This is a genomic window from Pseudomonas sp. GZD-222, assembly GCF_049310525.1.
Lineage (GTDB): Bacteria > Pseudomonadota > Gammaproteobacteria > Pseudomonadales > Pseudomonadaceae > Aquipseudomonas.
In genome coordinates this window covers 1-57,671 of the sequence record NZ_JBMOWO010000053.1, presented here as the reverse complement: position 1 = coordinate 57,671, position 57,671 = coordinate 1, and the positions used below count along the sequence as shown (strand labels likewise).

Below are 57,671 nucleotides of genomic sequence, written 5' to 3'. Positions count from 1 at the left end.
GGCTGGTGAGCAGCTTCCACTGTGCATCCAGGTCGTACGAGGCACTGGCCAGCACGGTCTGCGGCACTTGCATATCAAGCTTCAGGTCATCGACGTTCAAGCGGTTCAACGCCAGGTTGAGCAACGGGTTACTGACATCATCGACATGCGGGCGATCCTTGAAGTGCAGGTCGATCTTGCTGGTGTAGGCCAGGCCCAGCATGATCTGCGGGCTGAGCCGGTAGAGCAGGCCGACGTTGACCCCGGTACCGACATCGGTGTCCTTGTACTCCAGCTGGCCGTCAGGCCGGTCGGCCAGGCCGAGCAGGTTGTTGTTGATTGCCGCTTCGGTGCGGTAATAGGCGTACATCAAGCGCGGGCCGATACCCACCGACAGCTCATCGGTGAGCTTGTAGGCGTAGGTCGGCTGCAGGGAAACGCCGATGATCGCTGCCTCCTGGGTGAAGTAGCGCCCAGCCCAGTCATCGTCATAGTCCAGGGCCAGACCGAAGTTGCCGTAGGTGGCAAAGCCTATGCTCGATCGTTCATCCAGTTGGTGGCTGATGAAAAAGCTGGTGCCGGGCAGGTACTCCAGGGCATTGCCGCCTTCGTTGCCGTCGAACTGGTTGCCGCTGTCGCGAGAAAAGCGGATATGACCGAGCATCAACAGACCGTTGGCATTGATCTGGGTACCCGCAAGCTGGGTCAGGCCCGCCGGGTTGTTCATCATCACGCTGGGGTCGGTGGCCAGTACGGCTGCACCGGCGTTGGCCAGGCCAGAGCCTTCCTGGCCGGCTTCATACATGATGACGCCGCCGGCCCAGCTCGTGCCGTGCACAAACCATAGCGCATAACACAGGGTGGAAATCGTCAGTGCGCGCAGGCGCGGGGTTGCGGTAGTCGTCATGGCAGGCCCTGTGAGAGGCAGTGCGCCCCGAAAGAGACTTAATCCAGCCTAGTCGCTCTGACTGTGTGTGCAATGAGCCCTCTGTCGGCATTTTCCAGACATTTCTCCGACGCAGCTGCAAATCGTTCACTAGACTTTCCCAGCATTCGCTATGCCTCTACCGAAACGCAGCACCGCAGGCGCACAGGGACCCTGCAGTATCCGGAACCTTTCGTGCACGTAGTCGTGGCCAACGCCAGTAACGTGAAACGGAGAACAGGCCAGATGAAGCTCAGTAGACGCTGGATAACGACACTAACCCTTGCTACCAGCATGGCGGCGGCGATGAGTAGCACGCATGCCGCGGACAAACCCAATATCCTGGTGATTTTCGGCGATGACATTGGCCAGACCAATATCAGCGCCTATGGCGAGGGTGTGGTGGGCTACGAAACGCCCAACATCGACCGGATTGCCAAAGAAGGCATGCGCTTCACCGATTATTACGCCGAGAACAGTTGCACGGCGGGTCGCTCAAGCTTTATCACCGGGCAGTCGCCGCTGCGCACTGGCCTGTCCAAAGTCGGCATGCCCGGTGTGCCGGTCGGCCTGCAGGCGCGCGATGTCACCATCGCCCAGGCGCTCAAAGCTCATGGCTATGCCACTGGCCAGTTCGGTAAGAACCACCTTGGCGACCGCGATGAATACCTGCCGACCAACCACGGTTTTGACGAGTTCTTCGGCAACCTCTATCACCTCAACGCCGAAGAAGAACCGGAGCGCCCGTACTGGCCCAAGGATGATGCGGAGTTTGTCAAAGCCGCCTCACCCCGTGGCGTGATCAAGTCCAGTGCCGACGGCAAGATCGAAGACACCGGTGCGCTGACCAAAAAACGCATGGAAACCATCGACGACGAGACCACCCAGGCCGCGATCAATTTCATCGACAAACAGGCCAAGGCCGACAAGCCGTTCTTTGTCTGGATGAACACTACACGCATGCATGCGTTCACCCATATCCGCGAGTCGATGCAGGGGCAAAGCGGCATGGTCGGCAATGACTATGCCGACGGTATGCTCGAGCATGATGGCGATGTCGGCAAATTGCTCAAGACCCTCGACGACCTGAAGATCGCCGACAACACCATCGTCATTTACACCACCGACAACGGCCCGAACCAGTGGTCCTGGCCGGATGCTGCCACCACACCGTTTCGCAACGAGAAAAACTCCAACTGGGAAGGGGCTTTCCGCGTGCCGGCGATGATCCGCTGGCCAGGCAAGGTCAAGCCTGATTCGATTTCGCGCCAGATGTTTTCCGGGCTGGACTGGTTCCCGACCTTGCTCGCCGCAGCAGGCGACGTGGACATCAAGGACCGTTTGCTCAAAGGTACCGATGTCGGCGGCAGCAACTTCAAGGTGCACCTGGACGGTTTCAACCAGCTCGATTACCTCACCGGCAAAACCGATAAGGGCGCGCGCAGCGAGTTCTACTACTTCAACGACGACGGCGAACTGGTGTCCATGCGCTTTGGTGACTGGAAGCTGGTGTTCTGCGAGCAGCGCGCACCCGGCGGCCTGCAGGTGTGGAGTGAGCCGTTCACCTGCCTGCGGGTACCGAAAATGTTCAACCTGCGCATGGACCCTTACGAGCGGGCAGACGTTGTCTCGGACCAGTACTACGACTGGCTGACCAAGAACGACTACCTGATCTTCCAGGGCACGCGCAAAGCCGCGGCGTTCCTGCAGACCTTTGTTGAATACCCGCCGAGCCAGCGTCCGGCGAGCTTCAGCATCGACCAGATCCGCGAGGAAGTGGACAAGCAGATTGACGCGAAGATGAAAAAATAGCCCAGTACCAGCGCCCGTCAGTGACGGGCGCTGGCTTTTTCTTGATCTCAGACAGAGGCAAACAAAGTAGGCAGACTAGACTTCCCGGGCAAGGTTGATCTATCAGCCGTCAGTTACTTACGTGTGTGAGGTTTTGGCATGGCTAAAGACAAAAAAGGTTCCTCCAAGCGTGACCCTGTAACGCCTGGGAAGCTGAAGAACAAAGACTACCTCGAACAACTGCGCCAACTGCATGTCGAGCTGGTCAAGATGCAGGAGTGGGTTAAAGAGAAAGGCATCAAGGTCTGCATCATTTTCGAAGGCCGCGACGGCGCCGGTAAAGGCGGCACCATCAAGGCGCTGACCGAGCGGGTGAGCCCACGGGTGTTCCGCGTGGTGGCGTTGCCGGCGCCGACCGACCGGGAAAAGAGTCAGATGTACCTGCAGCGCTACCTGCCGCATCTGCCGGCGGCCGGGGAAGTGGTGATCTTTGACCGCAGCTGGTACAACCGCGCCGGCGTCGAACGGGTCATGGGCTTTTGCACCCAGGAACAGGTTGACGGTTTCCTCGATGCGGTGCCTGCCGTGGAGCGGGCCATCATCGATTCTGGCGTTATCCTGCTCAAATACTGGCTGGAAGTCAGCGAGGAGGAACAGACCCGCCGTCTTGAGGCGCGTATCGAGGACGGACGCAAGATCTGGAAACTGTCGCCGATGGACCTCAAGTCCTACAGCCGCTGGTACGACTACTCGCGGGCACGTGACGATATGTTCAAGGCTACCGACACCGGTCATGCACCCTGGTTTGTCGCCGACTCGAACGACAAGCGCCGCGCCCGCCTGAATATCATTTCTGATGTGCTCAGCCGTATCCCTTACAAGGAAGTACCCCGTGAGAAGGTGAAACTGCCCAAGCGGCAGAAGCCCGGTAACTATCGGGAGCCGAACTATCAGTTCAAGCGCGTTACCGAGAAGTTTTAACGCGCACCGGTTGCACCGGACTGTTTGCTTACCCTGGCCCAGGCACTCGCCTGGGCTTTTGTTTTGTCCTTCGCCAAAACGACCACACCCCACCCCTTAGGGGAGGTGCCTGCTCAGATTATTTGATGCATAAGCTGCCAGTGCTGAAGATCATGAATAACCAAGGAGAATAATAATGACAGGTTCATCACGATTGGCGCTGGCCGCAGGAGCGATAGCAGTGTCCTGCCTGGCGTCTGCACTGCATGCAGCACAGGTGCATGCCGCCGCTGCTCCGGCAGTCGCGGTAACCCAGGCTATCTCGGACCAGGAGGTCAGTGACGCCTACACCTATTTGCTCGGCCGTTTGTTGGTCATGCGCCAACAGCAACTGGACTTTCAGGAAGGCCTGCAGTGGAACCAGCTGGTGCACCGCAAACCGGGGGCTGTGGACTGGCCCAACCCCAACCTCGATGTGGCCTACTCGGAAGCCTGGATTGCCGTGGATGAGGGCAGTTGCACCCAGATCAGCGTGCCGAAGATCGTCGATCGCTACTACACGGTGCAGTTCCTCAATGGCTGGGGCGAGACCCTGGCCAACATCAATGAACGCAGTCAGCCCGAGCATCCCTATGGCGACTTTGCCGTGTGCCTGAAGGGCGCAGCGGTGACACTGCCCGCCGGGGTCAAACGCATCGACTTGCCGGTGCATACGGCTCGGGTGCTGTCGCGGGTGGAGCTGGGTGCTGACGCCAAGCAGGCCGAACAGTTGCAACGGCAGTTCAGCATGCGCACTACGGGTACACCAACGCTCCCGGCAGTGCCCAAGGCGCTGATGTTCGAGCTGAGCAAGCTGCCGGGGGTCGAGGCGTTCGATCTGGCCGAGCTTGCCCTGCAGGAACCTGACCTGAACCCTGGCATGCAAACAGTTCAGGCCAACGTTCGAGCCATTGCTGCGCAGGTCGCCGACCCGGCAGCGCGGGCGCGTATCGATCAGCAGATCAAGACCCGCGCCTATCCCGCTCTGGGCAAGGCCGCGGCCACCCTCGGGCCAGGCACCGTGCGTAATGGCTGGGTACGCCCGGCAGTCTCCGGTGCCTATGGCAGCGACTACCTGACCCGCACCTTGGTCGACTATGGCGGCATCTGGGCCAACACCCAGCAGGAAGTTCATTACTACCGTGCGGCCGTGCAGGACACCGGCGAGGTGCTCGACGGTGGCCAAAGCTATTCGCTGACGATACCCGCTGAGCAGTTGCCGCAGCGTTTCGCCCGGTATTTCTGGTCGATCACCGCCACCGATGCGAAGAACTTCCGCGTGTTGCCCAACGCGCAGGAACGCTACCTGCTCAACAACCAATCCGACCTCAAGTACAACGCCGATGGTTCGCTGACCCTGTATTTCGCGCCACAGCAACCGGCGGGCGCCAACCAGGGCAACTGGTTGCCGACTGCCGCAGGGCAGCCGTTCAGGCTGATTTTGCGCTATTACGGCGCCAAGGGCGTGGTAGCCAACGGCGACTATTTCCCTCCGGCGCTGGTCAGGATTTGAGGCTCTCCAGGGCCGTGGCTCGCGCGCCACGGCCTTTTCAATCATAAGGACAACAACAATGAATGATTTGAAAGCATTGGTGGCGGCAATCGCCTTGTACAGCGCCTACCTGCCGGTTGCGCACAGTGAGGCGTTGCAGACTGAAGTGGTACCCGTCACCGTTGACAATTTCAGCCGTGCCGAAACTGATCGTTACTTCGACCTGACCGTCAAGCGTGGTGGCTTTGCAGCCTTCTCGCACTGGCGCAACCTGATTCCGGTGGATCGTCCGACCGTGATCCGGCCGAACCGCGACACCCTGTACTCGACCGCAGTGTTTGACATGAATGCCGGCCCCGTCACCGTGACCCTGCCTGATGCCGGTGGGCGCTTCATGTCGCTGGTGATGATTGACGAGGACCACCATGTCGTCGGCGTGCATTACGGGGCAGGGGAGTACCGGTTGAGCAAGGCAGACGTCTCCACGCGCTATGTGCTGTTCGGTGTGCGCACCCTGATCAATCCTGCCGACCCGCAAGACCTGACGAAGATCGCTGCTTTGCAGGACGCCATCGTCGCCAGACAGGACGGCGGTCCGGGGCAGTTCCAGGTACCGAACTGGGATGAAGCCAGTCGGGCCAACATCAGGAAGTCGCTGCTTGCCCTGGGGGCGACCCTTGCCGATTCGCGGGGGATGTTTGGCAAACGTGAAGAGGTCGACCCGGTACGTCATTTGATCGGCAGCGCCATGGCATGGGGGGGCAATCCAGAGAAGGATGCCTACTACCAGGTGGTCACGCCGCAGCACAACGATGGCAAAACCCCGTACCGCCTGGATGTCTCCAATGTGCCTGCCGGGGCGTTCTGGTCCATTAGCGTCTATAACGCCCAGGGCCAGTTCCAGAAGAATGCCCAGGAGGCATACGCATTGAGTAACCTCACGGCGCGTAAAGGTGAGGACGGTAAGGTGTCGGTTCAATTTGGTGACTGCTCGGCGGCAGTGGTCAATTGCCTGCCGATCATGCCGGGCTGGAACTACATGGTGCGTTTCTACCAGCCGGCCAAGGCGGTGCTGGACGGGACCTGGAAGCTGCCTGAGGCTCAGCCTGCTTCCTGAATCAACACAAACCTGTAGGAAGCAAAAACGGCGGCCCATTGGCCGCCGTTTTTTGTTGCCGCTTCGTCGCTGTCAGCGAACACCTGCGTTGCGCAGTGCCGCCGGGGTGAAGTCGTTCATGCGGGTCGGCTTGCCGTAGTAGGTTGCATGTTTGGCCTCGTTGATCATCGCCAGGACATTGTAGCGCCCGGCAATCAGGTCATAGATGCCCAGCATGGCGTAGGCCGGAGCGCTACGCTCGTAGTCGGTGACCGCATACCCTTCTGCAACACGCCAGAGCTGGCCGCGACCGTCATAGTGGTCGACTTCGGCGAGCTGCCAGGTGTCTTCGTCAAAGTACATGTCACGCTTGGCATAGATGTGCCGCTGACCCGCCTTGAGCGTGGCCTGCACATGCCAGACACGGTGCAGTTCGTAACGGGCCAGGTCCTGGTTGATGTGGCCGGGCGTGATGATGTCGGCGTACTTCACGCTCGGCGACCAGAGTTTGTAGTTGTTGTAGGGGATGTAGATCTCCTTTTTACCCACCAGCTTCCAGTCGTAGCGGTCCGGAGCGCCGTTCATCATGTCGGTGTTGTCGGCGGTACGCAGGCCGTCGGCGCCCGAGCCCGGGCCGTCATAAGCAATCTGCGGTGCACGGCGGACGCGGCGCTGGCCGGCGTTGTAGACCCAGGCCAGGCGCGGCTCTTTGACCTGATCGATGGTTTCGTGGATGAGCACTACGCTACCGGCCAGGCGCGACGGTGCAGTGATGCTCTGTTTGTAGAAGTAAAAGATGTTCTCGGCCTGTTTGGCATCGATGCCTTCCATGTATTGCGGGTAACTCAGCTCGTCGTCGTATTCGACGATGGAGTAGGACCCGTTGGTCTGCGGCGCCGCCTGGGCCGCCTGGCGCAGCATATTGCCGCCGCGGTAACGGTTGTTGTGGTTCCAGTACACCTCGACGCCGTTTTTCGGGATCGGGAAGGGGTAGTAACGGGTATCGGCAAAGTTGCGCAAGCCGTTGCCGTCGTCGGTCAGTTCGGTCTGCAGCGCGCTCTTCTTGGCGATAGCGCTGATGGCGTCGGGGACCGCGGCCGTGCGCTGGGTTTTGTACACCGGGATCTTGTAGCTATCGGGATAGCGTTTGAACAAGGCCATCTGGCCAGGGGTCAGCTTGTCCTGGTACTGCGCGGCGTTGGCTGCGGTGATGACGAACTGCGGCTTCTCGTCGGCAAACGGATTGCCCAGAAAGCCTTTGCCATCCACCGCGGCGGCACCCGGCTTGAGGCCGCCGGTCCAGGCCGGAATACTGCCATCGGCGTTGCCGTCCTTCTGTGCGCCCAGCGGGGTGAGGGTGGTGCCCAGTTGTTGCGCTTCCTGCGGCGAGACGGCGGCGATCACGCTGGTGGCCAGCAGCGACAGGGCCAGTGCGCCAGTACGCATCATGGTAAGGGTAGTCATGCTTGTATTCCTCCGGTCTTGCGTCAGAAGTTCAGGCCAAAGCTGAGCGCCACATAGTCGCGGTCGACGTTGGTGTTGAAGTCGCCACCGAAGTAATCGGTGTAACTGAGGCTGGTGGTGTAGGTGTTCAGGTAGTCGGCATCCAGGCCGATGCTGATGGCCTTGTTGCCTTCCTCGAAGTTCGGCCCGTAGCCGTCGACGTCGTGGGACCAGGCCAGGCTGGGCGACAGGTTGATCCCGGCGATCACGTTGGGGTAGTCGAGCTTGGCGCGCAGGCGGTAACCCCAGGAGTTGCTGGTGTAGAAGCCCTTGTCGTTGCATTGCTGGGCCGGGTTGCTGGCCGTAGGCGTGCCTGCGCCAGTGCCGGTGCAGGTGGCAAGGCCGGTTGCGCCCGGGAGGATGCCGGAGCCGTAGGCGGGGCTGCGGCCAAAGCGCAGGTCGCCGCCGTCGCCGTCACCCAGGCCATTGATGCGGTTGTAGCCGACTTCGCCGACCAGGGTCAGACGGCTGGCACCCATGACCTGTTCGATGAACTGGGTGGCGGTCAGTTGTGCCTGCACAACCGGCATGCGTTTGTAGCCGTTGATATCGGTGCCGGCAGTGGCTGCTGAAGGCTGGCCAATGAAGCCGGTGGTGATCAGCGGGGAGGAGGGGCTGTTGAGCGTGCCGGTGAGCAAGTCGGCGGTGTTCAGTTGCAAGGGCATGTTCGGCCGGTAGCTGACTTCGCCGCCCAGCGAGATGCCACTCAAGGTGGTCTGGAAGCTAAGGCGGTAAAGGCGGATATCCTCGGGATAATCGATGAAGTAGCGCGCATTGCGTGGCACATTCAGCGCGCTGGGCGGCGTGCCGGCGCCAGTGGTGCGCACGGTGCTCAGGTAGGGGTTACGGCTGTGGTAGTTCATGGCATAGGCGCCGAACTCGGTATCGTGCAGTTCGGGTACGTACCAGCGCAAAGCGACGCCGAACTGGCCGCTGTCACCCGGTTCGTTGTCTTGCAGGCGCGGAATGTAGACGTTGGTGTCGGCATTCGGGGCGCCGATGTTATCCGAGACCCCGGGCGGCAGGTCGAGACCGGCCACCACCAGGCGATCATTGCAGCCTTTGGGCACGCCATCGTTGCCGAAGAAGGTGCCGCAGTTGTCCACCACCGAGTTGCTCCACTCCAGCTGATAAAACGCTTCGGCGGTCAGGTTTTCGGACAGGCCCTGGGACACATAGAGCATGTTCACCGGCACCAGGCCTTCCTTGATCTCGGCCCCTGGGCGGCGCAATGCGGCGACGTCGATGGGGTTGATGCTGTTGATCGAGTTGCCGATGAAGGTGCTCTCGCCCCAACTCACCACCTGCTTGCCCAGGCGTACGTTGCCGGCCAGGTCGCCAAGGCTGTAGTTGTGGTAGACAAAGGCGTCGAGAAACTCGGCGCCCGAGGCCTTGGCCAGGTCGTCGCGGCCGCTGTCGTCGATGTCGTAGAACAGCCGGTGCTCGTCCTTGAGCTCGAAGTCGTACCAGTACTTGCCGCGCACGAACACGCCGCTGTCACCGTATTTCAGCTCCAGGTCATGCACGCCTTTGAAAATCTTCGAAAAGGTTTCGCCTTTCTTGAAGTTCAGGCGGTTGTCGTCGACGGTGCGTGACGACGAGGTGCCGCGTTTGCCCATTGAGTTGAAGTTGGAAATCAGCGACGGATCGGCGCCGCGCACCGACCAACTGGCGCCGATCGACAGTGACGAATCGAACTGGCCTTCGATTTCCCCGAGAGTGAAGTCAACAGCACTCGCCGGGTGGCTTGCGCCGATGGCGACGGCAGCAGCCAGCAGACTTGGCTGAAACACTCCGCGCTTTTTTGTTGTTGTCATGCGGTTCCCCAGATTCGGATGATGTGGCGATGCCATCCTAGGGGGGCAAATCCGGGTGATGTATTGCCTGATCGGATAGTTCTGCGTATTACCCGAAAGCATTAGATGCCGATGTCTGCTGAAAATACCTCGATTGACGGATGGGGCATTTGCACCTCGCGCGCGAATATGACGCCTACCTTCATCGATTTCAGGAGGCGCCGTGTCTCAGCTTCTTTGCGCAATGGACCTGCCCAGGCCACCGTCGGCACACCTGCTGCGCGAACAGCTGGAAGACCGGCTGCTCGCGGGCGCCCAGCGCCTGCGTCTGCTCTGTGCGCCCGCAGGCTATGGCAAGACGGTATTGCTCAACGATTGCATGCGCCGCCGGCCAGCCGAGGTGCGCTGCCTGTGGCTGGACCTTGGCGGGCAAGCGCTGACGCTGGCGCACTTCTGCCGACGCCTGGCCGACAGCCTTGGGCTCGACGCGCAATCCCCCAGTGATGGCGACACCTTGCTGGCGCTGCTCGAAGGCAGCCAGGAGCGCTGGTGGTTTGCGTTCGATGACTTTCCTGCTGATGCCTGCGCTGAACTCAACGCCTGGATCGACCGGCTGTTGCGTTCGCAGGCACCTGTGCATCTGTGGGTCAGCTGTCGGCAGCGGCCAAGCTGGAAGCTGGCGCGACTGCTGCTGGAAGGGCAACTGATCGAGCTGGGCGCCGGACACCTGGCGTTTTCCCGCGAGGAGCTGGAATCGCTGGTCGAACGCCTGGACCCTTTGGCCACCCCATCCACCATCGAGCACTTGTGGCAGCAGACCCAAGGCTGGGGCGCTGGCGTGCGCTTGCTGCTCAACGCCCCGGATCGCCATGAGCGGGTGGGCAGTACCTGGATGCGCGAGTACCTCGGCGGCGAGTTGTTGGCGCCGTTGTCTGCGCAGCAACGCTGGCTGTTGCTGAGCATTGCTTACCTGCCACGGGTGTCGATCGAGTTTTGCACGCGATTGTGGCCGGAGCGGGACGCGGGCCCTCTGCTGCGTGGGCTGTTGCAGTGCGAGTCGTTTTTCCTGCCGGTGGGTACGGACGGACACTGGCATCGTTTGCTGCCAGCCGTGGCAATGGCGTTGCAAGGTGAACTCGCCGCAGTCGAGCTCAATCGATTGCGCCTGGACGCCTGCCGCCTGTTGTGCGAAGACGGCTTCATCGACGAAGCCATTGAGCTGGCGTTATGCACCCATCAACCCGAGATGGCGGCCAGCTTGATGGAGCGCCTGACCCTGGACTGGATGTTCAGCGAGCGGCATTTGCATACCTGGCTCGACTGGCTGGCGCGGTTGCCGTTACGCCCAGTGGAAAGCTCGCCGAACCTGATTTACCTGAACGCCAGGGCATTGCTGAGCAGCTGGCGGCTGGACGATGCCCAGGCGCACATTGCCCGCTTGGCCTGGGTAACGCCACAGCCCAAGGCGCGCAACAACAGTCGCCTGCTGGCCAACTGGCAGGCGCTGCAGGGCACGCTTTACGGCCATAGCGGCGATGCAGTGCGCGCACGCGAGCATTGTGAGGCGGCTTTGCAGCACCTGGAGCTGCGCGACTGGCCCTCATCGTTTCTGTGTTACTCGACGCTGGCGCGTGTTTCGATGGCCGCCGGTGAGCCTGAACAGGCGCGCGAACTACTGGATTCGTCGCTGCAACTGGCGCGGCGCCATGGCTGTCTGGCCAGCGAGGTGCTGATCAATGCCGACCGCATCCGCCAGTTGATTCTCAGTGGTGAGATGGAGCTGGCCGAGTCGGTGCTGCAGGAATGTTTCGCGTTGGTCGCTGCCGACGGTGGCAACCACGATCTGTTGCTTTGCCGCCTGCTGTTGCTGCGTGGCGAGCTGTACTTGCTGCGCGGCGATCTGGAGGAGGGCGAAAGCGCCTTGCACGCAGGCCTGGAGCGGGGCATTGGCAGTAGCGACCCCTATGTGCTGCATGCCTTTATCGGCTTGTCGGAGGTGGCGGCCTGCAACGGCAAGATGGAGCTGGCACACCTTCACCTGCGCAATGCAGAACGGCACATGCAGCGCTGCCGCGTCAGCGAGGCCTGCTACAAGGACCTCATCGACTATCAACACATGCGCCTGCTGGCCCGCCAGGAACAGTGGGCGGCCATCCTGCCTCTGGCGCGCAAAGCGATCACCGTCGATGTAGCGCGGCTGCCGCCCCTGCATGCGCCGTCCTTGCCGCAACGCCTGCAGTTGATGCTCGCCCTGGCTGAACTGGGCAACGGCAAGCTCGATCATGCGGCCAAGCGTCTACGGGCCTTGCTGGCCACTTGTGAGCGCTTGCGCTTCGGTGGCTTGATGGCCGAAGCCCAGGTCGCGCTTGCCCGTGTCGACAGGGAAGGTGGCAGCAGCGGCGAGCAGGCCTGTCCCGCGCTGGCACGTTCGAGCCTGCTGGCCAGTTGGTCCAGTAGCGCCAGCGTGCCGACGCCGCTGCACACCGGCGCGCGCAGCGGGCTGACCTCCCGCGAGTTTTCGGTGCTGCAGTTGGTGGCCCATGGGCTTTCCAACCAGGAAATCAGTGAGCAGCTGTTTATCTCCCTGAACACCGTCAAGGCTCACACCGTGAAAATCAACCACAAACTTGGGGTCAAGCGCCGTACCCAGGCGGTGATGCGCGCCAAGTCTTTAGGCATGCTCGCCTGATCAGTCCAACAGGCCGCGGGCGCGGGCGATGGCAATGGCTTCGGTGCGGCCCTGGGCGCCGAGCTTGGCGCTGATGTTGCGCAGGTGCGTCTTGACCGTGTGTTCGGACAAATGCATCTGCTCGGCGATGGCGCGGTTACGGTTACCGGCGGCGAGCAAACGTATCACCTGCAACTCGCGGATGGTCAGTTGCAGCTCGGTTTCCTGTGGTTCACTGCCTTCATTCGGCTCTTTCTGGGCGCCGCTGCGTTGCAGCAAGTCGACGAGAAACTCCGGGGCAATACCCAGACTGCTGCACGACGCCTGGTAGGTCACTGCCCAGCGCTCCAGGAGCCGGACCAGGGCCGGGCCTTCTTCGAGAAAGGTACGCAGGAAACCTTCCTGGCTGGCGATGCGCAAGGCGGGTGTGAGGGCATCCAGCGCGAGTTTTTGCCGGCCTTTTCCGGCCAGGGCCATGGCCAGCAACAGGCGCAGCTTGAGCGCCCGGCGTTGCTGCTGGCGACCCTCGGCGAGTTCGATGCGCGTGCGCAGCTCGCCGGCGGCCAAGGCATAGTCGCCACGGGCGATGTACAGGCGCTGGCGGGCGATGAACGGCGTGTCGGTGTCACAGGCGAAGGTCAGCACCTCAGGGCGATCCCACTCACCGGCGAGTTCCGCAGATGCCAGTGCCTGGGCGGCGATGTCCAGGCGGCCTTCCACCGTGGCCACGCGTGCCCGTTCAAGCCAGGCCGCGCAGAGAATCCGCAGCGAGCCGCTGCGTCGCCCCAGTTGCTCAAGGTCGGCCAGATGACGTAGCCAGGCTTCACGGTTGCCGTTTTGCAGCGCAATACGTGCCAGCACCACCCGATGTGCGATCAAAGCGTCGGGGCCGCCGAGATCGAGGGCGTGCTGCGGGATCTGGTTGAGCATCGTCCAGGCCTGGGTCAGCACATCGCCTTCGTAGAGCACCAGGGCGTGAAGAATGTCCAGGGTCACCTTGGCACCTACCCAGCGTCCGTCCAGCACGGCGGCCTGTACGCTGCTGGCCGCTTCAAGCCGGGCGAGGGCGGCGCGGCGATGGCCCAGTGTCAGTTCCAGCGCGCTTTCTATATAGACCGCGATGCCGTCCACCAGCGCCGAGCGCTCTTCGGGTGCCTGCCGGGCCATGTCGATCAGCAAGGCGCGGGCATCGTCATAGCGGCCCGTAGAAATCAGGCAGAACGCCAAGGGCGTGGCGACCATGCCGTATTGCAGCCCGTCACTGGGCGTCAGGCGGGCGATCTGCGCTTGCGCCACGCTTATCGCCGCCTCTGTCTGGTCGGTAAAGGCCAGCAGCAGGCAGCGAATGGTGTCGGTTTCCAGGTTGGCGGGGTTGCGCTCGACGACCTGCATGGCATCCCGGTAGCGGCGGTCGAGCACCAACAACCAGGCATGGGTCAGCGCCAGCCGTGGCCGGGCTTCCAGGACCTGACTGGGCATTTGCTCCAGCCAGCGCAACATCAGGCGCAGACGGCCGGCATCGACCAGCTCGTCGAGGTGGCGCTCCAGGTAGTCGGCCGCTTGCTCGATGTCGTTGGCGCTCATCAGGTGGCCGATAGCCGCCGCGGGATGTTTGTGTGCCAGGTACCAGCGCGCCGCTGCTCGATTCAGCCCTTCGACCTGTCCGGGCAACTGGCGAGCCAGGGCGCTGCGCAGGAACCCGCTGAACAGGCGGTGGTAGCGGAACCACTGGTGCTGAGCGTCGGTGGGTTGAATGAACAGGTTACTGCGCAGCAACTGCTCGATCAGTTCGGCGCTGTCCTGGCGCTGGGTGAGGGCGTCGCACAAGGGCGCACAGAAGCGCTCGAGAATGCTGGTCTGCAGCAGGAACAGGCGCACCTCATGGCTCTGCCGGGCGAGAATGTCTTCGGTGAGGTATTCGGCCAGCTCCTGATTGTTGCCGGAGAACGAACCAACCACATCGGCCAGGGCCGTGCGCCCCTTCAACGACAGGGTGGCGAGGAACAAACCGGTGATCCAGCCTTCGCTAATCGCCTGCAGCCGAGCGCAGTCTTCGTCAGTGATCGGCAACGGGCAGCGGCCGCGCAGGTACGCCTGGGTTTGCGCCGGGCTCAGGCGCAGTGCATCGGTGTCGATATCCAGCACCTGGCCCTGCATGCGCAAACGCCCAAGGCCCAGTTCAGGGTTGATGCGCGAGGCGATGGCCAGGCGTGCGCCAGGGGCCAGGGCTGCCAGCAGTTGCTGGATGAAGGCGAGCGCCTGCGGCGTATCGAGCACTTCGAAATCGTCCAATACCACGGTGAAACCCGGCGCCAGGCTACCCAGTTGTTGCAGTAACGCCTGGGGGCTGGCGAGCGCGTCGCTGCTGGGAGCACCGTCGAGCGCCTGTAACCCTGCATACAGATGAGCGGCCAGGCGCCTGGGGTCGTTATCCGCGCGGTCGAGCGTGAGCCAGAGCACGGGCTGGCGATTGTCCAGGCAACGCTCGCGCAACTGGCGCAACAGGGTGGTCTTGCCGAAGCCAGCGGCGGCGCGGATCAGGATCAGGCGGATGTTGCCGGGTGGATCGATGCCTTGCAGCAGGTTGTCTCGGGGCAGCAGGCCGACCGAGGTACCCAGCGCAACGAATTTCTCTGCGCGAATAGGGTGAGTGGCTGGCGCTGGCAGTTCGTCCGAGGGCGGGATGTCGCTCGGTACAAGGCTCAGGCGGGCGATAAGGTCCTGGCGTTTGGGCATGTGTCTCTCTGGCCATGCGGGCCGCCTGGTCAGCGGCCTCTGATTATTCTGTCAGCAGATAATGCCACGGCTACCGGCGCTGCGGAAAAATCGCAGGATGAACTTCACTCTTTTGAGCGATAGGTATGCCCGACCTGTCTGGCTAGCCTGTTGCCGGTCGCACGCCTTCGTGGCGCGTTGACGTCAATGCCACTAACAATCAGAGAGAAGAACATGGCAGGAGCACTGACTGGGGTACGAATAATCGAAATGAATGCGATCGGGCCGGCGCCCTTTGCCACCATGTTACTCGCCGACATGGGCGCAGAGGTGATCCGCATTGACCGCCAGCAGTCAGGGTTCCTCAATGGCGATGCCAGCGTCATTGGCCGTGGTCGCCGCAGTCTGGCGATTGACCCGCGCAAACCGGGGGCAACCGAGGTGCTGTTGCAGCTGATCGACAGCGCCGACATTCTGGTGGAAGGCTTTCGGCCGGGCGTCATGGAGCGCCTGGGGCTTGGCCCTGATGTGTGCCTGGCACGTAACCCGAAGCTGGTCTACGGGCGCATGACCGGGTGGGGCCAGAGCGGCCCGCTGGCGCAGAGTGCCGGTCACGACCTCAATTACCTGGCCATTACCGGTGCGCTGCATGCCATGGGCCACGCCGACCATGCGCCGACGCCGCCGTTGCACCTGGTGGGGGACATGGGCGGCGGCGCGATGTTTCTGGCTTTCGGTGTGGTGGCGGCGTTGTTCGAAGCGCAGCGCTCCGGCAAGGGCCAGGTGGTCGATGCCGCTATCAGCGATGGTGTGGCCCTGCTCAGCACCATGTACTACGAGTTCCAGCAGAACGGCCAATGGGGTGAGCGCGGGCAGAACCTGTTCGATGGCGGGGCGCCGTTCTATGGCTGTTACACCTGCGCCGATGGCCGCTTCATTTCCATCGGCGCCATCGAACCGCAGTTCTACCAGCGCTTGCTGGAACTCTGCGAGATCGATGACCCGCTGTTCAAGGCACAGTGGGACCGCAGCCTGTGGCCAGCGCAGCGAGCAAAGCTGGAAACGCTGTTTCGCAGCCGCAGCCGCGACCAGTGGTGCCAGTTGCTGGAAGGTAGCGAAGCCTGCTTTGCCCCGGTGCTCGACTTCAGCGAGGCGCCGGCCTACGCCCACAACCAGGCGCGCGGCACCTTCATGCACAGTGCCGGCGTCACCCACCCGGCACCGGCACCGCGCTTGAGCCGCACCCCGACGCAGGCCGGTGAGAAAGTGCGCAATGGCCAGCACAGTGTGCAAATCCTCTGTGAGCTGGGGCTGGACGAGGCACAGATTGCCGCGTTGCGCGAGGCCGGCGCTATCGCCTGAGCAAGAGGAGTGGGGTGACCCCACTCCAACCCCACCCCTTTCTACTCCCTGGGGGCGGGGTACAGCTCAAAAGCGTTGCGCAACCATGACGACAAGGCCCCGGAGCGACCGGTGCGCCAAACCAGTCAACTGATCGCGGAGAAACAGATGTCCCAGAAAACCTACGTAGCCGGCGTCGGCATGATCCAGTTCGCCAAGCCCGGTGCCAGTGGTAGTTACATCGAGATGGGGGCCCAGGCCGTGCGTCAGGCGCTGGAGGATGCCGGTATCGGCTATGAGCTGGTGCAACAGGCCTATGCCGGTTACGTGTATGGCGACTCCACCTGCGGCCAGTCGGCGCTGTACGAAGTCGGCATGACTGGCATTCCGGTGATCAACGTCAACAACAACTGCGCCAGTGGCTCGACCGCGTTGTTCATGGCCCGCCAGGCGGTGGAGAGCGGCGCGGTCGATTGTGCGCTGGCCTTCGGCTTCGAGCAGATGCAGCCCGGTGCCCTGAAAAACTTCTGGACCGATCGTCCGTTGACCATGGGCAAGGGTTTTGACAGTGCCGCCACGGTGTTCCCGGAAGGCATTGGCATGCCGGGGGCATTGATGTTCTTCGGCGGCGCCGGCCGCGAGCACATGGAAAAATACGGCACCAGGATGGAAACCTTCGCGGCGATCCGCGCCAAGGCCAGCCGTCATGCCGCCAACAACCCGCTGGCAGTGTTCAAGAAAGTGGTCAGCACCGAAGAAGTGATGGCCGACCAGGTGGTCTGGGAAGGCGTGATGACCCGCCTGATGGCCTGTCCGCCGACCTGCGGTGGCGCTGCGGCAATCATCGTTTCCGAACGTTTCGCCAAGCGCCACGGCCTGCGCACTGATGTGTCGATCCTGGCCCAGGCAATGACCACCGATACCCCGGATGCCTTCGAACCGGCGTCGATGATCGAAATCGTCGGCTCTGGCATGACCCGCTCGGCGGCCCGCCAGGTGTATGAAAAGGCTGGCGTCGGCCCTGAAGACATCCGCGTCTGCGAGCTGCACGACTGCTTCGCCCACAACGAGCTGCTGACCTATGAAGGCCTGGGGTTCTGCCCGGTGGGCGCTGGCGAGCAGTTTGTGATGGATGGCGACAACACCTATGGCGGCCAGGTCGTGGTCAATCCGTCCGGTGGCCTGCTGTCCAAAGGCCACCCGCTGGGTGCTACCGGTCTTGCGCAATGCTATGAGCTGAGCCACCAGTTGCGCGGTAGCGCCCAGGCCCGCCAGGTGGAAGGGCTTCGGCATGCGCTGCAGCACAACCTCGGCCTGGGTGGCGCGGGCGTCGTGACCCTCTACGGTCGCGGCTGATCGCCCCGGTCATCCTTCAGGAGTCAACCGAAATGGCAGACAAAAGTCTGATCGGCCGTTCGCTCGGCGTCACCACCAGCGAGGTGGAAAAAGGCCGCCTGCGCTTTTTCGCCAAGGCGATTGGCGAGACCGACCCGCTGTACACCGACGAAGAAGCCGCCAAGGCCGCCGGCTTCCCCACCTTGCCGGTGCCCCCCACGTTCCTGCTGTGCCTGGAAAGCGAAGGGCGCAATCCGCAAGCGATTGTCGAAGACATCATGGGCTTTGACCTGGGGCGCATCCTGCATGCCGAGCAGGAGTTCAGCTACCACCGCATGGCCTTTGCCGGCGACGTGCTGACCTTTGATTCGCGCATCGTCGACGTCTACGAAAAGAAGGGCGGTGCCCTGCAGTTCGTGGTCCAGCAGACCCGTATCACCAACCAGAACGGCGAGCATATCGCCGATCTCCGCTCTTCGCTTGTGCAGCGCTGAGGTACCGTCATGACGCATTCACCAACCTACGGCCCGCAGTACAGCGACGTGCAGGTCGGCACCGAACTGCCGTTGCTCAAGCTGCGCCCGGTCGATCGCACCACGTTGGCGTTGTACGCCGGCGCGTCCGGTGACCATAACCAGATTCACATCGACATCGACTTTGCCCGCAAGGCCCGCGTCCCCGACGTGTTTGCCCACGGCATGCTCTCGGCCGCCTACCTGGGCCGTTTGCTTACAAGCTGGGTGGCGCAGACGCAGATCCGCTCCTTGTCGATGCGCTTTGTCGGCATCACCCAGATCGGTCACATCCCGCACCTGACCGGACGCATCACCGAGAAGTTCGAGGCGGGCGGCGAAAAGCGTGTGCGCCTGCAGATCCAGTGCGCCAACCAGTACGACGAACCCAAGGTAGTGGGCGAGGCCGTTGTGGCCCTGGCCTGACGCTCCCTCACTGCAGACAAACAGACTTTATTAGAAGGCCATAACAATGAAAAAACTCGAAGGCAAAGTCGCCCTGGTCACCGGCTCCGGTCGTGGTATCGGCCGCAGCGTCGCCCTGAAACTGGCGGGCGATGGTGCCCGTGTGGTGGTCAATGACCTGGACGCCGGCCCTGCTGAAGAAGTGGTCGCCGAGATCCGCGCCGCCGGTGGTGAAGCCGTTGCCTGTGTGGGCAGCGTGACTGCGGTCGACTTCGCCGAGCGTTTCGTCAAGACCGCGGTCGACAGCTTTGGCGGCATCGATATCATCGTCAACAATGCCGGTTACACCTGGGACAACGTGATCCAGAAGATGAGCGACGAGCAGTGGTACGCGATCATCGACTGCCACCTGACCGCGCCGTTCCGCATCCTGCGTGCCGCCCAGCCGATCATCAGCGCCCTGGCCAAACAGGAAGCCGCCGAAGGCCGTGTGGTCAATCGCAAGGTGGTCAATATTTCTTCCATCGCCGCCGGCGGCAACGCCGGTCAAGCCAACTATTCGTCTGCCAAGGCGGGCATCCTCGGCATGACCAAGTCGCTGTCCAAGGAGTGGGGGCGCTACAACGTCAACGTCAACGCCGTGGCCTTCGGTCATATCGACACTCGCATGACCCAGGCCCTGGCCGGTGAGGCGAGCAAGACCGTGAGCATCGAAGGCCGCGAGATCAAGGTCGGCATCCAGCCTGCCGCCATCGCCGCCAGCAACCAGATGTGCCCGCTGGGCCGCCCGGGCACCCCGGACGAAGCCGCAGGCTCGGTGTACCTGTTCTGCATCCCTGAATCCAACTTCGTCTCCGGCCAGGTGCTGGTGTGCGGCGGCGGTTTCGGCAACGTCTGACAGAGTGAGGAGAACAGCATGCGTGTAGCGAATTATGTGTCCCCTTGGGAAGACGCCGACCTGGTCGCCTTCCGTGACAGCATCCGCCGTTTCGTCCGCGAGCAACTGCTGCCGCACGAAGACAAATGGCGCGAACAGCACCGCTCCGACCGCAGCGCCTGGCTGGCCTGTGGCGAGATGGGCATGATCCTTCCGGACATGCCCTCCGAGTACGGCGGTGCCGACGGTACGCCTGCCCACTATGCGGTGGCCATGGAAGAACTGACCTACGCCGGCGCGATGAGTATCGCCCTGAGCATCAACCATATCGTTGGTCACTACATTCTCGCCGGCGGTACCGAAGCGCAGAAGCGTCAGTGGTTGCCGAAGATTGCCTCGGGTGAGTGCATCTGCTCGATCGCCATGACCGAGCCGGGCACCGGCTCCGACCTTCAAGGCGTGCGTACCCGTGCGGTGAAGCACGGTGACAAGTACCTGATCAGCGGCTCGAAGACCTTCATCAGCAACGGTCAGAACAGCGATATGGTGGTAGTGATCGCCAAGACTGACCTGCAAGCCAAGGGCTCGCGTGGTATCTCGCTGTTTCTCGTCGATACCGCGACCCCGGGTTTCCAGCGCGGCAAGTGCCTGGACAAGATCGGTTTGCCCGGCCAGGACACCTCGGAAATGTTCTTCCAGGACTGCGAAGTACCGGCCGACTGCCTGCTCGGCGGCGTCGAAGGCCAGGGTTTCGCCCAGCTGATGCAGCAGTTGCCTTATGAACGTGCCGAGATTTCCATCCAGGCGGCGGCCTCCCTGGAGCGTGCGCTGGCGTTGACGGTGGAATACACCCGCGAACGCAAGGCGTTCGGTAAGTCGATCCTCGATTTCCAGAACACCCGTTTCACCCTGGCCGAAGTCAAGGCCACCACCCTGGCTTCGCGGCTGTTCGCCGACCTGATCGTGCAACGTTGGGTGGACGGCACTCTCGACACCACCCTGGCGTCGATGGGCAAGTTCTGGCTGACCGACCGTCAGGGCGAAGTGATCGATGATTGCCTGCAGTTCTTCGGTGGTTTTGGCTACATGAACGAATACCCGATTGCGCGGATGTTCGCCGATGCCCGGGTGGCGCGCATCTATGGCGGCGCCAACGAAATCCAGCGTGAGCTGGTCGGACGCTCTCTGTAACGGGGAGGGCCGGGCAACGCTCATCCACGAGAGAATCGCCCGGCCAGCCAGGGATGGCTCAGACAACAACAATAAAACAGGAGGTCACGATGTACATCACTCAAGGCCTGCATCGCCATCTTCAGCAGCGCCCCGACGCGGTTGCTGTGCGTGAATCGGGCCGCAGCCTGACGTTTGCCCAGCTGGCCCGGCGGGTCGCTCGCCTGGCTGGTGCACTCAAGGGCCTGGGCATGGTCAGCGATGACTGTATTGCCATGCTGGCGCGCAACTCGCAACGCTACATCGAATACAGCCTGGGCGTGCCGTGGGCCGACGGTGTGCTCAATCCGGTCAACACCCGCTGGAGCGTGGCCGAGATCGTCTACTCGCTGAACGACTCGGCCTCGACCGTGCTGATTGTCGACGACGCCTTCAAGGATGTCGCGGATCATATTGCCAGCCAGGCGCAAACCATCCGCCATGTCATCTATGCCGGCGACGGCGAAACCCCGCCCGGGATGCTCAACTACGAAGCGCTGTTGGCCGAAGCCACGCCGGTAGAAGACGTGCGCCGTGGCGGCAATGCCTTGCTGGGGATTTTCTACACCGGCGGCACCACCGGCTTCCCCAAGGGCGTGATGATCAGCCACGCCAACCTGGCATTCGCCGGGCTGGCGGCGATGAGCCGAGGGTTCTTCGGCCCGAAGGCGGTGTTCATGCACGCCATGCCGATGTTCCACCTTGCCGACTTTTCTGCGTTGTACTGCCTGATGGTCAGCGGCGGCACCCACGTCATCCTGCCGGCGTTCACCGGTGAAGCGGCGCTGGCGACCATTCTTGAAGAGCAGGTCACCGATTTGATGCTGGCGCCGACCATGATCCAGATGATGCTCGACGCCCGCCAGGCCAATCCGCACACCGCCAACCTCGAACTCGCGAGCATTCGCCATATCGTTTACGGCGCTTCGCCGATTACCCCGGCGCTGCTTGATCGCGCCTGTGAGGTGTTCCCGGCTGCCGGCTTTTTTCAGGGTTACGGCATGACCGAGCTGACCACCGGCGGCACCATGCTCGATGCCGAATATCACTGCGCCAAGCATCAAGCCAGCGGCAAGATGTATTCGGCGGGCCGTGCAGTGAACTGCGTGGAGGTGAAGATCGTCGATAGCCAGGGCTGCGAAGTGCCGCGTGGCACGGTGGGCGAGATCATCGTCAGTGGTCCCAACGTCATGCTTGGCTACTGGAATCGTCCGCAGGACACGGCGCAAGTGCTTATAGACGGCTGGATGCACACCGGTGATGGCGCCTACATGGACGAGGAGGGCTTCGTCTTCATTGTCGACCGCCTGAAAGACATGATCGTCAGCGGCGGCGAGAACATCTATTCCGCCGAGGTGGAGAACGCGCTGAGCAGCCACCCCGCAGTTGCCCAGTGTGCGGTGATCGGCATTCCTTCGGATAAATGGGGTGAAACCGTGCATGCGGTGGTGGTGCTCAAGCCCGACGGCAACGCCGATGTCGAGCAGATCGTTGCCCATTGCCGTGAGCGCATTGCCGGTTACAAATGCCCGCGCAGCGTCGAGTTCCGCCTGGCCATGCCGCTCTCGGGGGTTGGCAAGATCCTCAAGAACGAGTTGCGTAAATCCTTCTGGGAAAACCGCACGCGTAATGTCGGCTGATCGGAAGCGCTTATGACCAGTGTTCAGTTGATCACCACCAAGTTCGCGCCACCGCGTATCGGCACCCAGGCAGTGGCGCGGGAGCAGTTGCTGGAAAAACTGCAGCACTGGCGTAACAGCCGCCTGTTGCTGGTGACCGGCAGCGCCGGATTTGGCAAAACCACGCTGATTGCCCAGTGGCGGCAGCTGTTGATCAAGGGTGGCGCGCAGGTGGCGTGGCTGTCGTTGTCGGCAGACGACAGCCGCTTCGAAGCCTTCTGTACCAGCTTGCTGGGGGCGTTGCGTCATGCCGAGGTGGCGGTCGACGAAGACCTGTTGCTGCTCGCCGGTGCCGAATGCGTGGCGGTGCAGACGGTATCGGCGCTGCTGGTCAACGGCCTGGCGCGATGCGGTGCCAGGCTCTACCTGATGATCGATGACCTTCACCAGGTCAATGACGAACGCACCTTCACCCTCCTGCAGTTGCTTGCCGAGCACTTGCCTGACGGCGTGCACCTGGTCCTGGCTTCTCGCGTCGCGCCGTCCTTGCAGCTGGGGCGGTTGCGGGCGCTGGGCGAGGTGTGCGAGGTGGAGTGCGCGCAGTTGTCCTTCGATTTCCGTGAGTCGCTGGCGTTTCTCAGGGGCCAGCTCGATGAGCAAATGGACCTGGACACCGTCCACGCGGCTCATGCCCTCACCGATGGCTGGCCCATTGGCTTGCAGCTGCTGGCCATCGCCCTCAAGAGCAACCCGCGCAAGCCGGTGCAGGGCACCGCGTTTGCCCGTAGCAGTACGGCGTTGGCGGAATACCTGGCCGAGGACGTGATGGCCGATCTGCCCAGCGAATTGTTCGTGTTCCTGCAGAAACTGTCGATACTGCGGCGCTTCAACGCCGACGTCGCCGCGCATGTCACCGAGCAGCCCGAGGCGGCCGCGCTGATTGCCTCGATCGAGGAGCGCAATCTGTTTATCCAGCCGGTGGACCTGGCAGGGCAGCAGTGGTACCGGTTGCATCCGCTGTTCGTCGAGTTTCTCGGTCAGCGCCTGCACAGCGGCGATAACGATGTGCGCTGCCTGCATCGGCGGGCGGCGCAGTGGTTCGAGCGTGCCGGGCTGGTGCAGGAAGCGTTGCGCCACGGCCTGTTGTGCGAGGACTTCGCCTTGGTCGTCGAAATGCTCGAACGCGTGCAGCCTTCGACGCGCCGGGTCAGCCACCTGAGCCAGTTCATGCGCTGGCTGGAGCAAGTGCCGCGGGCGGTGCTGATCGCGCACCCGAACCTGTGGTTGCTGGGGATCTGGGGCGCGGTGCTGACCGTACTCACCGGCAAGGCGCAGGCCTGGATCGCCGAACTCGAACGCGAGCCCCTGGCCGGGCAATGGGCGGCACAGGTGGTGCTGCTCAAAGCCTCGCTGGCCATGCACCAGGATGACGACACGCGCTGCATGGCATTGCTGGAGTCGCTGCAGGGCAGGGCGCTTGCTGCGCCTTTTGAAGAGCAGGTGCGCATCGGCCTGACCATCAACTGCCTGGCGCTGCGCGGCGAGCATGCCCAGGCGCGCAGTCTGTTTCGCCAACCTGAGGCCCGCTGCCTGCGCAGCGATGACGAGATGGCGCTGATGGGCCAGGTGACCATGGCCTCGGCGAGCCTGCTGGAGGGCAAGGTACTTGAAGCTGAGCGCCTGTGTGCGCCGTTGCTGGAACAGGCCGAAACTGTCCATGGGCGGCGCTCGGTCAGTGCCTGCAGTGCCGCGGTGGTGATGGCTGAAGCCTGTTACGAGCTGGATCGGCTGGAGCAGGCACGTGAAGCGTTGGCCAACCGTCTGGACATCCTGCGCTTTTCCGCACCGATGTCGATGATCGGCGCGGCGCTCTGCCATGCACGGCTGATGAACCTGGAGGCGTCGCCGCGGGTAGCGTTGGAGTACCTGGCCGAGAAACAGGAGCATTTTTGCAACCTCGGGCTGGATCGCGGTGTCGCCAGCATGCTGGCCGAGCAACTGCGTCTGGCGTTGCGCTGTGACGATTGCTTTCATGCCGAAACGCTGCAGGCAAAACTCGATGAGTTGGCCCGTAGCCACCGGGGTGCAACGCCGTGTGATGCTGAAGTGATGGCGCTGGCGGCGCTATCCCGGGCCCGACTCTCGCTGGCACGGCGCCAGCCGGAAGCGGCGCTGCAAGTGCTGGACATCGCCCACCGCTATGCCGGCGAGTACGACCGTGGGCGCTGGCGCGTCCAGGTCGAGCTGTTGCGGGCCTTCGCCTTGCGCGCCCTGACCCGTGACACGGAAGCGCAGGAAAGGCTCAAGGCGGCGCTGGCCAGCGGCTATCGCCTGGGCCTGGCGCGTACCTTGCTCGATGAGGGCGAGCTGTTCCAGACCATGCTCGCTGAGCTGGTGCTGGAAGACGCAGCAGTGCTGGCGGGCTACCGCAGCAGCCTGCTCAAGACCCCAGCGCTGACGCCTGCTGTCGCGCCGACCGCGGTGCCCCGTGCGCCAAGCCAGCAGATCACCCGACGCGAGCAGGAAATCCTCGAGTTGCTGGAACAATCGATGTCCAACAAACGCATCGCCCTGGCGCTGAACCTGAGCCTGCAGACGGTGAAGTGGAACTTGAAGAACATCTTTTCCAAACTCGGCGTGTCCAGCCGCTACGACGCCATCCTGGCCATGCGCAGACAGCGTGAGGTGGGAGCGGGCCTTGCCCCGCGATCGGGCGCGTAGCGGCCGCAAATCCTGAGTGTGCGGTATCTCTGTTACACGGTGTCGCTTGGTTTTACTGCCGCTTTGCGGCAGATCGCGGGGCAAGGCCCGCTCCCACCGGGTTGTGACTGCCTTGTGTTATTTGATGGAGGTGTATGGATGCGAGTACAGTCAGCCGTGATGGAGCAATCGCATCAGGCTGGAGTCAGAGATGGCGCGACATATACCAATAACAAATGCTACCGATCCCTTGCACACCTCACGGTTGGTTCGCCAGCGGCTGATCAGCGACGGCGCGTTGCCGCAGGGCATGCTGCGTGAAGAAATCGACGCCTCGTGGCGGCGCAGCCTCGGCTATGGCCTGAACTGCCTGGACAGCGAACAGGTAGAGCTGGGTACACGCCAGCGCCTGCAGGAACTGCTGGACGGCAACCGCCTGCTGATAGACGCCGCGACACCCGAAATGGAGTACCTGGTGAAACGCCAGGGCAACAGCGGCATGATCATCCTCGGCGACGCCCAGGCCAATATCCTCGCCATCGGCGGTCAGGCCGAGGAACTCAACCAGCCCGGCCTGCGCGACTTGCACCCCGGCAGTTGCTGGAGTGAGTCGAGCCGCGGCACCAACGCCATTGGCACCGCCGTGGTCGAGGGGCGACCGACCCTGATCAACTGCGGCGAGCACTACCTGGACCGCTTGAGTCCGTTTTCCTGCACCTCGGTGCCGCTGCGTGACCCGCTCGGGCATGTCATCGGCGTCCTCGACCTGACCCGCGAAGGGGTCATGGCCCAGCCGCAGGACAACCTTTCTACGCTGATTCTGGCGGCCAGCATTATCGAGAGCCGGATGTTCGGTTTGTGCTATCCGGAGCAGCTGGTGCTGGCGTTTCACAGCCGTCCGCAATTCCTGGGCAGCGCCTGGCATGGTCTGCTGGCGCTGAGCCTGGATGGCGAAGTGCTGGCGGCCAACGAGCGCGCCTGCGAGTTGCTCCAGCTGGCGCGCCCGGCTCTGATCGGGCGACGCTGCAGCGACCTGATGGGCGAGCGCACCTCGGCGTTCCTCACGCGCCTGTGGATGGACCGGGTCAGTAGTGTGCAGACCGCCAAAGGTGAGTTCTTCTTCCGCGCCGTGCACCTGCCACGGCGTGCCGGCATGGGCCCGGCGCAGCCGCTGGGCAAGGCCCCTGCAGCGCCTAAACCGGCGCCGCTGGAAAGCCTGGCCGGTAGCGATGCGCGCTTTGCCCGGGCGCTGCGCATGGCCTGCCGGGGGTTGAACAATGACTTGCCGGTGCTGTTGCTCGGCGAGACCGGCACCGGCAAAGAAGTGGTGGCGCGCGCGCTGCACCAGGCCAGCCCGCGTGCCGACAAGCCCTTTGTCGCGGTCAACTGCGCCGCTATTCCGGAAGGGCTGATCGAATCCGAGCTGTTCGGCTATCGCGAAGGCGCCTTCACCGGTTCCCGCCGTGGCGGCATGGTCGGGCGGCTGTCCCAGGCCCACGGCGGCACCTTGTTTCTCGACGAAATCGGCGACATGCCGCTGGCCCTGCAAGCGCGCCTGCTGCGGGTATTGCAGGAACGCCGGGTGGCACCGCTGGGCGGTGGTGAAGAGCAGGACATCGACGTCGCGGTGATCTGCGCCACGCACCGCGACCTGAAACGGCTGGTGCTCGACCAGCATTTTCGCGAAGACCTCTACTACCGCATCAACGGCGTGAGCCTGCAGTTGCCGGCCTTGCGTGACCGCGACGACCTGGGCGAGGTGATCGACAGCCTGCTGGGCAAGTTCGGTGCCGAAGGCGTCAGCCTGGACAAGGGCCTGCGCGAGTTGCTGGGCAATTTCGACTGGCCGGGCAACATCCGCCAGCTGGAAATGGTCTTGCGTTCGGCACTGGCCATGCGCGAGCCGGGTGAGCAGGTGTTGAGCCAGGAACACCTGACCGACTGCCTGCTCGATGAGCTCAGCGCCAGTGCGCCGCAAACCGGCAGTATCCGTGAGAACGAGGTGGAGTTGATCCGTGGCGCCCTGGCGCGCCATCAGGGTAATGTCTCGGCTGCGGCCGATGCCTTGGGCATCAGTCGCGCCACCCTGTACCGAAAACTCAAGCAATTGCGCGGCTAAGGGGCAGGTGATGGGCGGTATTTTTCTCAGGCTGGTCAACAGCTCCGACCCGGAGCTGATGCGCCGTGCGCTGGCCTGGCTGTATGGTTTCGTGCGCCCGCACTGGCGCGCGGTGGCGGTGTTGCTGGGCCTGTCCCTTGCGGCTTCGCTGCTGGTGCTGGTGCAACCCTGGCTGGTCAAGACCCTGATCGACCAGGGCCTGCTGGCCAAGGACTTCCAGGTGCTCTGGCAGATCGCGCTGATCATGATTGCCGTGGGTATCGTCGGCATGCTGCTGGCGGGGGTTAACCGCTACCTGCACACGCGCCTGTCCGGGCGCATTCTGTTTGCCCTGCGCGATGACCTGTATCGCCACTTGCAGCAGCTGTCACCGGCGTTTTACGGGCGCAAGCGTATCGGTGACATCCTCTCGCGGCTCGATGGCGATGTCGCCGAGATCCAGCGCTTTGCCGTGGACTCGCTGTTTGCCGCGGTGTCCAGTGTGATCGGCCTGATCGGCGCGGTAACCCTGATGCTGATGTTGTCCTGGCAACTGTCCTTGTTGCTGGCGCTGCTTATTCCTATCGAAGTGCTGTGGTTGCGCTGGATGCGGCGCAAGGTCGAGCGCGAGGTGCGCAGCCTGCGCGAGCGCTCTGCCGATGTGTCGTCGTTTCTGGTCGAGACCTTGCCGGCGATGAAGTTCATCCAGGCTGCCGGCCAGCAGCGCCGCGAGTCCGAACGTCTGGAGCGCCTGGGCCAGGGCTACATGGGGCAGTTGCTGCGGGTGCAGGTCACCGAGTTCTTCACCCAGGCGGTGCCGGGCACATTGACGTCGCTATGCCGCGCCTGTGCCTTCCTGGTTGGCGGTTACTGGGTGATCCAGGGCACCTGGCAATTGGGTGCGCTGATCGCCTTTTCGACCTATCTGGGCATGGCGGTCGGGCCGGTGCAGAGCCTGCTGGGCCTGTATGTGGCGGTGCAGCGCATGGCGGTCAGCCTTGGCCGGGTGATGGAGCTGCAGCAAGAACCGGTTAGCGTGCGTCAGGCCGCAACACCTGCGCCGGTGCCGCAAGGGCCGGGCGAGCTGCGCCTGGAAGCGGTGCATTTCGCCCACGAGCAGCGGCTCGGGATGGTTCTCGGCGGTGTTGATATCTGCATTCCGGCAGGGGTGAAGGTGGCGATCAGCGGTGCGTCGGGGGTTGGCAAGTCGACCCTGATCGACCTGCTGCAGCGTTTCTATGACCCTGACCAGGGGCGCATCCTGCTCGATGGCACCGATTTGCGCGACCTCGATCTGCTGGCCCTGCGCAAGTGCATTGCGGTGGTCAGCCAGGACATCGTGCTGTTTCGCGGCACCCTGGCGCAGAACCTTGCCTACAGTGTGCCCGAGGCCAGCCGTGAGGACCTTGAGCGGGTGGTGCGCCTGACGCGCCTGGAATCGCTGGTCGAAGCCCTGCCGCTCGGTCTGGACGGTCAGTTGGGCGAACGCGGCCAGCAGTTGTCCGGCGGCCAGAAACAGCGCATCGCCATCGCCCGCGCCTTGCTCCAGGACCCGCGGGTGCTGGTGCTCGACGAAGCGACCTCGGCGGTTGACGAGGCCACCGAGCGCGAAGTGATCGCCGCCATCGACCAGCTGTTCGCCGGGCGCACGCGGATTCTGATCAGTCATCGCACCAGCACCCTGGCCGACGCCGAATTGCACCTGCACCTTGAAGACGGTTGCTTGCAGGCTGTCTGGCAGGAGTCGCTGCGCAATGGCCGATGAACTCTGCGTGGGGGTGATCGACAGTGGCTGTTCGGCGCAGCAGGCCCAGTATCTGGTGGGCGGCCGACGCTTCTGGCTGGAGCAGGGAACACTGGGTGAAGGCGAGCTGCAGGTCGATGCCCTGGGCCATGGCAGTGCCGTGCTTGAACGGCTGCTGGCGCAGGCCGATGGCTTGTCGATAAACATGGCCCAGGTGTTCGACAGCCGCGGCGCGACCTCGGTGTTGCAAGTCAGTGCGGCGTTGCTGTGGCTGGTGGAGCAAGGGGTGAGTTTGGTCAATCTGAGCCTGGGTCTGTCCCAGGATCGGGCCGTGTTGCGCCAGGCCTGCGCCGTGGCGGTTGAGGCTGGTGTGCTGCTGTGTGCGTCCAGCCCGGCGCGTGGCGGGCCGGTATATCCGGCCAGCTATCCGGGCGTGCTGCGCATCACCGGCGATGCCCGTTGCCGGCCGGGACAGTGGTCGTGGCTGGACACTGCGCAGGCCGACATTGGCGCGGCGGTCGGCGAGGGCGCCGGGTCCGCTGGTGCGAGCCTGGCCTGCGCGGCCTTGAGCGGGCAGATTTGCGCTTATCTGCGCGAGCACCGGCAAGCGACACGCGAGCAAGTGCTGGCGTACCTGCGCGATAACGCCGCCTTTATCGGCCCTGAGCGCCGTGGAGGCGAGCATGCCTGAATCACGCATCCTGATTCTCGGCGCCGGGCCTGCCGGCGCGGCCACGGCCATTGGCCTGCGGCGCCTGGGCTATGCCGTCACGGTGGTCTCCGAGTGGCGACGCTTCGCGGCCGTCGAAGGGGTTTCGCAGCGGGTACTCGAGGGCCTGCGTCATGCCGGTCTCGGTGGTGCCCTGAACCAGGCTGCTACGCCAGCAACCCGGCAAGTGCGCTGGAATGGTCAGCACCTGCACCTGAATCAGGAGTACCTGCTCGACCGCCAAGCCTTCGACCGGGCCCTGCGCCATGACCTGCAACAGGCCGGGGTGACGGTGATCGAAGGTCGGGTACGCGAGGTGCTGGGCCAGGACGGTTATCAGGTGCGCCTGGACGACGGGCAAACCCTTGAGGCCGAGTTTCTCGTCGAGGCCCGTGGCCGCCAGGCGCCGCTGACGGTCGACCGCCTGCGCGGCCCGGAGACGGTCAGTTTGCTCAACCTCTGGCAGGGCGCACCGGGCGAGCCGGCTTCGGCGGTGGAGAGCCTGGCCGATGGCTGGGCGTGGATGGCCCGGCTCGCCGATGGTCGTTGCTACTGGCAAATCACCCTGAATGCCGAAGGCCTGCCGGGCAAGTCGGCGCTGGCCGAATACTGTGCCGAACGCCGGCGTCGCTCGCCGCTGGTGGCCGAGTTGTTTGATGCGCAGGCCCTGGCGCCGGCAACCGTACATGCACGTAGCAGCACCGCCATCCTTGCGGGTGAGTGTGTTGGTGATGATTGGCTGCGGGTGGGCGATGCCGCCATGGCGGTTGATCCGCTGTCGGGGAACGGGATTTTCCAGTCGCTGTCCTCGGCGTTGCAGGCGCCGGCCGTGATCAACACCCTCCTGCGTTGCCCGCAGCGGGCGGCGCTGGCGCGGCGCTTCCATCAGCAACGGATCGAACAGCTGTTTTTACGCTTCGCGCGGATCGGCCGCGATTTTTATGCCCAGGAACAGGCGCGGGCAGATGGGGTGTTCTGGGCGCGCAGGCGGCAATGGCCGGATGCGCAGCCGATACATGTTGCGGCCGATTGGCAGGCGGTGCGCGTCGAGTCGCGACCGGTGCTGCGCGATGGGCTGGTGGATGAGGCTGAAGTGGTGGTGACAGCGGATCAGCCGTTGGGCGTTTGGCACTTGCAGGGGATCGAGCTGGCGCCGGTGGTGCGTGGGGTTCAGGGCGGGCTTGAGGTTGCGCAGGTGTTAAACGATAGCTCGGCGCAGCAGCAAAGCATGGTGCGGCGCTGGTTGGCCGAGCAGGGGTATGGCTGAATACCCGGTGGGCGCGGGCTTCTGTGGGAGCGGGCTTGCCCCGCGATTGCAGTGTGTCAGCCAAACCGCATCGCGGGGCAAGTCCGCTCCCACCTTCAGAGCTTGATCAGCACCGACTTGAGTTCGGTGTAATGCTCGATGGCAGCAGCGCCCATTTCCCGGCCGACGCCCGACAGTTTGTAGCCACCAAATGGCAGCGCCGGATCCAGCGCACTGTGACAGTTGACCCAGACTGACCCAGACTTGATCCGCGGAATCATCCGGTGCACCGCCGCCAGATCGTTGGACCAGATGCTGGCGCCCAGGCCGTAAGGGTTGTCGTTCGCCAACCGCACCACTTCATCCAGGTCATCAAAAGACATGGCAACCAGCACCGGGCCGAAGATTTCTTCCTGAACCAGACGATGGCGTTGATCAACGTCGACGATCACCGTCGGTTTGACGAAGTAACCCGGACCGAAACCTTCACCACCACAAGCGATGGTCGCCCCCAGTTCGCGGCCAAGGTTGATGTAGCCGGTCACCCGGTCCTGTTGCTTGGCGGAGATCAGTGGGCCCATCTGCACGTTCGGGTCCAGGCCGTTGCCGAGGGTCATGCCGTTGGCAATCGAGGCGATGTCGGCCACGACATTGTCGAAGTGCTTGCGGTGGACATACAGGCGCGAACCGGCGCAGCACACCTGGCCCTGGTTAAAGAAGATCGCGGTGGCGGCGCCGGCAGCAGCCTCCTGCAGGTTGGCGTCGGGCATGACGATGGTCGGCGACTTGCCACCCAGCTCCAGGGTGACGCGGGTCATGTTCTCCATGGCTGCCTTGCCGATCTGCTTGCCGACTTCAGTGGAGCCGGTGAAGGTCAGCTTGTCTACGCCGGGGTGGCGGGTGAGGGCGGCACCGGCATTCAGGCCGGTACCGGTGATGACGTTGAAGACGCCATCCGGATAGCCGGCTTCCTGCACCAGTTCGGCCAGCTTCAAGGCGGTCAGCGGGGTTTCGTCGGCAGGCTTGAGCACCAGGGTGCAACCGGTGGCCAGCGCTGGCCCGAGCTTCCAGCAAGCCAGCAGCAGCGGGAAGTTCCAGGCGACGATGGCGCCGACCACGCCGATGGCTTCGCGACGGATGAAAGCGTGGAACTGGTCGTTGGGCATCAACGGCAGCGAAGGTTCAACCGTGGTGCCTTCAATCTTGGTGGCCCAACCGGCCATGTAACGCAGGAAATCGATGGCCAGTTGCACGTCCATGACCTTGGCCACCGCCGCGCTCTTGCCGTTGTTCAAGCACTCCAGTTCGGCCAGTTCCTGCGCGTCGCGTTCCATCAGCTCGGCCAGACGCCACAGCAGGTTTTGCCGTTCACGGGGTCGCATGCGGCTCCAGGCCGAATCATCGAAGGCCGCACGCGCAGCCTGGACGGCACGCTCAACGTCTTCACTGTCGGCGCACGGCACCTCGCCCAGCACCTCGCCAGTGGCCGGGTTGCGAAAGCTCATGGTCTTGCCACTTTGCGCGTCCTGCCAGTCAGCGCCGATGCGCATTTTCAGTTTACGGTCGAGAAAAGCCTGGGTGCGGGGGAGGATCGGCAGGGTCGACAGCATGGGGCGGCGCCTCTTGTCATTGGATGTGCAGGGCGCTTTCGCAACCACCATGCCAAACACGAGGTCCGCCATCAACGTATTGATATTGCTTGTCTTTTTACCCACCGAAAGAAAACGGTAGACGAATTACGGTGTAGCACTTTGAGACAGTATGAGACACCCCTGCAACAGTTCGACCCACTGCGATTCGTCCTTGAAGATGTTTAACACATTGAAAATAAACGCTTTGCCTGGATTGGCACAGTTCCTGTATTGGTCATTCGCAGAAGCACCTACGGCACCCAGCGTGCAATAACGATAAGAACAACACCGTGGAGGTCTGACCTTGAGAACGACTCGACTCCGGCGACACACCAGCAGCCTGGCGCTGTTCGCCGCCGCCTTGCTATGCACCCAGGTCCAGGCCAAAGAGCCCGGCGCCGACCTGCTGCAGACAAAGTGCATGGGCTGTCACATTGCCGAAGGTAACGACAGCTACAGCCGTATCAGCCACCAGCGCAAGACCCCTGAGGGCTGGCTGATGAGCATCGGTCGCATGCAGGTCATGCATGGCCTGCAGATCAGCGATGACGACCGCCGCACCCTGGTCAAGTACCTGGCCGACAAGCAAGGCCTGGCACCCAGTGAAACCGAGGGTGTGCGTTACGCCATGGAGCGTCGCCTGAACACGGTCGAGCAGTTTGACGAAAAGCTCAGCCAGACCTGCGGTCGCTGCCACTCCGGCGCACGCGTCGCTCTGCAGCGGCGTCCGGCCAAGGAATGGGAACACCTGGTCAACTTCCACCTCGGCCAATGGCCGTCACTCGAATACCAGTCGCTGTCACGGGACCGCGACTGGCTGACCATCGCCTTGAACGAAATGGTGCCCGAGCTGGCCAAGCGCTTCCCGCTCGACAACCCGGCCTGGACCGACTGGCAGAAAACGCGGCCCAAGCCCGAGGTGCTGGTGGGGCGCTGGGCCTTCAGCGGCCATATGCTGACCAAGGGCGACGTGCGCGGTGAGATGACCCTCGCCAGTGCGCAGGGCAATGGCACCTTCAAGGTCGATGTCAACGGCCGTTATGCCGACGGTACGCCGTTCCAGGGCAGCGGTTCGGCGATTCTCTACAACGGCTTCGAATGGCGCGGTAACGTCAAGATTGGCGATATCGCAATGCGTCAGGTGTTTGCCGCGGTCGATGGCGAGATGAAAGGGCGCATGTTCGAGGCCGAGCATGACGAGCGCGGCCTGGACTTTACCGCCGTCAAAGAAGGCAAAGCCCGTCTGCTGGCCGTGCAGCCGGCCTTTATCAAGGCCGGTAGCGAGGCTGAGTTGACCCTGGTCGGTAGCGGCTTGTCCGGCAATCCTGACCTTGGTGCCGGTATCGAAGTGACCGAGGTGCTGGAGTCAACGGCCAACCAGGTGCGGGTCAAGGTGCGTGCCGCCGCCGATGCGGCGCCTGGCCTGCGCGAGGTCAGCCAGGGCGGTTTGAAAGGGCCGAGCCTGGCGGTCTACGACAAGGTCGAGGAAGTCAAAGTGGTGCCGGCGTTCTCCATCGCCCGCATCGGTGAGAACGGCGGCAGTACGGCGAAAGTGCAGGGCCGCTTCGAGGCAGAGGCCTGGGGCAAAGATGCCAAGGGCGAGCCGCTGCGCATCGGTTATCTGCCGGCGCAGTGGTCGGTCGAGCCGTACAACGAAAAAGCCAAAGAAGACGAAGACGTCAAGTTCGCCGGGCAGATGCTCGAGAACGGCATCTTCATGCCCGGTGGTGCCGGCCCCAACCCCGAACGGCGGATGATGACCAACAACGCGGGCAATCTGAAAGTCATCGCCCAGCTCGAAGACGGCGGCCAGAAAGGCGAAGGCCACCTGATCGTCACCGTGCAGCGCTGGAACAACCCGCCGCTGCCGTGATCGGCCGTGGACCGAAGGGGCGCTGCGCCGCCCCGATGCCAACGTTGATCACACTGTACCTCGGGAGGTCGCCATGGGCGCGCTATTGAATCTGGTCGAACGCAACCTGCATGAAGTGCAGGTGGATGCCGACCGTATGTTGTTCCATGTACCCAGCAGTTCGTTGTTCGCTACCGACGCCGTGACCGGCGGGATCATCGACACCTTGCGTGAGCAAGGCTGTTCGCCGGAGGAGTTGCAGCAGCGCTTGCACTCGCGTTTCACCAGTCAGGACATTGCCGAGACCCTGCGTGAGCTGATTGCCCTGGAGGTGGTCAGTGACGGTTCGCCGCTGACCCCGGAAATCGGCCTGAAGCGGGTCGAGCGCACGGCAATCAATACCGTGGTGTTGAACGTCAACACCGGCTGCAACCTGAGCTGCACCTATTGCTACAAGGAAGACCTGGACAAGCCCTCGGCCGGCAAGAAAATGGACGTGGAAACGGCCATCGCTTCGGTGGAGATGCTGCTCAAGGAGTCTCCCGACGAAGAGCGTTTCACCGTGGTGTTCTTTGGTGGCGAACCGCTGAGCAACCGCAAGCTGATCGAGTACATGGTCGACTATTGTGAGAAGCGTTTTGCCGAGGCTGGCAAGCTTGTCGAGTTTGTCATGACCACCAATGCCACGCTGCTCACCGAAGAGACCGTGGACTACCTCAACGCCCACCGCTTTGGCCTTTCAGTGAGTATCGACGGGCCGAAAACCGTGCATGACCGCAACCGCATCACCGTCGGCGGCCAGGGCACCTACGATGTGGTGCGGCGCAAGGCCGAGATGCTGCTGTCGCGCTACAACAGCCGTCCGGTGGGCGCCCGGGTGACCTTGACCACCGGTGTCACCGATGTCGAAACCATCTGGGATCACCTGTTCAACGAACTGGGATTTGCCGAAGTCGGTTTCGCCCCGGTGACCTCCGGTGACATCAGCAGCTTCAACCTCACCAGCGAAGAACTGGTGCAGGTGTTCGCCAACATGAAAGCCCTCGGCCGGCGTTACCTGGAAGCGGCGCTGGAACACCGCAATATCGGCTTCTCCAACCTCCACCAGTTGATCACCGACATTCATGAAGGGCACAAGAAAGCCCTGCCATGTGGCGCTGGCCTGAAGATGTTGGCGGTCGATCACAAGGGCGAGCTGAACCTGTGCCATCGCTTCACCGGCTCCAGCCTGCCGACCTTCGGCAACGTCCACAGCGGGGTGAAACAGGTGGAGCTCAACGACTTCCTGTCTCAGCGCCTGGACCGCAGCGGCACCGGCTGCGACAGCTGCCGTATCCGCAACCTGTGCTCCGGCGGCTGCTACCACGAAAGCTATGCGCGCTACGGCGACCCCACGCACCCGACCTATCACTATTGTGAGTTGATGCGCGACTGGATCGACTTCGGCATCGAGGTCTACACCCGCATCATGGCCGCCAATCCGGCCTTCATCAGCCGCTACATCACTCCGCGGAAGGCGCATTGATATGAAACATCTCAAGCCGCTGAACAACAAAGCGCAAATTCTTGATCAGGCGGTCGCCGAGGACCGTGTCGAGGAAGTCGTGGCCATGAGTGCAGTCGCCGGTTGCACCGCCACCACCGACCCGGGCTGGGAAGTGGATGCCTTCGGCGGCGTCAGTTCGCTGTGCCAGCCCATGGAGGCCGACCTCTACGGTTGCTCGGATCCATGCTGGTGGCCGGCCCAGGTGCCGGACATGATGAGCACCTACCAGGACTGGAACGCCCAGGCCACCAACTCCCAAGACGATTGGCGCAACCTCGGCACTGTGTTCCCGAAAGACAAGTGACCGGCCAACAAGAACAACAAGGGGAAACCGCATGAAACCTGGAGTTTTCGCCAAGCTGGCGTTCACCGTCGCCGCCTGTGCCAGCAGCCTTGCTACCTGGGCCGCCGACAGCAACGGGCCGGTGCTGAAGGCCGGTCACGAATACATGATCGCGACCAACTACCCGAACAACCTGCACGTGGTCGACCTGAGCAGCGACGAGCTTTATAAAAGCTGCAAGCTGCCGGATGCCTTCGGCCCCGGTACGGCGATGATGGCGCCGGACAACCGCACCGCGTACTTGCTCAACAACCACTTCGGTGACCTCTACGGCATTGATCTGGACACCTGCAACACGGTGTTCCACGCCAACCTGTCGAATACGCCGGGCGAGCTGGGACGGTCGATGTTTTCCTTCGCCATCAGTCCGGACGGCAAGGAAGTCTACGCCACGGTCAATCCGACCCAGCGCCTGAACGATCACTATGTGGTCAAACCGCCACGCCTGGAGGTGTTCCGCACGGCTGACGGCCTGGCAGCGAAACCGGTGCGCAGCTTTCCCATGCCGCGCCAGGTGTTCCTGATGCGTGCCGCGGATGACGGCAGCCTGTTTGTCGCCGGCCCGGATATCTACAAGATGGATGTCAACACCGGCAAATACGAGGTCGCCTTGCCGCTGCGCAACTGGCAACGCCCGGGCTTCAGCGCCCCGGACGTGTTGTACTTCTGGCCGCATCAGACCGCCCAGCACGACTTCACCATGCTTTACACCGTGTCGCGCTTCAAGGACGACAAGCAGGACCCGGCAACCGCCGAGCCGATGTACGGCTACCTGAGCATCGACCTGAAGACCGGCAAAAGCAGTTACCAGGAGTTCGCCACGCTGACCGAACTGTACTTCACCGGCCTGCGTTCGCCCCAGGACCCGAACCAGATGTATGGGGTGCTCAACCGCCTGGCGCGCTATGACATCAAGGAGCGCAAGCTGATCAAGGCCGCTACGCTGGACCACACTTACTACTGTGTGGCCTTCAATAAGAAAGGCAGCAAGCTCTACCTGGCTGGCACCTTCAACGACATCGCGGTGTTCGATCCGCAGAGCCTGGAGAAGGTCAAGAACATCAAGCTGCCAGGCGGTGACATGTCGATCACCACTACACAGGTGTTCGTCAGGTAGGCAAGGCCGCCGCGCTGCCACGCAGCGCGGCGTTGAACCCGGTACAACAAGAACAAGAGGGCGCCAATGAACGCGTTGAGCCAAACCCGAGGGCGGCAGGACACCCCGTTGCTGGACATGTGTATAGGCGACGCCTTTGATCTCACCGTGTCACGCTTTGCCCAGCGCGAGGCGCTGGTGGTCCGGCACCAGGGGCTGCGCTACAGCTGGCAGACCCTGGCCGAGGCGGTCGAGCGTCAAGCCCGCGCCCTGATGGCGCTGGGGCTTGAACCTGGCGAGCGCCTGGGCATCTGGGCGCCCAACTGTGCGCAGTGGTGCATCACCCAGTTCGCCAGTGCAAAAATCGGGGCCATCCTCGTCAACATCAACCCGGCCTACCGCAGTAGCGAGCTGGCTTACGCATTGAGCCAGTCGGGTTGTCGCTGGATTGTCTGTGCCGATGCCTTCAAAACCAGCGACTACCACGCCATGCTCCTGGAGCTGGTACCCGAACTGGCCGCAAGCACGCCTGGAGCACTGGCCAGTGAGCATCTTCCCGAATTGCGCGGAGTGGTCAGCCTGGCGGACAACCCGCCTGCGGGGTTTCTTTCCTGGCAGGCGCTGCAGGCGCGGGCCGGGGAGGTCAGCGCAGTGGCGCTGGCGGCGCGACAGGTCAGCTTGCGCTGCGATCAGCCGATCAATATCCAGTACACCTCAGGCACTACCGGCTTTCCCAAAGGTGCCACGCTCAGCCACTACAACATCCTCAATAACGGCTACCTGGTCGGTGAGAGCCTCGGCCTGACCCAGCATGACCGCCTGGTGGTGCCGGTGCCGCTCTACCATTGCTTCGGCATGGTCATGGCCAACCTTGGTTGCCTGACCCATGGCTCGACCTTGATTTACCCCGGCGATGCCTTCGATCCGCTGACCACCCTGCGTGCGGTGGCCGAGGAACGGGCTACGGCGCTGTATGGGGTGCCGACCATGTTCATTGCCGAGCTGGACCATCCGCAGCGCGACAGCTTCGACCTGTCGAGCCTGCGCACCGGCATCATGGCCGGGGCCAACTGTCCAATCGAAGTGATGCGCCGGGTCATTGATGAAATGCACATGGGCGAGGTACAGATCGCCTACGGCATGACCGAGACCAGCCCGGTGTCATTGCAGACCGGTCCGGACGATAACCTTGAACTGCGGGTTACCACGGTCGGCCGGACGCAGCCGCACCTGCAGAGCAAGATCATCGACAGCGCCGGGCAGTGCGTGCCACGGGGCGAGGTCGGTGAGCTGTGTACCCGTGGCTATAGCGTCATGCTGGGTTACTGGAACAATCCGGTGGCCAGCGCAGAAAGCATCGACGAAGAAGGCTGGATGCACACCGGCGATCTGGCGAGCATGGATGAGCAGGGCTATGTGCGCATTGTCGGGCGTAGCAAGGACATGATCATTCGTGGTGGCGAGAACATTTATCCGCGAGAGCTGGAAGAGTTCTTCTCGACCCATCCGGCGGTGGCCGATGTCCAGGTGATCGGCATTCCCTGCGCGCGCTACGGCGAGGAGATTGTTGCCTGGATCAGGCTGCATCCGGGTGAGGATCCCGGTGAGGATGCACTGCGGGACTGGGCCCGGGCCCGCATCGCGCATTTCAAAGTGCCGCGCTACTTCCGCTTCGTCGAGCAGTTCCCGATGACGGTCACGGGCAAAGTGCAGAAGTTTCGCATGCGCGAGATCAGCATCGAGGAGTTGCAGCTGCGCTGATTACTCCTGTAGGAGCGGATTCACCGGGGCGCCGGACCGCCGCGATGGACTGCGTAGCAGGCCCGTCTTTTGGGGCCGCTGCGCGCCCCATCGCGGATAAATCCGCTCCTACGGGATCTATGTGTTACAGACTGCTCACCAACTGTCCGCCATCCACTGCCAATACCGCACCCGACATATAGGCACCGGCCTGACTGGCGAGCAGCAGGAACGGGCCTTCAAGCTCTTCAAGGCGTCCAAGACGGCGCATCGGCACCGCGCCGCGAATGTAGGCCTGACCCTTTTCGGTGTCGAAGAAACCGTCGGTCATTTCGGTAATGAAGTAACCCGGGGCAATGGCATTGACCCGGATGTCATAGCGGGCCAGTTCCAGCGCCAGCGATTTGGTCAGTTGTACGACGCCGGCCTTGGCCGTGCAGTAATGGCTGTAGCCGATGCCCACACGCAGACCGAGCATCGAGGCGATATTGACGATGCTGCCGCCACGTTTGGCCCCCGCCAGACGTTGCGCCGCGCACTGGGCCACGCGCCAGACACCGTCGAGGTTGGTCGAGAGCATGTGGCGCCAGTCTTCTTCGCTGAGTTCCAGCACGCGCTGGCCGTCGCCGACACCGGCATTGTTGAGTACCACGTCAACCACACCGAAGGTGGCTTCCGCGGCGTCGAAGGCGGCTTCGACGCTGGCGCGGTCGGTGACATCCATGGCCACCGGCAAGGCTTGGCCACCGTCCTCGCGGATAAGCTCGGCGAGTTCTTGCAGGCGTTCGACGCGGCGTGCTGCCAGCACGACGCGGGCACCAGCACGGCCGGCGACGCGGGCCAGGTGCGCACCTATACCGCTGGAGGCGCCGGTGACCAGCACGGTACGGTCGCTCAGGGAGAACAGGGTGGTAGAGAGAGATGAGGCTTGGGTCATGGTACTGATCCTGGTAGTAGGCGGCCTGCACCGCGTTATCTGCGCTGCAGGCCGAGGGCGTCAGATGCGTTCGATAGTCGTCTTGCCAGCCGCCACCAGGCGCTCGAGCAACGGCGCCGGGGTGAACCACATCCGCCCGTACTCACCCAGAGAGTCGCGGTAGTGGCGGATGCCGGCGAGCACTTTGTCCAGGCCGTACTGCTCGGCGTAGTGCATCGGGCCGCCGAGGTGGGCAGGGAAACCGTAGCCGTTGATCCACACCAGGTCGATGTCGCCGGCGCGCAGGGCAATGCCCTCGTCGAGCAACTGGATGCCTTCGTTGATCAGCATGAACAAGCAACGGGCATGGATTTCACCGTCCTCGACCGGGCGCCGGGTGATATGCAACTCACCGGCCAGGCGCTCGGCCAGGGCGACCACTTCGTAGTCGTTGTGACGCTCGCGCCCTTCGTACTGGTAGAAGCCGCGAGCGGTCTTCTGACCGTAACGGCCCAGCGCGTACAGCTCGTCGCCGAGGCGGCAGTAGCTGTCGTCATGGGCGATCGCCGCGCGGTTGGCATCACGCACCAGGAAGTTGACGTCGATACCGGCCAGGTCGAGCATGGTGAACACACCCATGTTCAGGTCCAGCCCGGTGAGCACGCCATCCACTTGCGCCGGGGTGGCGCCTTCAAGCACCAGGCGATGGGCTTCGCGGGCGTAAGGTTCGAGCATGCGGTTGCCGATAAAGCCGAAGCAGACGCCGGACACCACCGGGATCTTGCCAATGGTGCGGCCCATCTTCAGGGTCGTGGCCAGCACGTCGGCGGCGGTTTCCCGGGCGTTGACCACTTCCAGCAGGCGCATGACGTTGGCCGGGCTGAAGAAGTGCAGGCCGATGACATCCTGCGGGCGTGAGGTCACGGCAGCAATCTGGTCGACATCCAGCGACGAGGTGTTGGTGGCGAGGATCGCACCTGGCTTGCACACGCGATCGAGTTCACGGAACACCGCCTGTTTGATCTCAAGCTGCTCGAACACCGCCTCGATCACCAGGTCGGCATCGGCCAGGTCGGCATAGTCGAGGGTGCCGCTGAGCAGCGACATGCGCTGCTCCAGCTGCGCCTCGCTGAGTTTGCCGCGTTTGACGCTGATTGCGTAGGTCTTGCGGATCTGTGCCAGACCACGGTCGAGTGCATCGCCCTGGCGCTCCAGCAAGGTCACCGGAATGCCGACATTGGCGAAGTTCATGGCAATGCCGCCGCCCATGGTGCCAGCGCCGATCACTGCCACTTTGCTGATCGGGCGCAGTGCGGTGCTGGCGTCTATGCCGGGAATCTTGCCGGCTTCACGTTCGGCGAAGAACACATGACGCAGCGCCTCGGACTGGCGCGAGGCTTCGGCCTGCTTGAACAACGCCAGTTCGCGGCCCAGGCCTTGCTCCAGCGGCAGCAAACACGCCGCTTGCACCGCGGAGAACACCAGGCGCGGTGCCAGGCGGCTTTTCCAGCGTGGTTCCTGTTCTACGCAGTAGCGTTCGAAGAAGTCCGCATCCAGGTCTTTGGCCGGTTCTGCAAACGGCTCGACCGGGCGCACCGGTGCCGCGTTGGCGATCAGCTCACGGGCATAGCGGCAGGCGCTGTCGAGCAGTTGCTCACGGCTGTCGGCGAGGCGGTCGAGAATGCCCAGTTCCAGCGACCGTGCGGCCGACACCTGGGCGCCACTGATCATCATGTCCAGTGCCGCAGGTACGCCAATCAGCCGTGGCAGACGCTGGGTGCCACCGGCACCGGGGAGCAGGCCGAGGTTGATTTCCGGCAGGCCGACTTTGGTGTGCGGCTCGCCGATGCGATAACCGCAGGCAAGCGCCAGTTCCAGGCCGCCGCCCAGGGCCAGCTTGCCGATGGCGGCAACCAGCGGTTTGTCCAGGCGGGTCAGGCGCACCAGCAGGCCGGGCAGGTCCGGCGCGGCGAAGGAGGCCGGGCTGCCGAACTCGGTGATATCGGCCCCGGCGCAAAACAGGCCATTGGCGCCGTAGATCACGATGGCACGTACCGCAGGATCGTCATTGGCCTGTTCGCAGGCTTGCAGCAGGGCCGCACGCAGTGGCTGGCCGAGGGCGTTGACCGGGGGACGAGCGAGGCCGATCAGGGCCAGGTTGTCGTCCACCTGATAGGTGATCAGGGAATTCATGGTGACTCCTTGTTAAGCACTGATAAGGGGGCTCAGAACCATTGGTCCTGCATGTCGACGCTGGTGCGGTTGGCGCTGGCGAGCAGGCGCGCCTGGGCATCGATGCCGGCCAGTTCCCAATCCATGAAATAACGCGCCGCCTGCAGTTTGCCGTTGTAGAAGTCTGCTTCGCTGCCGGTTGCCCCGGCCTGCAGGGCGCGGCTGGCGACCAGCGCCATGCGTAGCCAGAGCCAGCCCACCAGTACGCGGCCAAACAGGTCCAGGTACGCGGTGGCGTTGGACAGACCGCGATTGGCGTCGGCGGCAACCTGGGCAAGCAGGCTTTCCGTCACATCCTGCAAGCGGTCCACAGCGCCGCTCAACAGATAGACCAGGGCAGCGCAGTGCTCGTCGCGCCCGGCCTGATCGAGGGTCAGGCGAACCTGTTCGCGGAACAGACGATAACCGGCGCCACCGTTCTGCTGCAGCTTGCGCCCGAGCAAATCAAGGCCGTGAATACCTTCGGTGCCTTCATGGATGGGGTTCAGGCGATTGTCCCGGTAGTACTGCTCCAGCGGGTATTCGCGGATGTAACCGGAGCCGCCGAGGATCTGCACGCCGATGTCCGAGGCGATTACGCCGTACTTCGACGGGTAGGACTTGACCATCGGAATCAGCAGGTCGAGCAGTTCGCCGGCATCGCGGCGCGCTTGCTCCTCGGGCGCGGTATGGGCATCTTCGTACAGGCTGCTGGCATACAGGCACAGGGCCAGGCTGCCTTCGGCGTAGGTCTTCTGCTGCAGCAGCATGCGTCGCACATCGGCGTGCTCGACGATACGCACCTGCGCCGACAACGGATCCTTGGCGCCCGGCAAGCGGCCCTGCGGGCGTTCGCGGGCATAGTCGAGGGCGTGAATGAAGCTCTGGTAGGCCAGCGACGAGGCACCCAGGGCGACACCGATACGCGCTTCGTTCATCATCTGGAACATGTACGACAGGCCTTTGTTGGCCTCGCCGACCAGGTAACCGACAGCGCCGGCCTGTTCACCGAAGTTCAGCACAGTCGAGGTGGTGTTGCGGTAGCCCAGCTTGTGCAGCAGACCGGCCAGGGCCACGTCGTTGCGCTCGCCGCGGCGGCCGTCGCTGTTGACCAGGAACTTGGGCACCAGGAACAGCGAGATGCCACGGGTGCCGGCAGGGGCGCCTTCGATGCGGGCCAGCACCATGTGTACGATGTTGTCGGTCAGCTCGTGGTCACCGCCGGAAATGAACATCTTTTGCCCGAACAGGCGGTAGCTGCCATCGGCAGCGGGGCGGGCGAGGGTACGCAGATCACCCAGGGCCGAGCCCTGGCCCGGTTCGGTGAGGGCCATGGTGCCGCTGAAACGGCCATCGAGCATCGGTGGCAGGAAGCGCTCGCGCAGGGTGTCGCTGGCAAAGCTCTTGACCAGGTTGGCAGCGCCGATGGTCAGGAACGAGTAGGCCACCGTGGAGATGTTGGCAGCATTGAAGTAGGCCATGCTGGCGCGCAGGATCACTTCCGGCAGCTGCAGGCCGCCGTCGTCGGCATCATGGTGGGCGGCGAGAAAGCCAGCCTCGGCAAAGGCGTCCCAGGCTGCCTTGGTCTCGGGGATCAGGTTGATCTTTTCGCCGTCGAAGGTCGGCTCCTGCGCGTCGCCTTTCTGGTTGTGCGGGGCGAAGTACTCGGCGGCGATACCGCGGGCGGTTTGCAGGGTGGCGTCGAACACCGGACGGTCGTGCTCGGCATAGCGCGGACGCTGCAGCAGCGCCTCGGTGTCGAGCAGTTCATAGAGCTGGAAACTCAGTTCGCGTTCATTGAGCAGTGCATCAGTCATCAAAGTCTCTCGCACAGGACCTGGCGCTTGGTGGCCAGCGGTTTGTGATCGGCATCAGTAGAGCCAATTGCCGAGGGCGGCGCGCCACCCCTTAGGGGTGGGGCCGAGGTGCAATTCGGACGTGCCCGGCGTTGGCCGGGCACGTCGGGCTCAGAACTGCTGGTCGTCCATCTGCAGGACGGCATCCGCGCCCTGAACCACGACCCGCGACAGGCTTTCGACCTGCGCCAGCAAGTGATCGGCATAGAATCGCGCCGTGAGCAATTTGCCGCGATAGAAGACCTGATCGTTGCCACCCGCCTGTAGCTGGCGGTGCGCGACCAGCGCCGAGCGGGCCATCTGCCAGCCGCCGGCGACGATCCCCAGCAGTTCAAGGAACGGCACCGCGCCGGCCGCGGCACGGGCAGGCTGGGTGGCGAAGTGGCCGACGATGAACTCGACGCTGGCGTTCAGTGCCACCAGGGCCCTGGCCAGCGCACTGGCGTTTGCCTGCAATTGGGGATCGTCGGTCCAGGCCAGTTCTTCCATCACCCGGTGAATCTGCTTGCTCAACTGACCGATGGCCTTGCCGCCGTCACGGGCGATCTTGCGGCCGATCAAGTCGGCAGCCTGAATGCCGGTGGTGCCCTCGTACAGGGTGGTGATCCGTGCGTCGCGCAGGTGCTGGGCGGCGCCGGTTTCTTCGATGAAGCCCATGCCCCCGTGAATCTGTATGCCCAACGAGGCGATGTCGACGGCGTTCTCGGTGCTCCAGCCCTTGACCACCGGGATCATCAGGTCGACCAGCGCCTGAGATTCCTGGCGCACTGCGGGGTCCGGATGACGCTCGGCGCAGTCCATCGCCGCGGCGACTTCACAGGCCAGGGCGCGCATGGCCTCGGTGCGCGCTTTCATCGACAGCAGCATGCGGCGCACATCCGGGTGACGAATGATCGCCACGTTGCTGCGGTCTGCCGCGCCTATCTCGCTGCCCTGGATACGCTCACGGGCATAAGCGCGCGCCCGTTGGTAGGCCCGCTCGCTCAGCCCCACGCCTTCTACGCCGACACTGAAACGGGCGGCGTTCATCATGATGAACATGTACTCCAGCCCGCGGTTCTCTTCACCCACCAGCCAGCCCAGGGCGCCTGCATGGTCACCGAACGCCAGCACAGCGGTGGGGCTGGCGTGGATGCCCAGTTTGTGTTCGATGGAGGCGCAGCGGACATCGTTGCGCGCACCGAGGCTGCCATCGGCCTGCACCAGGAATTTCGGCACGACGAACAGCGAGATGCCTTTTACTCCGGCCGGTGCGCCGGGGGTACGCGCCAGCACAAGGTGGACGATGTTGTCGGTGAGGTCGTGCTCGCCATAGGTGATGAAGATTTTCTGGCCCTTGATGCGGTAGGTACCATCGCCCACCGGCTCGGCGCGCGTGCGCACTGCGGCCAGGTCCGAACCGGCCTGGGGCTCGGTGAGGTTCATGGTGCCGGTCCATTCACCGCTGATCATCTTCGTCAGGTAGGTTTCTTTCAGGTAGGCCGAGCCGCGCAACTCGATGGCCTCGATAGCACCGCGGGTGAGCATCGGGCACAGGCCAAACGCGAGGTTGGCGCCGTTCCACATCTCTTCCACCAGGGCCGACACCACCCGTGGCAGGCCCTGGCCGTCGAACTCCGGGTCGCAGGACAGGGCGTTCCAGCCGCCCTCGACAAAGCGCTGATAGGCCTCGCGCCAGCCTGTGCTGGTGGCCACTTCACCGTCGCACCAGCGCGCGCCTTCGCGGTCGCCCGCAACGTTCAGCGGCGACAGCACACCGTGGGCGAACTTGCCCGCTTCAGCGAGAATGGCGTCGACCAGATCGGCGTCGAGGTGAGTGCAGCCAGGCAAGTTCTTGACCTGATCGAAGTAGCCCAGCTCGTTGAGAACGAACTGCATGTCGCGCAGCGGCGCGTGGTATTCACTCATGACTGGATCCTGGCCCGATGTTGTTATGGCTCATGACGACTCCTTGAAGGGTGCTGGTCTGGTAACGCTGTGGCACAGAGTTCAACAGATTGCACCAGACGAGGCGCCCACCCCGGTCGGGTGGGCCGTCAACATCAGGGCTTGAGGATCAGCGCTGGCCCTCGTGCAGCAGTTCCTGCAGCAGCCAGCCCAGTGCCCGGTCCTGGCCGCGTTGGGCCAGGTACACCAGGTCCAGCTCGAACGCCTCCAGGGCAAAGGGCAGGTCGTGCAGCTGCAGCGGCAGCAGCGTGGCGAAATAGCGTGCCATATGGGTCGGCAGCACCACGCACAGGTCCGAGCTCACCACCAGGTGCGCCGCCTGCAGGTAGTTGGAGGTGGTGTAGACGATCTGCCGAGACAGCCCTTGTTCGCCCAGCCATTGATCAACCATGCCGCGGGTCTGGCCGCCGTAGACCCAGAGGTGGCGCAGGCGCAGAAAGGTCTCCAGGTCAAGGGCGCCTTTAACCTGCGGATGATCCTGGCGCAGCACAACCTGCAAGGTTTCGCTGCGCCAGTGCTGACGGGCGAAGCGTGCCGGCACCTCGTCGAAACGGCCCAGTACCAGGTCGAGCTGGCCACGGTCCAGAGCCTCGACCGGCAGGCTCGGGGCCAGCGGGCTGATGTCCAGGCGCAGGTTCGGCGCGCTGTCCTGCAAGCGTTGCAGCAGGCCGGGCATGCACAGCTGCTCGACAAAGTCAGTCATGGCAATGCGCAAGGTCTGGCGGCTGTGGCGGGGGTCGAAGCTGTCGCCGGCATGGAGGGTCTGTTCGATCTGCTGCAACGCCGAGCGAATCGGGCCTTCGAGTGCCAGGGCTTTGGGCGTTGGCTGCATACGCCGGCCAACGCGCACCAGCAGGGGGTCGTCGAGCAGCTCGCGCAGGCGTGCCAGGGCGTTACTGACGGTGGGCTGGCTGAGGGCCAGACGCTCGGCGGCGCGCGAAACATTCTGCTCGCGCAGCAGTACGTCGAGGATGCGCAGCAGGTTGAGATCGAAGTTGGATATATTCATTTCGCAAATATCACACATATGAAAATGAAATTTCTCAAATACTAGGTGGCTGCTTAGGGTGTCGGCAATCCTTCTTTTTCAGTCAGGGCTTTTCATTTCAGGAGTACCGCTGTGAGCAACCGATTCGATGTACTGCAGGCTGTTGTCGATGCCGTGGAGGGCCGGGTATGAATTATCAGGCACCGCTGCGCGATATGCGTTTTGTCCTGCACGAGCTGTTCGACGTGACTGAGCATTGCCAGCAACTGGGCAACGGCCTGGACCGCGACACCATCGACGGGGTACTCGAAGAGGCCGCACGTTTTGCTGGCGAAGTGGTGGCCCCGCTCAATCGCAACAGTGACGAGCAGGGCTGCCAGTTGCAGGATGGCCAGGTGACCACACCGGAAGGCTTTGTCCAGGCTTACAACCTGTTCGTCGAACAGGGCTGGGCGAGCATGACCGGGCCGCAGGCCTTCGGTGGTCAAGGCCTGCCGCAGATGGTCTCGGCGAGCTTTCACGAGATGCTGATGAGCGCCTCGTTGTCGTTTCGGGTGTACTCGGGGCTGACCGAAGGCACCGTGCTGGCGTTGGACCGACACGGCAGCGACGAGCTCAAACAGCGCTACCTGGCGCAGCTGGTCAGCGGCGAATGGACCGGCACCATGTGCCTCACCGAACCTCAGGCCGGCACCGATCTGGCTCTGCTGCGCACCCGCGCGCAGCCGCAGGGTGACGGCAGTTACCAGGTGAGCGGCAGCAAGATTTTTATTAGCGGCGGCGAGCAGGACCTCAGTGAAAACATCATTCACCTGGTGCTGGCGCGGCTGCCCGATGCGCCTGCCGGCATCAAAGGCATCAGCTTGTTCCTGGTGCCCAAGCGCCTGGTCAATGCTGATGGCTCGCTGGGTGAACGCAATGATCTGAGCTGTGGGGCGCTGGAACACAAGATGGGGATCAAGGGCGCGTCCACCTGCGTGATGAATTTCGACGGCGCCACTGGTTGGCTGGTCGGTCAGCCGAACCAGGGCCTGGCGTGCATGTTCACCATGATGAACGACGCCCGCTTCCAGGTTGGGTTGCAAGGCCTGGGTATTGCCGAAGCGGCGTTCCAGGGGGGGCTGGCCTATGCCCGCGAGCGTTTGCAGTCGCGCGCGATCAGTGGCCCGGTGGCGCCAGAAAAACCGGCCGACCCGATCATCGTCCACCCTGACGTGCGGCGCATGCTGTTGATCCAGAAGACCCTCAGCGAGGGTTGTCGCATGCTCTCGGCCTACGCCGCCCGGCAACTGGATTTCGAGCATGGCGCCGCCGATGCCGGCCAGCGTGAAGCCGCTTCCCGCCGCGCCGCCTTGCTGATTCCGATGATCAAGGCGTTCTTCACCGACTGCGGCCAGGAAGTCGCCAGCCTGGGCGTGCAGCTGTACGGAGGCCACGGTTTCATTCGTGAGTGGGGCATGGAGCAGTTGATGCGCGACAGCCGCATCACCCAGTTGTACGAAGGCACCAATGGCATCCAGGCGCTGGACCTGATCCGGCGCAAGCTGCTCGGCGATGGCGGCAACGAACTCAATGCCCTGATCGATGAACTGGCCACTCAGGTGGCCCAGGTCAAGGCTCGGACGGCGATGGCCGAACGGGTTGGGCAGCGCCTGGAAGAGTGGCGGGCGCTGGCTGATTCGGTACTGCAAGCCTGCCGCCGCGACCCCGAAGAGATTGGCGCGGTGTCGGTCGATTTTCTCGCCTATTCGGCCTATGTAATGTTGGCGGCGTTGTGGCTGCAGGCGGCGGAGCGTGCCAGCGAGGTGCTGGCGGCCGGTACCGGTGAGGCGGCGTTTTACCAGGCCAAGCTGCAATCGGCGGAGTTCTACCTGCGCCGGGTGCTGCCGCGGGCAGGTGCCCATCGCGAGGCCTTGCTCGCCGGGGCCGGGTGCCTGATGGCCCTCCCGGCAACGGACTTCGCATTCTGATACCAGCCTGGTCACCGGGGCAAACGCTGTGCCCCGGTGGCTTTACGGTGCTTTCTTCTGGCTCTGTAAAAAGTCCTGCACCAGGTTCGAGCGGTCAAAGGTCTTGGCCGGTTGCACCGGTGGATACTCGGCCAGGGTCTTGAGGTGAGCGCCGATCAGCTCGCTCATTGGCCCGGAAAGCCATGAGTTTTTCTGAATCAGCTGGCCGTAGGAGTCCTTGCTGTCGTAGCTCTCGAACGGGTCGCTGCGCAGGTTGAACATCAACGGCGCAAAGCGCGGCACCAGTTGCGAGTAATAGTCCTCCTTGGTCGAGAAGTGCATCTTCCAGGGGCCCATGCGCACCGCGGTCAACTTGCTTTCGATGTAGTACAGAATGCTGGTGCGCTTGCTCTCTGGCGACTTGCCGGTCCAGTAGTCGAGGTTGTTGATGCCGTCGATGTACTGCTTTTTCTGCGTTCTCATCTGCTCAACCACATCCGGCACTCCGGCTGCCGCCGCGAGGGTGGTGAACATGTCCTGGTGCGCCTGGATGCCGTTCTTGATCTGCCCCGGCTTGATCACGCCCGGCCAGCGCAACATCGACGGCACCCGTACACCCCCTTCGTAAGTGGTCATCTTCTCGCCGCGAAACGGCGTGGTCGCGCCATGGGGCCACGACGAATGTTCCGGGCCGTTGTCGGTGGAGTACCAGACGATGGTGTTGTCCTCCAGGCCCTGGTCCTTGAGGAAGGCGAGCACCTGGGCAATGTCATGGTCATGCTGGAGCATGCCGCTGCCCTGGGTATCGCCTTCATGGGTGTACTGCGCGGCGGCGTAGCGCCATTTGTCGTTGAGGTGGGTGTAGAGGTGCATGCGGCTGGTGTTGAGCCAGACAAAGAAGGGCTTGTCCTGATCCTGCGCCTTGCGCATGAAGTCCAGGGCCTTGGGGATCACTTCGGCGCCATCGAAATCTTCCATGCGCTTGATCGTCAAGGGGCCGGTGTCTTCGATGGTCTGTTTGCCGACCGGGCCAAAGCGCGGGTCTACAGTCGGGTCGTCCTTGTCGCTGGCGAAGGTATGCAGCACGCCGCGGGTCTGGAATTTTTTGGCATACGCCTGCGGTCCGCCGGGATAGTTCTTGGCGTAGTTCTGGTAGTCGATGTATTGCTGCTGTTCCTCGGTATTGAGGTGGTACAGGTTGCCGAAAAACTCGTCGAAGCCATGTACTGTCGGCAGGTTGGGGTTGTTGTCGCCCAGGTGGTTTTTGCCGAACTCGCCGGTGCTGTAGCCGGCGCTCTTCAGCACTTCGGCAAGACTCGGTGAGGCGGCCTGCAGGCCGAGCTTGTCAGCCGGCTGGCCGACCGTGGTCATGCCCGAGCGGATCGGGTATTGGCCGGTGATGAAGGCGGCACGGCCAGCGGTACAGGAGGGCTGTGCGTAGTGATCGGTAAAACGGATACCCTGCTGCCCGATGCTGTCGATGCTCGGGGTGGTGTAGCCCATGGTGCCCATGCCATAGGCACTGACATTCTGCCAGCCGATGTCGTCGCCCCAGATCACCAGGATATTGGGCTTGGCGGTCTGGGCATGGGTCAACGGGGCGATCAGCAGCAGGCAGGCGAGGGCCAGTGTGCCTCTGAGGCGTTCGATCATCACAGTCTCCTTGTTATTCTTGTTGGTGTTTGCCAGCCCTGAGCGCACGCTGCACTCAGGGTGGGGGTCAGCTCGGGGATCACATCTGGAGGGTCTCCAGCGCCTCGCGCAACGCCTTCGGCAGCGGCACGGGCCGACGGGTGACGCGGTCGACGTAAACATGCACGAAGTGCCCCTGGGCCGACGCCGTGGTGTTGTCGTTGGCGAACAAACCCACCTCGTAGCACACGCTGGAACTGCCCAGGCGTGCGACACGCAAGCCGGCGCGCACCAGGTCGGGAAAGGCGATGGAGGAGAAGTAGCTGCAATGAGTATCGACCACCAGACCCACGGTCGGGCACTGGTCGAAGTCCAGCAGGTTCTGCTCCAGCAGCCAGCCGTTGACCACGGTGTCGAACCAGCTGTAGTAGATCACGTTGTTGACGTGGCCATAGACGTCGTTGTCCATCCAGCGCGTGGTGATATCACGCAGGTAGGGATAGCTGCTGCGGTCTTGCGCTACGGGTTTGCTCATGGCTTCATGCCTCCTGCTGCTGCATGCGGCGCACACGGATATCCGCCTGCTCTTTGTGCCCCGACATATGCTCATAGCTGCACAGCCGTGAACAGTACTCACCAATCATCACGCTCGCGGCGTCGGTCAGCACACGCTGGTAGGTGTGGGTCTTGATGAATTTGCCCACCCACAGCCCACCGGTGTAACGACCGGCACCCATGGTCGGCAGGGTGTGGTTGGTGCCGATGACCTTGTCGCCGTAACTGACGTTGGTGCGGTGGCCGAGGAACAGTGCGCCGTAGCGGGTCATACGCTGGTGGTACCAGTCCGGGTCGCGGGTCATCACCTGGACATGTTCGGAGCACAGGCGCTCGGCAACCTCCAGTGCTTCTTCGTCGCTGTCGCACAGGTAGATCTCACCGAAATCGCGCCAGGCGACGCTGGCGACCGGCGCCGTGTCCAGGCGTGACAGCACCTGCTCGATGGCGGCGGGCAACTGCTCGGCAATGGTTGCGCTGGTGGTCACGCAATAGGCGGGGGAGGTGGGGCCGTGCTCGGCCTGGCCGAGCAGGTCGACGGCCACCAGTTCGGCGTCCACCGTGTCGTCACAGATCACCATGGTCTCGGTGGGGCCGGCAAACAGGTCAATGCCGACGCGGCCATAGAGCTGGCGCTTGGCTTCGGCGACATAGGCGTTGCCGGGGCCGACGATCATGTCGACCGCCGCGATGCTTTCGGTGCCAAGGGCCATTGCCGCCACGGCCTGGACGCCACCCAGGCAGTAGATCTCATCGGCCCCGGCCAGGTGCATGGCGGCGACGATTTCCGCGCAGGGCTTGCCTTCGAAGGGCGGCGCACTGGCAATCACGCGCTTGACCCCGGCGACCTTGGCGGTCAGTACGCTCATGTGCGCGCTGGCGATCAACGGGTACTTGCCGCCAGGAATGTAGCAGCCCACCGAGTTGACCGGAATGTTGCGATGACCGAGGACCACGCCGGGCAGGGTCTCGACCTCGACGTCGTGCATCGAGTCTTTTTGCACCTGGGCGAAGCGGCGGATCTGGGCCTGGGCGAATTTGATGTCGTCGAGTGTCTGCTGGGGCAGGCTGGCGATGCAGGCGTCGATCTGTTCCTGGCTCAGGCGCAGGTTCTGTGGCGTCCAGTTGTCGAACTTCTCCGAATACTCGCGTACTGCGGCATCTCCGCGTTGCTCGATGTCGGCGAGGATGCCCTCGACGGTGGTGCGTACCTGGGCCTGGTTGCTGGCCTTGGCCTGGGCCGATTGACCCTTCTTGAGGTGTTGGATCACGGTAAGTTTCCTTTGCGTTTGAGGGATTGCCGCCTCAGGCGGATTGATAGGCCGGTAGCGGCGATCGGACGACCCACAGCACAATGACGCTGGCCAGCAGGTACAGGCTCATGACCAGGTACAGGCTGTAGGTGGTGCCGCCGCTGGCGGTGTTGAGGGCACTGGTGACTGAAGGGATAACCGCACCGCCGAGATTGCCGATGCTGCTGACCAGGGCGATGCCCACCGCGACCGAGGCGCGCGGCAGGTAGTCGGAGACCAGAGCGAAGAACACCGGGGCCACCGAGGCAATGCCCAGCACGGCCAGGCACAGGCCAAGCAATGAACTGCCAAGCTGCCCTTGGGCCAGGACGATGATTGCCAGGCCGCAGGCGGCCATCAGGGCGCCGCTGGTGAAATGCCAGCGGCGCTCGCGATGCCGGTCCGAACTACGGCTGAGCAGCAGCACCCCGGCCACCGCGCACAGCTGCGGCAGGGTGGCGTAGATGCCGATCTCCATCAGGTCGGAGACCCCCCAGCCGCGAATCAGCGTCGGCGTCCAGAAGGCCATTGCATAGGTGCCGGCAACCATCAGCACGTAGACCAGCGACAAGGCCCAGAACTTCGCATCGCCGAACAGATCACCCAGCGACGTATGGCTGGCCTTGTGCGATGACTGCTGCTCGGCGTCCAGTTGCGCGCGCAGGCGGGCTTTCTCTTTGGCGCTCAGCCAGGTCGCCTGCTCCGGGCGATCGACAAGCACGCGCCAGGCCACCAGGCCTAGCAGCGGCGCAGGCAGGCCTTGCACCAGGAACAGCCACTGCCAGCCATGCCAGGCGTTGTAGCCATCAAGGAATTTCATGATCGCACCCGACAGTGGCCCGGCAATCAGGCTGGCGATGATGGCCCCGAGCAGGAACACCGCGATCATCCCCGCGCGCCGTGCTGGCGGGTACCAGAAGGTCAGGTAAAGCAAGGCCCCGGGGGCAAAGCCGGCTTCGAAGGCACCGAGCAGAAAGCGCAGCACATAGAACTGCGTAGGCGTCTGCACAAACATCATCGCCATGGCCACCGTGCCCCAGCAGACCATGATGCGTAGCAGCGTCTTGCGTACGCCGATCTTTTCCAGCATCAGGTTGCTCGGTACTTCGAACAACAGGTAACCGATGAAAAAGATGCCGGCGCCCAGGGCGTAGACGGCATCGCTGAAGGCCAGCGTCTCTTTCATCTGCAACTGCGCGTAGCCGACGTTGATACGATCAAGAAATGCCACGACATAGGCGGCCATCAGCAGCGGCATGATGCGCCAGCTGATTTTTCGGTACATCGCACGGTCGTCAGGGGTTTCGCTGAGGTTCATGCCTGTCTCCTGGTTCTTGTTGTTGTGATTGACGTGCAGGGTGGTGCTAGGCCGTTGACCTGGGCACCAGGTATCCCGGTATTTCACGCAGCGCCTGGGTGACGCTGCCGTTCGGGCGGCCTTCGTCAAGCAAGCGGATGGCACACTCGATCATCCGGGTGACCGGCTGATGTACGGTGGTCAGGTCATTTTCCGCATAGGCCGCCGCGCGAATGTCGTCGAAGCCGACCACGGCGACGTCCTCCGGCACGCGCAAGCGGGTGTTCATGCGCAGGTGGCTCAACACCCCCAGGGCCATGACGTCGTTGGCACAGAACACCGCGTCGACAGGTGGTTGGCCGCTGCTGAACAGTTGGGCCGCGGCAGCGCGACCACCTTCATAGCTGTAGCCACCCTGAACACAGGCGGCCAGGCGTTGGCCGTGCACGGCCAGCCCCTGTTCGAAGCCGCGCAGGCGGTCTGCGGTAGTGGAAACCTGCGGATCACCAGAGACGAAGGCGCAGGCGCGACGGTTTTGTCCCACCAGGTACTCGGCGACCTCGGCGGCCATGCGCTGGTTATCGCAGCACACCGACCAGACGCTGGGGTCTTCGACGCGGCGGTTGAGGAACACCACCGGCACACCCTGACGCGCGCACAGGTCCGACATGTGCGATGACAAGCGTGCCGCCGTCACCACAATGGCATCCACCTGATACTGCAGCAGCTGCGGCATCAACGCGTCGGCGTCACCCCCTGCCGGGACGACGAACAGCAGCAACTGCCTGCCTGACTCGCGCAATTGCAGGGAGAACGTTTCCAGCACGGCGGGGTAGAACGGATTGCTCATGTCGCCCATCACCAGGGCGACAATGCCGGTGCGGCGCTGGTTCAGCGAGCGGGCGATGGCATTGGGCCGATAACCCAGTTCATCGGCCATGGCGAGGATGCGCGTGCGCGCTGCCGCAGAGATACGCGACTGGGGGTCAAAGGCGCGAGTGACGGTCGAGGTGGCCACACCCAGTCGTTGCGCAAGGTCCCGGGCGGTGACCCGGCTACCTGTCAGCGGGCGATGTGCGGCGGGTGGATTGGTGCTGGTGTGGCCCATGCCAGTTCCTCAAGCGCGTGTGCAATCGTGTGCACTGATGGCCAGGATGCTATCCGCGCTGCAGATAAAAGCACCCGCCCGTATGGAGGGGGGCGACCTCTCCCCTTAAAACCACCCCGTGACACCGATGCGTACACCACCCGACACGGGAGGGGTGCTGTTTGACTTGTTTTGCATAAGCTGGAGGTGCCCGGTGCTTGCAGCCGGGCACACGTGTGTGCAGAGAGGTGAATGTGGTGTATCGCAAGCTATTTTCAGTGACCGGCAAGGCCCGCAAGCTAGACGGCGGTGCGTTGTTCGGCACGACGCCGCGGCGCATCTGGAGCGAGTGGCTGAGCCCTGACAGCGACAATCAGGTCGAGTTGGCGTCGCGGGTACTGCTGGTGCAACAGAACGACCTGAACATCCTGGTCATGGCCGGGACCGACGCCCTGTTGGCGCCGCTGCCGCCAACCTGCCGCTGTCAGCGCCCGGCCCATGGCCTGCTCGACAGCCTGGCCCGCCTGGGTGTGGCCGAAGGGCAGATACACGCCGTGGTGCTTACCCACCTGCATGCGATGCTCGCGCCGCAAGTGCGCCGTGCCGTCAGCGAGGGTGATACACCGCGCTTATTGTTTCCCGCGGCGCACTATCTGGTCGGTCGCCAGCACTGGACCCGCGCCAGTCACCCACACCCGCGTGACCGGGCGTTGTTCGTCGCGCCGATCATCAGCCAACTGCAAGGCAGTGGCCGTTTGCACCTGCTGGACGAGCATGCCAACGACGTGCTGGGCGAGGGCTGGCGCTTTCATCTCAGTGACGGCTACACCCCGGGCCAGCTGTTGCCGGAAATCAAAATGCCCGGTGGTCCGCTGATTTTTGCCGGTGACCTGGTGCCCGCCATGCAATGGCTGACCCTCGATCTGACCACGGCCTTCGACCGTAATCCGGAATGCCTGATAGATGAAAAAGAACGCCTGCTTGACCACCTGGTTGCCATCGGTGGAAGGCTGTTCTTGCCCCGTGACCCCGAGGTTGCGCTGATCAAGGTCAGCCGCGACCGGCAATCGCGTTACCAACCCTTCGACCAGCATGCTGTCCTGCATCGGCTGGACAGTTGAAACAACCCGCTCAACAGGAGTGCTTATGAAAGTAATGGCTGCGGTAAAGCGCGTGGTCGACTACAACGTCAAGGTCCGCGTCAAGGCGGACGGCTCTGGCGTCGATCTTGCCAACGTTAAAATGGCCCTGAACCCCTTCTGCGAAATTGCCGTGGAAGAGGCCGTGCGCCTCAAGGAACAGGGCATCGCCACGGAAGTGGTGGTGGTCACCGTCGGGCCGGCCAGTGCCCAGGAGCAGCTGCGTACCGCCCTGGCGTTGGGCGCCGACCGTGCGGTACTGGTCGAATCGGCAGATGAGCTCAGCTCGCTGGCGGTGGCCAAGCTGCTCAAGGCGCTGGTCGACCAGGAGCAACCGCAACTGGTGATCCTTGGCAAGCAAGCCATCGACAGCGACAACAACCAGACCGGCCAGATGCTCGCGGCGCTGAGCGGTTATGCCCAGGGTACCTTCGCTTCCAAGGTCGAATTCGCAGGTGACAAGGTCAATGTCACCCGTGAAATCGACGGCGGGCTGCAGACCGTTGCGCTCAAGCTACCGGCGATTGTTACCACCGACCTGCGCCTCAACGAGCCGCGCTATGCGTCGCTGCCGAACATCATGAAGGCCAAGAAGAAACCGCTGGAAACCGTTACCCCAGACACGCTGGGAGTTTGCACAGCGTCCACCAACACACTCCTCAGCGTCGAAGCACCGGCTACCCGCAGCGCGGGTATCAAGGTCAAGTCGGTGGCTGAACTGGTCGAGAAACTCAAGAACGAGGCGAAGGTGATCTGATGGCTATCCTGGTAATTGCGGAACACACCAACGCGCAGCTTGGCGCCGCGACCCTGAACACTGTTGCCGCGGCCCAGCAGATTGGCGCTGAGATTCATCTGCTGGTGGCCGGTGCCGGTGTTCAAGGTGCTGTTGCCACAGCGCAAAGCATCGACGGCGTCAGCAAGGTGCTGGTCGCAGACGATGCGGCCTATGCCCATCAACTGCCGGAGAACGTTGCAGCACTGGTGACGGGCCTGGCCATCGACCAGAGCGTGATCTACAGCCACATCCTGGCGCCGGCCACCGCCAACGGCAAAAACATCCTGCCACGGGTGGCGGCGGCACTGGATGTCGACCAGATCTCGGAGATCATTGCGGTTGAATCGGCGGATACTTTCAAGCGTCCGATCTATGCCGGCAACGCCATTGCCACGGTGCAATCGAATGCGGCGGTCAAGGTGATTACCGTACGTGCCACCGGCTTCGACGCTGCCGCATTGGGTGCTGGCTCGGCTGTTGTTGAAACTGTCGCGGCGGTCTACAACGCCGGTATCTCGGCGTTCGTTAGCGAAGAACTGGCCAAATCCGACCGTCCTGAGCTGACCGCGGCCAAGATCGTCGTTTCCGGCGGTCGCGGCATGCAGAACGGTGACAACTTCAAGCACCTGTACAGCCTGGCCGACAAGCTCGGCGCAGGCGTCGGCGCTTCGCGTGCAGCGGTCGACGCGGGCTTTGTCGCCAACGACATGCAGGTCGGCCAGACCGGCAAGATCGTTGCGCCTCAGCTGTACATCGCCGTCGGCATTTCCGGTGCGATCCAGCACCTGGCGGGGATGAAAGACTCGAAAGTGATCGTGGCGATCAACAAGGACGAAGAGGCGCCGATTTTCCAGGTGGCTGATTACGGCCTGGTGGCTGACCTGTTCGAAGCGGTACCTGAGCTGGAACAGCAACTCTGATCCGCCTGCGGCAAACGCAAGCCCGCTCATCGAGCGGGCTTTTTTTCAACCAATGTGTTTTGCCTCATCCCCGGTGGGAGCGGACTTGCCCCGCGATTGCGATCTAACCGTCACATCGCAATCGCGGGGCAAGCCCG

General features: G+C 63.2%; 41 protein-coding genes (1 of these 41 running past the window's edge). 26 read left to right on the top strand and 15 right to left on the bottom strand.

Features of this window, described 5'->3' with window-relative positions:
• Positions 1–886 carry the 5' portion of an OmpP1/FadL family transporter gene (locus ACO6VD_RS09365; protein ID WP_422418528.1) on the bottom strand. 416 nt of this gene lie to the left of the window's left edge, so 886 of the gene's 1,302 nt are visible here — the first part of the coding sequence; it begins with the start codon at positions 884–886; its stop codon lies off the left edge, out of view.
• Positions 887–1,150: 264 nt separating this feature from the next.
• On the opposite strand from ACO6VD_RS09365, the gene ACO6VD_RS09360 reads away from it, so the two are divergent.
• From ACO6VD_RS09360 to ACO6VD_RS09345, 4 genes are all read left to right on the top strand, one after another.
• Positions 1,151–2,716, top strand: a complete 1,566-nt coding sequence (locus ACO6VD_RS09360; protein WP_422418526.1) for an arylsulfatase — start codon at positions 1,151–1,153, stop codon at positions 2,714–2,716.
• Positions 2,717–2,854: 138 nt separating this feature from the next.
• On the top strand, positions 2,855–3,676 hold the full coding sequence (gene ppk2, locus ACO6VD_RS09355) for a polyphosphate kinase 2 (protein ID WP_422418524.1): 822 nt from the start codon (positions 2,855–2,857) through the stop codon (positions 3,674–3,676).
• A gap of 175 nt (positions 3,677–3,851) precedes the next feature.
• Entirely contained in the window at positions 3,852–5,207 is a 1,356-nt protein-coding gene (locus tag ACO6VD_RS09350) for a DUF1214 domain-containing protein (RefSeq protein ID WP_422418523.1), read from the top strand.
• Positions 5,208–5,265: 58 nt separating this feature from the next.
• The gene (locus ACO6VD_RS09345; RefSeq protein WP_422418522.1) at positions 5,266–6,303 is read left to right on the top strand and encodes a DUF1254 domain-containing protein; all 1,038 of its coding nucleotides are present in this window, start codon (positions 5,266–5,268) and stop codon (positions 6,301–6,303) included.
• 72 nt (positions 6,304–6,375) lie between these two features.
• Here the strand turns inward: ACO6VD_RS09345 and ACO6VD_RS09340 are convergent, their stop codons facing one another.
• Together ACO6VD_RS09340 and ACO6VD_RS09335 are read right to left on the bottom strand one after the other, a co-directional pair.
• The gene (locus tag ACO6VD_RS09340; RefSeq protein ID WP_422418520.1) at positions 6,376–7,746 is read right to left on the bottom strand and encodes a DUF1329 domain-containing protein; all 1,371 of its coding nucleotides are present in this window, start codon (positions 7,744–7,746) and stop codon (positions 6,376–6,378) included.
• Positions 7,747–7,769: 23 nt separating this feature from the next.
• On the bottom strand, positions 7,770–9,602 hold the full coding sequence (locus ACO6VD_RS09335) for a DUF1302 domain-containing protein (protein ID WP_422418519.1): 1,833 nt from the start codon (positions 9,600–9,602) through the stop codon (positions 7,770–7,772).
• A gap of 202 nt (positions 9,603–9,804) precedes the next feature.
• Between ACO6VD_RS09335 and ACO6VD_RS09330 the strand changes: the two genes are divergently transcribed.
• Positions 9,805–12,270, top strand: coding sequence for a LuxR C-terminal-related transcriptional regulator (locus ACO6VD_RS09330; RefSeq protein WP_422418517.1), 2,466 nt, complete (start codon positions 9,805–9,807; stop codon positions 12,268–12,270).
• On the opposite strand, the gene ACO6VD_RS09325 is transcribed toward ACO6VD_RS09330, so the two are convergent.
• The gene (locus ACO6VD_RS09325; RefSeq protein ID WP_422418515.1) at positions 12,271–14,985 is read right to left on the bottom strand and encodes a LuxR C-terminal-related transcriptional regulator; all 2,715 of its coding nucleotides are present in this window, start codon (positions 14,983–14,985) and stop codon (positions 12,271–12,273) included.
• 213 nt (positions 14,986–15,198) lie between these two features.
• On the opposite strand from ACO6VD_RS09325, the gene ACO6VD_RS09320 reads away from it, so the two are divergent.
• From ACO6VD_RS09320 to qhpG, 12 genes are all read left to right on the top strand, one after another.
• On the top strand, positions 15,199–16,326 hold the full coding sequence (locus tag ACO6VD_RS09320; protein WP_422418513.1) for a CaiB/BaiF CoA transferase family protein: 1,128 nt from the start codon (positions 15,199–15,201) through the stop codon (positions 16,324–16,326).
• Positions 16,327–16,473: 147 nt separating this feature from the next.
• Positions 16,474–17,661, top strand: coding sequence for a lipid-transfer protein (locus ACO6VD_RS09315; RefSeq protein WP_422418511.1), 1,188 nt, complete (start codon positions 16,474–16,476; stop codon positions 17,659–17,661).
• A gap of 32 nt (positions 17,662–17,693) precedes the next feature.
• Positions 17,694–18,134 carry a MaoC family dehydratase N-terminal domain-containing protein gene (locus ACO6VD_RS09310; RefSeq protein ID WP_422418509.1) on the top strand — a complete coding sequence of 147 codons (441 nt, stop codon included), beginning with the start codon at positions 17,694–17,696 and terminating at the stop codon, positions 18,132–18,134.
• 9 nt (positions 18,135–18,143) lie between these two features.
• The gene (locus ACO6VD_RS09305) at positions 18,144–18,578 is read left to right on the top strand and encodes a MaoC family dehydratase (protein ID WP_422418507.1); all 435 of its coding nucleotides are present in this window, start codon (positions 18,144–18,146) and stop codon (positions 18,576–18,578) included.
• Between the two features lie 46 nt (positions 18,579–18,624).
• The gene (locus tag ACO6VD_RS09300) at positions 18,625–19,455 is read left to right on the top strand and encodes an SDR family NAD(P)-dependent oxidoreductase (RefSeq protein ID WP_422418505.1); all 831 of its coding nucleotides are present in this window, start codon (positions 18,625–18,627) and stop codon (positions 19,453–19,455) included.
• An 18-nt stretch (positions 19,456–19,473) separates the two neighbouring features.
• Positions 19,474–20,625, top strand: coding sequence for an acyl-CoA dehydrogenase family protein (locus ACO6VD_RS09295; protein ID WP_422418503.1), 1,152 nt, complete (start codon positions 19,474–19,476; stop codon positions 20,623–20,625).
• Positions 20,626–20,678: 53 nt separating this feature from the next.
• A complete protein-coding gene (locus ACO6VD_RS09290; RefSeq protein WP_422418501.1) occupies positions 20,679–22,283 on the top strand; it encodes a long-chain-fatty-acid--CoA ligase in 1,605 nt (534 codons plus the stop codon).
• A gap of 12 nt (positions 22,284–22,295) precedes the next feature.
• Complete coding sequence (locus tag ACO6VD_RS09285; RefSeq protein ID WP_422418499.1) at positions 22,296–24,983, top strand: LuxR C-terminal-related transcriptional regulator; 2,688 nt, start codon at positions 22,296–22,298, stop codon at positions 24,981–24,983.
• A gap of 190 nt (positions 24,984–25,173) precedes the next feature.
• Positions 25,174–27,081 carry a sigma-54-dependent Fis family transcriptional regulator gene (locus ACO6VD_RS09280; RefSeq protein ID WP_422418497.1) on the top strand — a complete coding sequence of 636 codons (1,908 nt, stop codon included), beginning with the start codon at positions 25,174–25,176 and terminating at the stop codon, positions 27,079–27,081.
• 10 nt (positions 27,082–27,091) lie between these two features.
• Positions 27,092–28,825 (top strand): ABC transporter ATP-binding protein, encoded by a 1,734-nt coding sequence (locus ACO6VD_RS09275; RefSeq protein WP_422418495.1) that lies wholly within the window; start codon positions 27,092–27,094, stop codon positions 28,823–28,825.
• Positions 28,815–29,495, top strand: coding sequence for a subtilisin-like serine protease QhpE (gene qhpE, locus ACO6VD_RS09270; protein ID WP_422418493.1), 681 nt, complete (start codon positions 28,815–28,817; stop codon positions 29,493–29,495). The genes ACO6VD_RS09275 and qhpE overlap by 11 nt, the downstream gene beginning before the upstream one ends.
• Positions 29,488–30,780, top strand: coding sequence for a flavin-dependent monooxygenase QhpG (qhpG, locus tag ACO6VD_RS09265; RefSeq protein ID WP_422418491.1), 1,293 nt, complete (start codon positions 29,488–29,490; stop codon positions 30,778–30,780). The genes qhpE and qhpG overlap by 8 nt, the downstream gene beginning before the upstream one ends.
• A 95-nt stretch (positions 30,781–30,875) precedes the next feature.
• Here the strand turns inward: qhpG and ACO6VD_RS09260 are convergent, their stop codons facing one another.
• Positions 30,876–32,369 carry an aldehyde dehydrogenase family protein gene (locus ACO6VD_RS09260; RefSeq protein WP_422418489.1) on the bottom strand — a complete coding sequence of 498 codons (1,494 nt, stop codon included), beginning with the start codon at positions 32,367–32,369 and terminating at the stop codon, positions 30,876–30,878.
• A gap of 325 nt (positions 32,370–32,694) precedes the next feature.
• Here ACO6VD_RS09260 and peaA point away from each other — a divergent pair, with 325 nt between their 5' ends.
• The 5 genes from peaA to ACO6VD_RS09235 all read left to right on the top strand — a co-directional run bounded on the left by peaA (position 32,695) and on the right by ACO6VD_RS09235 (position 38,988).
• Entirely contained in the window at positions 32,695–34,263 is a 1,569-nt protein-coding gene (gene peaA / locus ACO6VD_RS09255) for a quinohemoprotein amine dehydrogenase subunit alpha (protein WP_422418488.1), read from the top strand.
• A 73-nt stretch (positions 34,264–34,336) separates the two neighbouring features.
• Positions 34,337–35,767 carry a quinohemoprotein amine dehydrogenase maturation protein gene (gene peaB, locus ACO6VD_RS09250; protein ID WP_422418487.1) on the top strand — a complete coding sequence of 477 codons (1,431 nt, stop codon included), beginning with the start codon at positions 34,337–34,339 and terminating at the stop codon, positions 35,765–35,767.
• A gap of 1 nt (position 35,768) precedes the next feature.
• Complete coding sequence (gene qhpC / locus ACO6VD_RS09245; RefSeq protein ID WP_422418486.1) at positions 35,769–36,092, top strand: quinohemoprotein amine dehydrogenase subunit gamma; 324 nt, start codon at positions 35,769–35,771, stop codon at positions 36,090–36,092.
• Positions 36,093–36,123: 31 nt separating this feature from the next.
• The gene (gene peaD, locus ACO6VD_RS09240) at positions 36,124–37,248 is read left to right on the top strand and encodes a quinohemoprotein amine dehydrogenase subunit beta (RefSeq protein WP_422418485.1); all 1,125 of its coding nucleotides are present in this window, start codon (positions 36,124–36,126) and stop codon (positions 37,246–37,248) included.
• A 66-nt stretch (positions 37,249–37,314) separates the two neighbouring features.
• Positions 37,315–38,988 carry an AMP-binding protein gene (locus ACO6VD_RS09235; protein ID WP_422418484.1) on the top strand — a complete coding sequence of 558 codons (1,674 nt, stop codon included), beginning with the start codon at positions 37,315–37,317 and terminating at the stop codon, positions 38,986–38,988.
• 124 nt (positions 38,989–39,112) lie between these two features.
• On the opposite strand, the gene ACO6VD_RS09230 is transcribed toward ACO6VD_RS09235, so the two are convergent.
• From ACO6VD_RS09230 to ACO6VD_RS09210, 5 genes are all read right to left on the bottom strand, one after another.
• Positions 39,113–39,904 carry an SDR family NAD(P)-dependent oxidoreductase gene (locus ACO6VD_RS09230; protein ID WP_422418483.1) on the bottom strand — a complete coding sequence of 264 codons (792 nt, stop codon included), beginning with the start codon at positions 39,902–39,904 and terminating at the stop codon, positions 39,113–39,115.
• 60 nt (positions 39,905–39,964) lie between these two features.
• Positions 39,965–42,076: a 3-hydroxyacyl-CoA dehydrogenase NAD-binding domain-containing protein gene (locus ACO6VD_RS09225; RefSeq protein ID WP_422418481.1), complete on the bottom strand. Its 2,112-nt coding sequence runs from the start codon at positions 42,074–42,076 to the stop codon at positions 39,965–39,967.
• Between the two features lie 32 nt (positions 42,077–42,108).
• Entirely contained in the window at positions 42,109–43,911 is a 1,803-nt protein-coding gene (locus ACO6VD_RS09220) for an acyl-CoA dehydrogenase (protein ID WP_422418480.1), read from the bottom strand.
• A gap of 150 nt (positions 43,912–44,061) precedes the next feature.
• On the bottom strand, positions 44,062–45,858 hold the full coding sequence (locus ACO6VD_RS09215; protein WP_422418479.1) for an acyl-CoA dehydrogenase: 1,797 nt from the start codon (positions 45,856–45,858) through the stop codon (positions 44,062–44,064).
• A 148-nt stretch (positions 45,859–46,006) separates the two neighbouring features.
• Positions 46,007–46,906, bottom strand: coding sequence for a LysR family transcriptional regulator (locus tag ACO6VD_RS09210; RefSeq protein ID WP_422418478.1), 900 nt, complete (start codon positions 46,904–46,906; stop codon positions 46,007–46,009).
• 167 nt (positions 46,907–47,073) lie between these two features.
• On the opposite strand from ACO6VD_RS09210, the gene ACO6VD_RS09205 reads away from it, so the two are divergent.
• Positions 47,074–48,855, top strand: a complete 1,782-nt coding sequence (locus ACO6VD_RS09205; protein ID WP_422418477.1) for an acyl-CoA dehydrogenase C-terminal domain-containing protein — start codon at positions 47,074–47,076, stop codon at positions 48,853–48,855.
• Between the two features lie 42 nt (positions 48,856–48,897).
• Here ACO6VD_RS09205 and ACO6VD_RS09200 read toward each other — a convergent pair whose 3' ends face one another.
• From ACO6VD_RS09200 to ACO6VD_RS09180, 5 genes are all read right to left on the bottom strand, one after another.
• Positions 48,898–50,487 (bottom strand): arylsulfatase, encoded by a 1,590-nt coding sequence (locus tag ACO6VD_RS09200; protein WP_422418476.1) that lies wholly within the window; start codon positions 50,485–50,487, stop codon positions 48,898–48,900.
• Between the two features lie 79 nt (positions 50,488–50,566).
• On the bottom strand, positions 50,567–51,001 hold the full coding sequence (locus tag ACO6VD_RS09195; RefSeq protein WP_422418475.1) for an acyl-CoA thioesterase: 435 nt from the start codon (positions 50,999–51,001) through the stop codon (positions 50,567–50,569).
• 4 nt (positions 51,002–51,005) lie between these two features.
• Entirely contained in the window at positions 51,006–52,292 is a 1,287-nt protein-coding gene (hisD, locus tag ACO6VD_RS09190; RefSeq protein ID WP_422418474.1) for a histidinol dehydrogenase, read from the bottom strand.
• A 34-nt stretch (positions 52,293–52,326) separates the two neighbouring features.
• On the bottom strand, positions 52,327–53,631 hold the full coding sequence (locus ACO6VD_RS09185) for an MFS transporter (RefSeq protein ID WP_422418472.1): 1,305 nt from the start codon (positions 53,629–53,631) through the stop codon (positions 52,327–52,329).
• A gap of 46 nt (positions 53,632–53,677) precedes the next feature.
• A complete protein-coding gene (locus tag ACO6VD_RS09180; RefSeq protein ID WP_422418471.1) occupies positions 53,678–54,718 on the bottom strand; it encodes a LacI family DNA-binding transcriptional regulator in 1,041 nt (346 codons plus the stop codon).
• 236 nt (positions 54,719–54,954) lie between these two features.
• On the opposite strand from ACO6VD_RS09180, the gene ACO6VD_RS09175 reads away from it, so the two are divergent.
• From ACO6VD_RS09175 to ACO6VD_RS09165, 3 genes are read left to right on the top strand one after another with little or no spacing between them, the layout of a single operon-like run.
• Positions 54,955–55,818: an MBL fold metallo-hydrolase gene (locus ACO6VD_RS09175; protein ID WP_422418470.1), complete on the top strand. Its 864-nt coding sequence runs from the start codon at positions 54,955–54,957 to the stop codon at positions 55,816–55,818.
• A 25-nt stretch (positions 55,819–55,843) separates the two neighbouring features.
• Entirely contained in the window at positions 55,844–56,593 is a 750-nt protein-coding gene (locus ACO6VD_RS09170) for an electron transfer flavoprotein subunit beta/FixA family protein (protein ID WP_422418469.1), read from the top strand.
• Complete coding sequence (locus ACO6VD_RS09165) at positions 56,593–57,534, top strand: electron transfer flavoprotein subunit alpha/FixB family protein (RefSeq protein ID WP_422418468.1); 942 nt, start codon at positions 56,593–56,595, stop codon at positions 57,532–57,534. Before ACO6VD_RS09170 ends, ACO6VD_RS09165 begins: the two co-directional genes overlap by 1 nt.
• Positions 57,535–57,671: the final 137 nt, after the last annotated feature.

Bases quoted from the DNA above. Each gene is read 5' to 3' on its own strand.
- ppk2 (WP_422418524.1), top strand. From the start codon at position 2,855: ATGGCTAAAGACAAAAAAGGTTCCTCCAAGCGTGACCCTGTAACGCCT.
- ACO6VD_RS09235 (WP_422418484.1), top strand. From the start codon at position 37,315: ATGAACGCGTTGAGCCAAACCCGAGGGCGGCAGGACACCCCGTTGCTG.
- ACO6VD_RS09350 (WP_422418523.1), top strand. From the start codon at position 3,852: ATGACAGGTTCATCACGATTGGCGCTGGCCGCAGGAGCGATAGCAGTG.
- ACO6VD_RS09225 (WP_422418481.1), bottom strand. From the start codon at position 42,076: ATGAATTCCCTGATCACCTATCAGGTGGACGACAACCTGGCCCTGATC.
- ACO6VD_RS09205 (WP_422418477.1), top strand. From the start codon at position 47,074: ATGAATTATCAGGCACCGCTGCGCGATATGCGTTTTGTCCTGCACGAG.
- qhpC (WP_422418486.1), top strand. From the start codon at position 35,769: ATGAAACATCTCAAGCCGCTGAACAACAAAGCGCAAATTCTTGATCAG.
- ACO6VD_RS09195 (WP_422418475.1), bottom strand. From the start codon at position 51,001: ATGAGCAAACCCGTAGCGCAAGACCGCAGCAGCTATCCCTACCTGCGT.
- ACO6VD_RS09360 (WP_422418526.1), top strand. From the start codon at position 1,151: ATGAAGCTCAGTAGACGCTGGATAACGACACTAACCCTTGCTACCAGC.
- ACO6VD_RS09295 (WP_422418503.1), top strand. From the start codon at position 19,474: ATGCGTGTAGCGAATTATGTGTCCCCTTGGGAAGACGCCGACCTGGTC.
- ACO6VD_RS09345 (WP_422418522.1), top strand. From the start codon at position 5,266: ATGAATGATTTGAAAGCATTGGTGGCGGCAATCGCCTTGTACAGCGCC.
- ACO6VD_RS09210 (WP_422418478.1), bottom strand. From the start codon at position 46,906: ATGAATATATCCAACTTCGATCTCAACCTGCTGCGCATCCTCGACGTA.
- ACO6VD_RS09325 (WP_422418515.1), bottom strand. From the start codon at position 14,985: ATGCCCAAACGCCAGGACCTTATCGCCCGCCTGAGCCTTGTACCGAGC.
- ACO6VD_RS09170 (WP_422418469.1), top strand. From the start codon at position 55,844: ATGAAAGTAATGGCTGCGGTAAAGCGCGTGGTCGACTACAACGTCAAG.
- ACO6VD_RS09305 (WP_422418507.1), top strand. From the start codon at position 18,144: ATGACGCATTCACCAACCTACGGCCCGCAGTACAGCGACGTGCAGGTC.
- ACO6VD_RS09200 (WP_422418476.1), bottom strand. From the start codon at position 50,487: ATGATCGAACGCCTCAGAGGCACACTGGCCCTCGCCTGCCTGCTGCTG.
- ACO6VD_RS09300 (WP_422418505.1), top strand. From the start codon at position 18,625: ATGAAAAAACTCGAAGGCAAAGTCGCCCTGGTCACCGGCTCCGGTCGT.
- ACO6VD_RS09340 (WP_422418520.1), bottom strand. From the start codon at position 7,746: ATGACTACCCTTACCATGATGCGTACTGGCGCACTGGCCCTGTCGCTG.
- ACO6VD_RS09320 (WP_422418513.1), top strand. From the start codon at position 15,199: ATGGCAGGAGCACTGACTGGGGTACGAATAATCGAAATGAATGCGATC.
- ACO6VD_RS09315 (WP_422418511.1), top strand. From the start codon at position 16,474: ATGTCCCAGAAAACCTACGTAGCCGGCGTCGGCATGATCCAGTTCGCC.
- ACO6VD_RS09280 (WP_422418497.1), top strand. From the start codon at position 25,174: ATGGCGCGACATATACCAATAACAAATGCTACCGATCCCTTGCACACC.
- ACO6VD_RS09310 (WP_422418509.1), top strand. From the start codon at position 17,694: ATGGCAGACAAAAGTCTGATCGGCCGTTCGCTCGGCGTCACCACCAGC.
- peaD (WP_422418485.1), top strand. From the start codon at position 36,124: ATGAAACCTGGAGTTTTCGCCAAGCTGGCGTTCACCGTCGCCGCCTGT.
- ACO6VD_RS09260 (WP_422418489.1), bottom strand. From the start codon at position 32,369: ATGCTGTCGACCCTGCCGATCCTCCCCCGCACCCAGGCTTTTCTCGAC.
- ACO6VD_RS09230 (WP_422418483.1), bottom strand. From the start codon at position 39,904: ATGACCCAAGCCTCATCTCTCTCTACCACCCTGTTCTCCCTGAGCGAC.
- peaB (WP_422418487.1), top strand. From the start codon at position 34,337: ATGGGCGCGCTATTGAATCTGGTCGAACGCAACCTGCATGAAGTGCAG.
- ACO6VD_RS09335 (WP_422418519.1), bottom strand. From the start codon at position 9,602: ATGACAACAACAAAAAAGCGCGGAGTGTTTCAGCCAAGTCTGCTGGCT.
- ACO6VD_RS09185 (WP_422418472.1), bottom strand. From the start codon at position 53,631: ATGAACCTCAGCGAAACCCCTGACGACCGTGCGATGTACCGAAAAATC.
- ACO6VD_RS09165 (WP_422418468.1), top strand. From the start codon at position 56,593: ATGGCTATCCTGGTAATTGCGGAACACACCAACGCGCAGCTTGGCGCC.
- ACO6VD_RS09275 (WP_422418495.1), top strand. From the start codon at position 27,092: ATGGGCGGTATTTTTCTCAGGCTGGTCAACAGCTCCGACCCGGAGCTG.
- ACO6VD_RS09220 (WP_422418480.1), bottom strand. From the start codon at position 43,911: ATGACTGATGCACTGCTCAATGAACGCGAACTGAGTTTCCAGCTCTAT.
- qhpG (WP_422418491.1), top strand. From the start codon at position 29,488: ATGCCTGAATCACGCATCCTGATTCTCGGCGCCGGGCCTGCCGGCGCG.
- ACO6VD_RS09180 (WP_422418471.1), bottom strand. From the start codon at position 54,718: ATGGGCCACACCAGCACCAATCCACCCGCCGCACATCGCCCGCTGACA.
- ACO6VD_RS09290 (WP_422418501.1), top strand. From the start codon at position 20,679: ATGGCTCAGACAACAACAATAAAACAGGAGGTCACGATGTACATCACT.
- ACO6VD_RS09215 (WP_422418479.1), bottom strand. From the start codon at position 45,858: ATGAGTGAATACCACGCGCCGCTGCGCGACATGCAGTTCGTTCTCAAC.
- qhpE (WP_422418493.1), top strand. From the start codon at position 28,815: ATGGCCGATGAACTCTGCGTGGGGGTGATCGACAGTGGCTGTTCGGCG.
- ACO6VD_RS09285 (WP_422418499.1), top strand. From the start codon at position 22,296: ATGACCAGTGTTCAGTTGATCACCACCAAGTTCGCGCCACCGCGTATC.